This is a genomic window from Catenulispora pinistramenti, from assembly GCF_018274385.1.
Lineage (GTDB): Bacteria > Actinomycetota > Actinomycetes > Streptomycetales > Catenulisporaceae > Catenulispora > Catenulispora pinistramenti.
On sequence record NZ_JAAFYZ010000051.1, the window covers coordinates 1 to 55140 of the forward strand.

Here is a 55140-nt window from a genome sequence, read left to right on the forward strand (position 1 = left end):
GGTAGGGCGGGGAGCAGAGAGTCGGGGATGCCGAGTTTCTGGGTGAACTCGAGAATCTGACGCCGATCGGCAATGCTGCGTCGCCCATTCATCAGACGGCTGATCACCGACTGGTCGACGTTGAACGCGGCTGCGAGCATCGCCTGCCGGGCCCCGGTATGCATGCGGTATAGGCGCAGCACCGTACCCAGGTCCCACTTCACCATAGCTTGGGCGACCTGAGCGCTGGCCCACAGCTCTGGTGAGGCCGCTAGCCGCGTGTCACGGCTACAGGCACCGCAGCGCGTTCCCCGGTTGTACTGGCTCAGGGAGGCGCGACATCCGGTGCAGCGTCTCATCTCACCATCGGCCATGACTACTCCCTGTAGTCCATCCAGATGCCGTCAGTGTCCTTGCCTGGACCACCCTGTCATAAACCCACATATCCGGGTGCTGAAAACCGAGCGATGCTGGCTGTGGCGAGATCAACAGCCTGCGATATCCGACGAGATCGGAGAGTCAGGTCAGACAGAGGAACGGCGCGAAGTGAACGAGCAGTATTCAGGTGTCACGCCGGTCTTCCGGGGCACGGAGCACGAAGTCGGGCGCCGTCTGCGGGAGCTGCACCTCGCAGGAGCGGAATCGTATGCGGTCGACCGTGCTCTGCAACAGGTTCAAGAGGGCAACCGCCACATTATCTGTGAAGGTGAAGAGTTTGAGGTCCTGGACCAGGAGTGGTCGATCGTCCAGGATGTCTACGGCTGTCCGGACGGGCGGGACTGCCGGAACATCTCCAGGCGTCAGCGTCGGCGCTTCGAAGCCACTATTCGGGCTCGCGTTCAATCAGGGGAATGAGCCGTGCCCTACTACTCCGCCACGTTCCCGGGCAGCAGGGAATCCATACACGAAGCGCGCGCGTGGACCCAGCACGTGCTCGGAGAAGCGCTAGGCGTAGATGACGTGGTGCTCGTAGCATCAGAGCTCGTCACAAACGCCATTCGCCACACTACAAGTGGTCTGCCCGGCGGCACTTTCACCGTGCACCTGGCGGCTTTCACCAATCGGTGGCGCGTACGTGTTGATGATGCCGGCGGGCCGACTGAGCCACGAGTCCAAATAGTCGATGACGACGAGGACGAGGTTGGTCGCGGGCTCGTAATGGTCGCGAGTCTGTCGTCGGCCTGGGGAGTCCTCGGCGCCCGCCACGCTCGCGGCGTGTGGGCAGAGATCCGGGCGCCTCCTGGGAACGTCACGGATGACTGTGGCATCGGCGCTCGGGCTGTCGTGCTTTCTGAGACGGGGCGGAAATGAACCATGCGACGACAACTAGCGGGCTACCGGCCCCAGGCCTTGGGGCTTTTTGCGGGACGTGGCATTTCCCATCGAGTCGGAGCCGCCAGCTCGGCCATTTACGTGAGCCGACTGCCGGTACCTCCAGACACACAAGAGGCCTCGGCGACTCTGCGCGTTGACGATGAGGCGGAACTGGCGTTCTGGCAGATTGTCACTGGTCTGAGGACTGTGCGACAGGGAGTCGACCTCACCCAGAACGCCCTGTCGTCCCATCTGCCGGTTCGGGGTCGAGCGATCTCCGAGTGGGAGACCGGGCAGATGGAGCCGACACTGCAGCATTTGATGCAGTGGTGCCGCGCGCTGGATCAGCGCCTGGCGATCTCGAGCCCAGTCGGCGAGTTGTGGCAAGGACCATCGCGTCCGAGAGCTGGCGAGACTTGGGAGTCCTTTGAGCGACGGCGGCTGGCTTGGCCATTGCGAAACCGCCGCACGGCGTCAGGTCTCAGCCAGGCAGGGCTCGGCCAACTCGTCGGCGTGAGTCGAGACTCGATCCAGCGCTGGGAGCTTCTCCGCGTACCTCCGCGGCCGATCACGCTTGTTGTCTGGGCACAGAAGCTCGGGTGCTCGGTCGTTCTGCGGCCAGTCTGCGATCGTGGACTGGTCTGATCAAGCGGTACACCGTTTGCCAGCCGAGGACAGACTCAGCCGGCCGCGATGTGCTGCCTGGCGAGCATGAGCGCGCCGACGGTTTCCATGCCGTCGATGTCCGTTCCAATCCGCTTGAATGCATCCGCTACGGACACTGTCACGACACTCATGTCGAAATAGCGCTCGATCTCGTTGTCCAGAACGGGTTCGTGGTGCTTGGTCACCCGGGCGGAGTAGAAGTAGGTGTACTTGTTCGTCTCTGAAGGCAGGGAGTAGAAGCGGCCCAGCGGCGCCAGTTGCTCCCCGGCGGCTAGGCGGTAGCCTGTCTCCTCTTCCAGCTCACGAAGAGCCGCATCTGCTGGGTCTTCACCGGCCGACACGGCGCCGGCGGGTAGCTCCAGGCAGTGAGTCTTGAGGTTGTGCCGGTACTGGCGGACGAACACCAGCTGGTTGTCGGTGGTGATCGGGACCACCATCACGCTGGCCGGCGTGTCCATGAAGTACCAGTCGATGACCTTGCCATCGGGCATGCGGAGGTCTTCGCGTACGACCCGCTTGGGCTTGGCGAGCAGGATCTCCGTATTCAAGAGTTCGGCGTCCGCCATGCTGCCGTGCTGGGCAGTGCCGGTTGCGGTGTCGTCGTTCGCTGTCACTGTGTCCAATCCCTTGCTCGGTTCCAGGCGCTGTCGAAGTGTCTGGTGTAGCGGTCGAACATGCCCCCGTCGGAGGCGCGGCGCAGCTCCAAGGTCGGCGAGCTGCGGCCAGCGAGGTACCGGACGTAGGGCGTGACGATCAGGTGGTCGTCGGCCCGGACGATGCTAGTGGTCGGGGGAGCGGCGTAGACGCGTAGCTGCATGGCTGCGCCGCAGTCCTGCTGCATGGCGTGGAAACGCGCGAGCGACGCGGTGATCCGGGTTGCCAGGGCGCCTTCTGGGTTTCCCTCGTCTCGGTCGATGTCAAAGGTGCCAGAGAAGGTTGGGTCTAGAAGTAGAACCTTGATTTCGCAGCTGCTGCCGGCCGCCTCTTTGAGGATGACGGGGACTTCGCTGTCGAGGGCGTAGCGGTATTCGGCCATCCCGTAGAGCCACAACGTCTGATGCGCGGCTTGGATGGTGTCGTTCCACCGGTCGCGCGTGATCAGTTTGCGAGCGGCGTAGGCGATTACCGCGTCGACGTTTTCAGCGTCAGATCCGCTGGCACTCTCGGGGCCGTTGCTGGAGATAGGTGCCTGCGGGGTTCGCTGCTTGCGGGCCGCGGTCCGGAGTACCTCGACGTCGACCTGGAGCACCTGCGCCAGCGCCGGCAGCCAGTAGCGTGGCGTGACTTCGTTCTCCTGCCAGCGCCACACATCGTGTCGTGTCAGAGTGTCGCGATTCATGATCGCCATCATCTGATCGGCGACTTCCTCAAGCGTCAGGTTCAGCACGTCGCGCTGCTGCTTTATCAGCACACCGACACTCATGAGCTCAGCGTAGCGTGACCGTTACGCGCGAGCCCGCCTTCATCGAGGTCATCAGGCAAGCGCAGCGCGAATGGCTACAGCCATGGCTACACGCTGACCACCGGCATGGCCTCTTCCGCCGATACGGCGTTGAGGCACGCTCCGTATAGCGGGCCGGGTCGCTCCGGTGTGGGGACGCGGTCGGAGCGAGGCGAGGCCAGCCAGTGCACTCGCAGGCAATGGCGAGCCCGGCCCGCACTCCACAGAACGATCACGTACAGGAAAGGTGGATGGTGAACGCCGATCAGCACCGCCACGACCCTGATCCTGACCAGGAAGAAGGCCGCGCCCGCCAGGACCACCGAGAGGTTTACGAGGTTGGGCGAAATATCGAATGGCTATGCGACCCGCAACTTGCGGGGGACCTCATTGAGAACGTCCAAAAGGAGAGGCAGTGCACCAGCTGATCGCCGCGCCGTTCCTCGGCGGGCACTTCATCGTCAAACCCGGTGGCAAGCCCGGGCTCCGGCTGCCGTCCGCGTTGTTCGACGAACTAGCGGGGGCCGATCGGTGTCCGCCGGAACTGGTCGACCCGATCAAGACAGCGTTCGGCATCGACCTTGACCAGCCGCAACTTCGCGACGCGATCCTGGTCCGCGAGTCCTCACCCTTACCCAACGGAGGCTTTGGGCGCGCCTCATGGGAGATCAATCTGGGTTGCAACTGGGACTGCGAACACTGCTATCTCGCGCTGAAGAAGTTCGAAGGCCTGCTGTGGGAGGACAAGGTCAGGCTGCTCAAGACGATGCGTGACGCCGGCGTCCTGTTCCTTCAAATCACCGGCGGCGAGCCCACCATCGACCGGGACTTCATCCGCGCCTACGCCCTCGCGGCCGAGCTCGGGATGATGCTGCACATCTCGACCAACGCCTCCCAACTGCACCAGCCGCGCATCCTCGAACTCTTCGACCGGTACCCTCCTTGGCGGATTACCGCGTCCATCTACGGCGCATCCGAGGACGCCTACGACGCGCTGGTCCGGCGTCGCGGTGGGTGGCGGCTGTTCATGAGGGGGATGGCCGCGGCGATCGAGTCCGGCCTGCCTCTACGGCTGAACATCGTCCTCACCCGGTCCAACGCCCACGAGCGTGACGCGATGATCGGGCTGGCCGAGACGTGGGGCATCGAGCACAACGTGTACGGCAATCTGTCGCCGACGATCTATGGCGGCGCCGAGGTGCTCGACGCGCAAGACGTCGCCACGCTCACGCCGCGCTCGCCTTTCACCGGTTGCAACGCCGGCCACACCTTTTTCCACGTCGACCTGCACGGTCGTGCGACCGTCTGCAAGGTCGAGCGCGACGTGAAGATCGACCTCCCTACCGAAGGGCTGCCGGGATTGGCCCGGCTCGGAGCCATCGCAGACAGGGCGCAGGTGCGGACCGGTGGCTGTTCCGGCTGCGCGATCTCCGGGAGCTGCACCGTGTGTCGACCGCTGGCCAAGCTCTATCAGCAAGCCAAAGCTCCGCTATCCAGCTATTGCCAACACGGAAGGAAGGAATCGGTATGACCACAGTCATGGTGGCTCTAAGCACCCGCCCAGTCGGGGCCGAGGAGGCTGAGCAGTTGCCTCGCATCTTCGACGATGTCGACACCATCGAGATCATCGGTGACATGGGCGACTTCGGCGAGCACATGATGTGCTCCTGCTCCGACAGCGACGACCAGCCCTACTAGAGTCCGAGCAGCGGGGCCTTGTAACGAGGTCCCGCTCCTCCTCCCCTCGCACCCAAGGAGACCCGTTCTGTGGCGATGACTCATACTGACTGGTCGGACCTGCCCCAGCCCCTCCGGGATGCTGTCGAGGCCAAGGCCGGTCGCGTGGTCTCCGCACGTACCGTGGCTGCCGGGCTCAACTCCCAGATCGCCGCGGTTCTCGATACGGCCGACGGTCGGGTCTTCCTCAAGGGGGTCCCGTTGGAGGCGAGGACGGCTCTCGCCTCCCAGCGGCGTGAGGCCGCGATCAACCAGTTCGTGCTCGCCGTGTCGCCGCAGTTGTTGTGGTCTGCGGAAACCGAGGGCTGGAGTCTGCTGGCCTTCGAATACATCGGCGGGGGTCACGCTGACTACGCACCGGGTTCGCCGTACCTCGATGACGTGGTGAAGGTCGCGAACCGCCTGCACCGCGTAACTGCTCCCGACTTGCCTGAGCTCCGGGCCGCTGATCAGCGGTGGAGCGCGTGGGCCGGGGCCGATGACGCCGGGTTGCTGGCCGGAGACTCGCTTCTGCACACAGACTTCGCCGGCCACAACGTCCTCATTGGTGAGGAGGGCGGCGCATGGATCATCGATTGGGCGTGGGCGACGCGAGGTGCGAGCTTCATTGACCCGGCGTGCCTGCTCATCCGGCTCATCGATGCCGGCCATTCGGCGAAGAGCGCGGAACTGTGGGCGCAGCAGTGCGACGGATGGGACGGTGCGGACGATCGGGCCGTCGATGTCTTTGCCGCAGCCTCCGCACGCATGTGGGACGACATCGCGAAGGCCGAGCCACTGCAGTGGAAGGCGTCCATGGCCCAGTCCGCACAGAAGTGGGCGTCATTCCGCAGGGGTGCATCGTGACGGAGCCTGCCGCGCAGAGATACGACCTTCGACACCACGACGTCCGCGACGTGACAGATCGAGTCGAGCAGATGCTTGATGTCCGGCTGGACCCTGCGTCCGTGGTGCGAAAGCGTCGAACGATCGGGGCAGCGACCGCCACAGGCTCGTGGGTCCGGATCGAGCTGCGGGGCAGTGAGCGAATGGCCGGCCCGGTCGCTGGCCAGGGTTGGGGGTTCGAAGCGGCTCAGGCACTCACCGGTGTGGCGCGGCCACAGTGGTTCCGCGGCGCGTCCTGGCGTGGCGAACCTCTGCGTCCGGGTACGGTGTGGCGCGTCGACGAGGTCGAGCTGATCCGCGGTGCTGAGCCCATACGGACGAAGGCGGAGTGGCTAGAGGAAGCCGATGCCCTGCCGCCGCGGTGGTGGGACGATCTTGCCACGTCGCTGGAAGCTCTAGCGGCGGCCGACACGAGCAGGCTGGCCACCCCCGACTGCCAACCGATAACTACTGCGCGCGTCGAGGCCGAGATCCGCAGAGTGTTCCCTGTCCTTGAGGACTTGCACCCGGAACGCTGGCAGTGGATGACCGCGCATGCGGACCTCGGATGGTCCAACGTTACGGGACCGCAGCTGTGGATCACCGATTGGGAGGACTGGGGAAGAGCGCCCCGCGGCCTGGATGCGGCGAACTTGTGGGCGAACTCGCTCGGAAGCGCGTCGGTGGCGGCCAAGGTCGAGCACAGGTTCAGGTCCGACCTTGAATCGGAGACCGGCAGGATCATGGCCTTGTGGCGATGCGCGCAGATCGTCGCGTGGGGGCAGACCTATGCCTCCGCCTATGTCCGGGCCAGGACTGAGGCGACACGTATCGTCGAAGAGCTTTGAGAAGAAGGGCCTGCTACCTTCCACGAGCCATGGAATCAGTGCCTTTATAGTGCTGACTCGGCTGGAGCAGACCCTACTAACGCGATGACATGCGGACTCGGCCGCATGCCGAGGTGGGCCAGGTGATCGGTCAGGATGCCCAGCCGACGTGCCGCAGCATGATGTTGGCCCTGCTCGACATGGAGAGGCTGCCATCCTGAATCGCCTGGTCGGGATACTGGTATGTCAGGGTTCGTTGGTGCTTGTGCTGGTCGTACGCGGCTGTCTGGGGTCTTGATCGTCCGTCACCGGTCGACTTCGAGGTTCGTCAGGACAAGCAGGGCGCGGAGCAGGCTGGTGGCGCGGGCAGGATCGGTGCGCAGTTTCGTGAGGACGCGCCAGTTTTTGAGGTGGGCGAAGCCGTGCTCGACGGGGGCGCGTCCGGCGGCGATCACCTTGTTGGCGGCTTTTTTGACCGGTGGTGAGTTTGCGGTAGCGGGTGGCCTTGTAGCCGGTGACGATGACCAGGTCGTCAGGGTCGGCCGGCTTGTCCACGCCGTAGAAGCCGAGGTCGGCCAGGGCGCCGAGGCCGGCGGCCTTCAGGTGGGCGACGATGTGGTCGTGGCGGGCGGCGGTGGCGTCGTGGGTGCGGCCGGGTCTGGCGGCGGAGATCCAGATGAGCCGTCCCCTCTCGTCGGTGAGTGCGAGGAAGTGCAGGGGCGTGACGGTGGTGCTTGCCCGAGTAGTTCGGTCTGTTCGCCTTCCTGGTGCGGCGGCGGGTGGGGATGAGGGTGCCGTCGATCAGCACGACCTCGCCGCCGCGTTTCGCGATCTTGGCCAGGGCGCGGTCCAGACGCGGGCTCTGGCCGCGAGCAGGCCGATCACCTCGTTGATCCAGCGGCGCATCGTGGTCGCCGAGATGCCGTTGTCGCCGGCCAGGTCGGCGGCGCGCTGGTCGTGGCGCAGCACCGCGAGTACGAGCAGCGCGATCCGGCCTGCCGGTAGGGACCGCCAGCGGGAGCCGATCGCCTTCAGATGGGCGGGCAGCCGGTCGGCGACGTGGTTCAAGGTCGTCGTGGACAGCGGCAGGCGGCAGGAGTGGACAAGGGAGACGGCGTCCCTGGGCTGTTCGTTGGTGTTCGTCACACAACGTCGATGAGTACCGGGGACGCCCCTTACCCGCGGCTCCGATCGCCGTCCCACTTTGGGGTGAAATCAGAGGCTGCATGATCACTGCTATGCGGGACGTCATCCCGCTGGCCCCAGCACCTTCCGACGCCCGGGGCATGAATGTCTGGCGGGCCGTGTCCACGTCTTCTATCCAGGTCAGTGTGTGTTTCGCTGTCCACGGCGGACCCGATAGCGGTAAGGGATACTCAGAAGGCGGACGTGAACCGGCCGTCACCGCGTTTGCGCAGCCAGCCGCGATCGGCGAGCTTGGTCATCTTCCCGCGCAGCGGCTCCAACTTGCCGCGCACCTGAACCGGCAGACCGAGCTTGGCGCCGACCTCCTTGACCTTCACCGGCCCGACGGCATCGCGCACGATAGCCAAGATCCGCTGGTAGTCCGGCGGCAGCGCCTCGGCGTCGAGGCCGCCGACACGGGCCGGGATCAGCAGCACCGACCGGCCGCCCACCTGCGCCTCCGGCGGCGCGGGCGCCAGCGACAAGTACTCACCGAAACCCTTCTCGCTGATCCGCTGCACGACGCGCTCAGCCACCACAAGTTCGTCACCCTCGACGCGCACGTCGGCCAGCCGCTTGGCCAGCTCCTCTTCCAGGAGATCCAGCTCGGCACGCCGAGCGGCGATCCGGCCCAGCATCACGGAATCTGTCATAACGACCGAGCGTAGAAACAGCACCACGCCCCGCGACCCCGAAACGGCGGAACGGCGGAACGGCGGAACGGCGGAACGGCGGAACGATCGAGACCACGGACAGCCGCCCACGACCAGCACGAGCACCCACAAACCACGCCATGCCAGCACTCTGAACAGCCACTTCAGGATGGTGGATCTTCAGTGGAGGAGTACCTGACCGAGTGGCTGGCGGCGAAGAGCAGAATTCTGCGTCCGACAACGCACCGCGGCTATACCCAGCAGGTACAGCAGTACCTGATCCCGTACCTTGGCCACTACCGACTGGAGCGGCTCGGTGCCGTCCACGTTCGCCGTGCTTTTGAAAAGATCGCACAGGAGGCCGAGGACATCGCGGAGGCCAATGCTGCCCGACACGCAGTCCTTGCCGCCTCGAAGAAGGCGTGGCGGGACCACAACCCCGGTGCCGCTCGCGCTGCGCGGGAACTACTCGCCACCATGCCACCATTCCGGCGTCCGGCGAGCGCGGCTACTATCCAGCGCATCCGTGCGGCGCTGCGATCGGCGTTGACCGACGCGGTCAACGAGCAACTGATCACCATGAACGTTGCCAGCCTGGTGAAGCTGCCATCCGGCAAGCCGCCGAGACCCAAAGTCTGGACCGACGCCCGCGTCGAGGTGTGGCGCACGTCCGGCGTTACGCCGTATCCGGTGATGGTCTGGACCGCAGAGCAGACCGCTGCATTCCTGGAGCGCGCCTCCCGCCACCGACTCTTCGCGCTCTTCCTGCTGGCAGCACACTGCGGACTGCGCCGCGGCGAGGTGTGCGGGCTGCGCTGGCAGGACGTCGACTTCAAGGCCCGCAGCATCGAGATCAACCAACAAATCGTGCAGGTCGGCTATCACCCGACGATCGGCGCCACCAAGACCGAGGCAGGCGCGCGTGCCCTGATGCTCGCCAAGCCGGTTGTCGTCGCCGTAACCGAACATCGCGCTGCTCAACGCCGTGAAGCCGGCAAGTTCGGCGATGCCTGGCTGGACACTGGCCTGGTGTTCACCAACCGTGACGGTACGCCGCTGCAGCCGGGGCGGATCACCGACCTGTTCGCACGACTGGCTCGCGAAGCGGGCCTTCCCCCGATCCGCTTGCACGATCTGAGACACGGAACGGCAACCCACGCGCTGAGCGCTGGCGTCGCGATCAAGGTTGTCTCAGAGATGCTAGGCCACTCCACCACCGCGATCACCGCTGACCTGTACACATCGGTTGTCGACGAGGCCAAGAGGCACGCTGCGAACGCCATCGCTGCGCAACTCGAGCGCAAGATGGATGGGTCGGGGCAGCCGTCGCGGATGCGTGCGGCCTGACGCTCCTCTTCGGTAGACTCCGCGGACTCTGCCGCCACGACACGCGGCGACAGATGTTCGTGGGCTGCGTACTTCCATTCGGCGATTGGCTGAGGGACGAAGTGGAAGCAGACACTCAGATCTGGGTCTTCAGCCCTGGCCGGTGGACCGCCGCAGGGCACTTCGGCGCCGGATCTGAGATGTCGTAGACCCAATACGCGGATCTTGTCCGACCTGCTGCGCCCAACGCCTATGGCGCATGCATTCGAATGCTAAGTGAAGGCACTCCACCTCGGTGAAGGGCTTCCTTTGGACCACCTCCGCCTGCGCGCAGAGAATGCGCCGTGCCCCCACGAGGTGCAGGTGGCCGGTCTCAGCACCTCTGGCTACCGGAGAGAACGTCGGCAGCTATCAGCACGTAGTTACAGCCGGCGCACCGCCTCCTGATGAACCTCCACTTGCACGGAGAGCACTCGACCGAAGTTCCGCCGCGGCGAGGATGGGGCGAACCACCTCCGCTCGCGCAGAGAGTCCACGAGCGGCGCGGTGCGGATGGGTCCGGTGACCGATCCACCTCCGCTCGCGCAGAGAGTCCATCCCGATAGGAGAGATCATGAGCACCGACATCGATCCACCTCCGCTCGCGCAGAGAGTCCAAAGGGACACATACAAACACGTCGAAGCTCAACGATCCACCTCCGCTCGAGCGGAGGTGGATCGCTGCACGCCGAGAACCTGCTCCCGGATGAGATGGACTCTCTGCGCGAGCGGAGGTGGATCGCACACCACCGAGGCCTGACCGTGGCGCGGGAGGGACTCTCTGCGCGAGCGGAGGTGGATCGGACGAGTTCGCCGAAATCGCTGCGGAGGTTCTGGACTCTCTGCGCGAGCGGAGGTGGATCGGTGTCCAATGACGACAGCGACCGCGCCTGATCGGACTCTCTGCGCGAGCGGAGGTGGATCGCCCACGGTGCCGGCCCCGAATCGGGCCGGGTGGGACTCTCTGCGCGAGCGGAGGTGGATCGGTAATACGGTGGGAACCTCCGGGGTCGCCCCCGGACTCTCTGCGCGAGCGGAGGTGGATCGCAGGATCACGAGACCGGCGGGAACCTGGACACGGACTCTCTGCGCGAGCGGAGGTGGATCGCCTGTCCTGCACCAAAACCGAGCCATAGGGTCTGACCTGGGGTTTAGGCTGCTATTCGATACTCGTTGATCAAGCCTCCGAGTCGTTTTCGGCGGCGGATCTCGTTGATGGAAACTGGCATCGGGATCACGTTGGATGGATCATTCGGGGCGGGTAGCGCCATGCCGTGGCCTTGGTGGGACCGGCCGGCGTTGTAGTGCTCAAGGTATTCGTCCAAGACCCGACGCAGGTGGTGCTGCCCGACGATGAGGAGCCGGTCGCAGCATTCGCGGCGGATCGAGCCGATCAGCCGCTCGACGTAGGCGTTCATCCTCGGCGCCTGCGGCGCGGTCGGCAAGATCTCGATGCCGATGGCGGTGAACACGGCGTCGAAGGACTCGGTGAACTTGGCATCCCGGTCCCGGATCAGCCGGGTGAAGCGGTGGCCGGCCTGTTCCAGATCGGCGGCGAGTTCCCGGGCGACCTGAGTGGCCCAGGCGCCGGTCGGGTGGTCGGTGACACCCAGCAGATAGGCCCGGCGGCTGCCGATCTCGATGACGACCGCCGCATACAGCCGTTTCAGCGTCACGGTGTCGACGTGCAGGAAGTCGATGGCCAGAATCGTCTCGGCTTGGGTGCGCGGGAACGTTCGCCAGGTGTCGTTTCGCTGGTCCGGCGGCGGAATTGTGTGGGAGCGCAGGATTCGACGGATGGTGGAGGCGCCGATGCGGTGGCCGAGCCGGCGTAGTTCGTCTTGGATCCGCACCGTGCCGCAGCTGGGGTTCTCAGTCGAGAGCCGGACGATCAGGGCCACCAGTTCATCCGGGATCGGCGGACGACCAGGCGGCTTGGGCTGATGCCACTTGTTCGCGATGAGCCTGTGATGCCACCGCAGTAGCGTGCCGGGGGTCACCATCCGGTGTGCCTGAAGCGCCTTTGGCAGGACCCTGGCCGGCGCGGACAGCAGTGCCCGGTCGGTCCAGTCGATCCGGGGCTTCGGGTTGGTCCGGCGCGGCACCGCGACCTCCTGCCGGAGAGCAAGTAACTCCGCATCCTTCGATGCCGAGGATCGGGCCAAAAACACCAGCCAACCGAGCATGGCCACGAAGATCCGATACAGCAGACGAACAGCCGCGAAGCAAAATTCTTGCAGGTGCCCCGGCCCAGGTCACAGCTGATGGCCGAGTATTGGTGCACGACAGGCACGCATGTCGCTGTCTGCGATGCGACGTTGCTGGAACAGTGGTCGAGCCTCGCCAGTTGGGTCGCCGATCAGTGGTCTGATCTGCTCACCCGGCAGCAGATCGCCGTAGGCGCGGCGGACTGGCGGGAGCGGGGACGCACTGACTCCAAGCTGTGGCACGGTTCTCAGATGTGGAAGCCACCATTGATGGTTGCTGTTGGACTAGTAGGCGCTGAATGGGGCGGCTGTAGGTGAGAGATGGGCTTCATCGGTGGCGTCGCCGATGGCACTGGCCGTGCTAGTCTCACGTGTGGGTGCACGGCGCGACCAATAGCGGCTCTGCGATGGGCTCGCGGCCCGCACTAAGGGCCGCCTCGGGTCCGGCGAAGGGTGCCATGACGGAGTAGACGAGTGTAGGTCTCAGGTTTGGCAGCTCGGCGGTCCGTCCGGAGGCTATGAAACGGAACAACGTTGCGTGAACGCCACCGATTACGCTCTGGATCAGCTCGCGGCGATCGACGCCTGGCGGCGTGGGCGGGGCAGGCTGAAAGAACGGCAAGAACCTAGCCAGCTGCTCGGCGCGTGCCTGCCGGCCAACGGGGCCCATTGCTTCGATCTCGACCACCGCGGCAGTGGCGAACGCCGGGACCGAGGCTAGGAGGCTCAGCAGGACTTGTAGGGATGAGCAGATGGCCTTCGCCCACGTCGCCTCTGCGGTGTAGGCCTGACGGACCAGCGTGAACATCACCCCATTGCCATGCCGACAGGCAGCCAGGAACGCTCCCTCCTTGCTTTCGAAGTGCTCGTAGAAAGTTGGCCTGGTCACACCCGAGGCCCGACAGATGCTACTGACCGAGGCGTTCGCGTACCCGTTCTCTGCGACCATACGGACGAGCCCGTCGTAGACACGTTCGCGCTGGGCGGCAGCGACCTGTTCGCGTGGCAGCCGGCTAGGGCCACGCTTTATGGCCCGCTTTGGGTCGCGGGCGTCTCGCGCACCTGGGAGTGGGGGCAGTATCGTCGGCACGGCCATCATGATCCCTCCGGGATTGGATCTGGAAACTTACCAGACTCATCACACTAGGGATCTTTGTTGCTGGCGGGGCTACTGGCTCGTTGGTCCATTAGCGGCGGCGAGGTCGCCTGCTACGGTGGTCGAGGTGCCTGACGCGCTGGGGGATAGCTCCAAGGGGGTGGGTTCCTGGCTGCATCGAACGAGTGCCGGGTGGAGCCGGATTAGCTACGTCTGCAAATGCGACCACTTACTGGCGTGCGAATCTGTCGTGGTGCGCCAGCCCCGCTTGGCCACGGTTTGGTTGAGCGAATTTCGGGTTGCTCCGAAAATCGTCATACCGATCCGCGTCGTTGCTTCCGCCGCTGTTGCTTGCGCTGTCGCAGGAGGATTTGGCGAAGCTCCTCTTCGCGTCTCTGTTTCTGCTTGTGCGACCACCGTCGATACGCCCACAAGCCGCCAAAAAGAGCCACGACCACCGCCAGCACCATGCCGCTGATGACGGCAATCACGCTGTTTCGACTCGAACTTGTGGAGCCCGCGGTCCGACTCTTCGCCGTGGCAGCGTTCGGTTCGGGTGTGGGTGCGGGACGAGACAAGAGCGGGTTCGTCGTTGCAGTGGGCTCGGGTGCGGTGAGGGCTTTGGCCGGGTCAACGATGCCGCGGCCTGATGCTGCCGTCTGGTTGGTGGTACTACTGGGCGCGGTGGCTGTTGCGATCAGCCGGGTGATGATTTGAGCGGCGGACTCGTGGGGGTAGCGGGAACGCAGGAGCGCCGCCGTCGCCGCTACGAACGGTGCGGAGTAGCTCGTGCCACTGGCCGTGAAGGCGCCGCCGGAGTCGCTCAGGCTGCAGATGCCCTCGGCCGGCGCAGCCAGCGTGATATAGGAGCCTGATTCGCTCAGCGGCCAGCGGCTATTCGCGCGTGTAGTCCCCGCGACGGCGACGACGCCCGGTAGCGCCGCCGGGTACATCACAGGGTTCGCTGCCGCGCCTTCGTTGCCGGCGGCGGCGACCACGACGACGTCGTGCGAGATCGCGTACGACACAGCATCGCTGACCTCGGGATTGCTGATGTCGGTGGTTATCGAGATGTTGATGACACCGGCGCCGTGTCTCACAGCGAAGGCGATGCCTTCGGACAGGGCCAACGGCGTTATCGCGGTGCCATTGGTCGTGGCTACCCGCACCGGCAGGATCGAGGACTGCGCGGCGAGCCCGGCGATCGCAGCAGGTCCATTTGCACTGCCATCGGCGGGGCCACCGTTCCCGGCGATGATCGCGGCCACCGAGGTGCCATGAGAGTCGCTTGACGTGTCGACTCGGCCGTCAGCGCTCTGCCCGGTCAGATCCTCGCCCGGCAGTATCCGGCCGTGCAGGTCCGGATCACCGGCGTCAACACCGGTGTCGATGACGGCTACGGTGACTCCATCGCCCTGGCTCAGTGCCCAGGCTTTTTGAGCATCCAGGTGGCTGGAGTCCAGAGGCCACTGGCAGGCGGCCGGGGTCGGTCCTGGCGAAGATCCTGGCGCGAGCGCCGGTGAGATCATCAGGGTGCTTACTGTCAAGGCCGTACCGATCCGATTCATGCGCCGTCTGGCTCCCCGCGATCAGCATTGCCTGGAAAAAAGGTCTACCTAGTTAACCACGAGCTCTGATATAACTTCGCTGCCGGTGATCTATTAGAACGCTCATACGGAGTTGCCATGGCCCACCATGCACCGCAGCGCGTCAGCAAACGAGCGAATCGCACAGCCCGGATGGTCAGCCTGGTGACGGCGATCTCCCTGGCCTTCGGGGCGATGGTCCTGGAGACGGTCACGGCGATGCCAGCCATAGCCGGGCAGCAGATGCCCGACACTCCGTCGCAGCAGTTCGGGACGGCCGCTGACAAGCCGCATACGGTGCCTGCGTCGCAGACCTCTGCGAAGGGGGGCGCAGTCTCCGGCAATCAGCGTCCTGGCCAGGTCAAGGGTGCTGTCTCTCCGTATACTCAGCACCCACGCGTCGCCAAGGCGCCCGTCTCCTCCGGCTCCTCTGAGCACAAGGCGGGGCCGGCGACCGCCGTCAGCAAACCGGTGGCCGGCTTCAACCCCGCTACCAGCGTCGAGCAGCCGCAAATGGGCTCGGCCACGTCAGTGGTCTACAAGAACGCCGACGGCACGTACACCGCCCAAGTGCACACCCACCCGATAAACGCTCGCCGGCCGGACGGCAGTTGGGCCCGAATCCCCACCGCGCCTGCTGGCTTCGCCAAGGGCAAGGTGACCAAGGGTGGCGAAACAGCGAACGCACAGGCGTCCGGTGATCCTGTTGGCACACCCGGGGCCACAGCCGCGACGTACGTCGAGTCTGGTGTCAACCAGAGCTTCATCGGCAACGGTGCCCTCTACGTCGGTCAGTACCAAGGCAACGACTACAACTCGTTCCTGCTGTTTGCCAACTTCGGTACGCAGTTCGCGAACGCCTACATCGTCGGCGCGACACTGGAGCTCGACACTGAGTACTCGGGCACGGTGGCCGATCTGTGTTCGGCGCAGCCGGTGGATGTCGCGCCCGTGACCGACACTTGGAATCCGGCCACGCTCAGCACCTACCCCGGTCCGCCCTCGGGCCCGTCGATCGGGTCATCGTCGTTCGCAGCTGGTGTGAACTGCTCCAACGGCCGGCAGTGGGAGGGGATACCCCTTCAGACCTCCACGTTGATGAACTGGGCGCACGGCTGGGCTCCGAACTACGGCTTGGCGCTGACGGCTCCGTCGACCGCCGAAGCGGCTAAGGAGTTCTACGCCAACGATCCGTATCTGGGCATCACCTACACCCCCAACGGGGAGGGGGCGTCCTATCAGGAGCTCACCTACGCGTCGCCGTGGAACAACAAGGCGGGCTGGGGCCAGGTCACGGTCCAGAATCAGGGTTCGGCGACCTGGACACCCAGCAATGGGTTCGATCTGTCCTACGAGATCTACACCGTGAACGGTTCCACCAAGACCCTGCTGACGTCGGCCTCCGCGACCCCGGTAGCTATGCCCCAGACAGTCGCCCCCGGTCAATCGGTGACGGTGACGGCTTCGATCCCGGCGCTGACTCCGGCTCCGAATTATCAGATCTGCTGGGACATGGTCAACGGCTCCACCACGTTCTCCTCGCTAGGCGTCAACCAACCCTGCTACTCGCTGCCTGTTGTCAACAACCCGCCGATCATCGATTCCTTCGTTCCCGGCAACAACGCCAACGAGTTCGGCCTGACTCCGACGCTCGGCGTGGCGGCGCACGACCCCGACAACTATCCCGGCACCGGCCTGCAGTACTCGTTCAACCTGTACTCGACCACCTCGACGACCCCCATCGCCACGGCGAACGCCCTGACCACCTCGACCTGGACTGTGCCGGCCGGCAAGCTGTCGTACGCCACGACCTACTACTGGACGGCCCAGGTCAATGACGGCGTCACACCTTCACTGTGGTCCGCTCCCGTGTACTTCACCGTGGCTGCCGCCCAGCAGCCGCTGCTGACCTCTCATCTGGGCGCGGCGCCCCTCGATTCCACCATCAAGGGCGTCGACCCCGCCGTGGGCGACTATTCGACGACTGTGACCGACGCGGATGAGTCCTCTCCAGGCCTCGGGCCGCAGGCGAAGATCGATCGGACCTACAACAGCCTTTCCCCGGAGACCGACGGAGCGTTCGGCGCGGGTTGGTCGTCGATCCTGGACATGCGGCTCACCGCGGACTCAGACGGATCTGGCAGCATCGTCGCCACTCTGGCCGACGGCCGGCAGGAACGGTTCGGCGCCAACGGCGACGGCACCTTCTCGCCGCCCTCCGGCGTCGCGGCCCAACTCACCGCCGCACTCCCTGGCCTCGGGTCCGGATACACCCTTGTCGACCAGTCCGGAACCCGTTATGTGTTCAACGGACCCTCGACGGATCCGGTGACCGGTGAGGCCAGCTACTTCCTGGTTCGAGCCTGGGACCCCAACGGCCACGGCTTTGACCTGGAGTACGCAAACACCACGTTGACCCTGCCGTCCGGTCAAGCGGTGACGTACGGCCTGCCCAGCATCATGCTTCGCGAGCTCGGCGGCCAGAATGGAACCAACGGCGACACCATCGGGGCCGCGGTCTCGGGCGATCTCGGCGGGCTCGTGTTCACCTGGGGACTGGCCCAGGTGCCTTCCAGCACGGGAGCGATGGTAACGGTCCCGCACGTTGTCGGAGTGGCCATCAACGGGGCGCCGTTCAGCATCGGCAATCTCACCGACCCATGGACGTATTCCTATGGCGCCGGGAACACCTTGACATCCGTGTGCCCCCCTGCATCGGACACCACGACATCCACTTCCTGCACGGCCTACAGCTACACCTCTGGCGCGGCCTCCGGTTCGCACTTCGCCTCCATGGTCCTGGACTCCAACCCCACCGCCTACTGGCGACTGGACGATCCCGCCGGCGTGACGGCGGCGGCGGACAGCGTCGCGGTCAACGAGGGCTCGATGAACGCGGTCCCGTCGAACGTGACGTTCGGCGGATCCGGCGGCCTGGCGGGATCGCCGGCCACCTCGGCTTCCTTCAACGGGACGTCTTCGTATCTGACGCTGCCCTCGAACCTGATCGGCGCGAGCGCCAACCTGAGCGTGGGCCTATGGTTCAATACCACCCAGGCTGGCGGCACCTTGTTCTCCTACCAATCCGCCCCGCCCGGTACCGCGACGTCGACGAACTTCACCCCGGCGCTGTACATCGGCACGGACGGCAAGCTGCGCGGCCAGTTCTGGGACGGCACGGCATCGCCGATGACATCGACGGTGGCGGTGAACGACGGAAAGTGGCATTTCGCCGAGTTGGTGGGCGCCCGGACGAATCAAACCCTTTACCTCGACGGCGCTCAGGCGGCGACCCGGTCCGGCGGCCCCATCTCCACCTCCGGTACGCCCTTCACCACCGTGGGCGCCGGTGAGCTCGCCGGCGGCTGGCCAGCCGCGCCGGCCGGAAACGCGCTGGGCTACTTCGCGGGCCGGATCCAGGACGTGTCATTCCTGCAGCACCCGCTCGGACTCCCACAGGTGCAACAGGAATACGCCTCCGCGACCATCGCCGCTGCGGTGTTGAAGGGGACCACACTGCCGTCCGGCAACACCCTGAACGCCCTGAACTACGACCCGCTCGCCGACCGGGCCACCAAGATCACTGACGAGGACGGCGGCAGCTACAGCTTCAGCGTTCCCACGACCAGCGGCTCGGACGCCTATTACCGCGGCGCGGCGATGGCGACCCGACCGGCGTTCGACTACCCGATGACCGAGCCATCAGGCATTGTGGCGACCAACACTTCCGGCACGGACAGTCCGGCCGGACCCTCGACCGACGGCACCTACAACAATGTGCTGCTCGGTGAGCCCGGCATCTTCGGCCCCAATGGGGACACCGCAGCCGGTTTCGACGGCAGCACTTCGTACCTGTCGCTGCCACAAGGCGCATTCAACGACACCACCGGTAACGCCACCGTGATCGCGTGGTTCAAGACGACCACGGCCGGCGGTGTGTTGTTCTCGTATCAGCAGGGCGCTATCGGTTCGGCTCCGACGAAGTACACCCCGGCGCTCTACATCGGTACCGATGGCAAGTTGCGGGGCGAACTCTGGGACGGTGCGGTCTCGCCGATCGCATCCGTGAACGCGGTGAATGACGGCAACTGGCACTTGGCCGAGCTCGCCGCGACAGGAACCGCGCAGACGCTCTATCTGGACGGCGTGCCACAGGGCAACAGAACTGGAGGCTCGATCGCCGGCCTCGCGGAGGCCAGCGGGAAGACCATCGTCACGGTTGGGGCAGGGTACGTCAGCGGCTGGCCGAGCGCGCCCGCCGATGTTCAGGGCCACTTCAACGGGCAGCTCGCGCAGGTGGGTGTTTATCAGGTGGACATCGACGCCACCACGCCGACCGCGGCCGCCAGCCTCTATCAGGCCCGCGGGTCCTCGACCGCGCTGAGCCCGACGACGACCGAGACCGTGACCGAGCCGTCAGGAAAGGCCGACACCTACACGTTCGACGCGGCCAACGGCGAGCGGCCGACGTCCTTCACCGACTCTATGGGCGACACCACCACCTATGCGTACGACACCCTGGGATTCCAGGACGGCATGACCGACCCCGACGGCCACACCACGAGCCGCTGGCACGACTTGTTCGGCAACGTGCTCGCTGAGACCACCTGCCAGTCGACCGCATCATGCCAGACCTCGTACTTCAGCTACTACGAGAACGCCTCGAATCCACTGGACCCGTTGAACGGCAAGGTGCAGTACGCCGCCGACGCGCGTTCCGGGCCAACGGGAACAGCGAACCCGGCGTACCGCACGTCGTACTCATACACGCCGAACGGCAGCATCGCCTCGGTGACCATGCCACCGACATCGGGCTTCCCATCGGGGCGGACCACCAAATACACGTACTACGCCGGCACTGAGACCTACACCGGATCCGGCGGTTCGACCGAGACCGAACCTTACGGCCTGGTTGCCACCGTCACCGACCCGGCCGGTGCGGTGACCAAATACACCTACTACGGTTCAAATGACTGGGGTGCCGCCGGTCAGGTGAACGAGCAGATCGATCCGTCGGGTCAGGTCACCTCATACGGCTACGACGTCACAGGCCAACGCACCAGCAAGTGCGTCACCTCTGATACCTATCCGCTCGCCTACAGCACCGGTCTTTTCGGCAACACGATCATCAACTGCCCGGAGGAGTGGGACTACGACTTCGATCCGCAAGGCAGATTGGCCGATAGCACTGCCCCGGCGAATACCGACGCGGTCACTGGTACGACGCACACCCCTAAGGTCACGTATACCTACGATCCGGATGGGAACGTCACCCAGGAAGCGACCGCCGACACGACCGGCGGTGATGCCACTCGAACCGTGGTCACCGCCTATGGCAGCAACGATCGACCCTCCAGCGTGACTGATCCGGATGGCAACAAGACGACCTACAAGTACGACGCCTACGGCAACAAGACCACCGAGACCGGCGCCACCGGCAGTATCTACCAATACGCATACACGCCGACCGGGCTACCGCTGACCACGACACTGACCAACTACACCGGCGACCCGACCGCCCCGAGCGCGTCCGCCCCCTTGGTGCTGGACTCACGCGCCTACGACCCGGCCGGACGGCTCGGCAGCGACACCGACCCGATGGGCCGTACGACCGCATACACCTACTACGACAACGGCCTGGAAGCCACGGAGACCAGTGCTGCTGGCACGCCGAACGCTGTGGTGGACAAGGCCTATACATACGACGCGGCCGGGAACAAGCTCACCGAGTGCGACGGACAGACCTCTACCGGATGTACGCGGCTCACGACCTACTCGGTGGATGCCGATGGCCGGCCCGTGTCGTCGACGATTGATCCGAGCGGCGCGGATCTGACCACCACGGACCACTTCGACGCTGACGGCCGGGTGTTGGAGCAGATCCTCTCCGGCGGCGGGCAGAGCCGTCAGACCTCGTACTCCTACGACGTCTCAGGCAACAAGGTCGCTGCCGCCACCACAGTCGGTACCAGCGGTCCGGCCGGGCTCTGGCCGCTAAACGATGGCGCGGCCACTTCTGCCGCAGACTCCTCCGGCGGCGGCAACTCCGCGGCTGTCACTGGGGGCGTCAGCTGGGGCGCTCCGGGGTCGAGTTACGCAGCCTTCGACGGACAGTCCGGGCAGGCCGCCACTTCCACCGCGGTCGTCGACACCACCGGGAACTACTCCGTCTCGGCATGGATGTACCTGTCCAAGACCAGCACCACGTCCGACTTCACGGCCGTGAGTCAGGACGCGGGGACCAATAGCGCGTTCCAGCTCGGGTACAACCACACTGCCAACTCATGGGCCTTCACCGTGCCCGGCAGTACGGGCACGAACACTCCCACGACAGAGGTCGCGGCGGGTACCACTCCAGCTCAGACCGGCGCCTGGACCCAGGTGGTCGGGACGTACTACTCGACCACCGGCACGCTGACCCTCTACGTCAACGGCGCTCAGATCAGCCAGGCCGGAGCCAACAACCCGAACGGGAGCTTCACCCCTGTAGCCAGCACAGGCGGCACAGTCCTCGGACGCGGTCAATCCGCGGGTGCGCCATCCGCCTTCTTCCCCGGCCGGCTGCGCGATGTCCAGATGTTCAACCGAACTCTCAGCTCCGACGACGTGCGCACGCTCTATCTGACAGCGACCGGCCTTTCACCGTCCGACGGCGGCCTGGGGTGCACGGCCTGGTGGCAGCTGTCCGACGGCGAGACCGGGACCGCGCAGGACAGTTCCGGAAGCGGGATGCCGGCTGTCTTGTCCGGTGACAGCTATTGGAGCGCGGATCACGGCGGTGCGCTGGTAACCGACGGTACCTACGGTGGCGGCGCGGCCACGGCCGGTCCGGTGGCCCAGACCGGCGGCAGCTTCTCGGTCTCGGCGTGGGTCAAGCCCGCGGCCGGCGGGAGCGGCATCACCACGGCGGTGGCGCAGCAGGCGAGTCAGGCCTCTGGGTTTGCCCTGGACTACAGCCGGTCCGGCGGGACCTGGTCCTTCGACCGGCCTCTGACCGATGGCTCGGGGCCGACAACAGCCTCGGCCGCCTCCACCACCGCACTCGGTGCGAACTGGACGCAGCTGGTAGGGGTCTACGATGCGACCTCCGGGTCCATGACGCTCTATGTCAACGGAGCGGCGCAGGGTACTGCCGTCGACAGCACTCCGATCGGAAGCGGCGGGCCGCTGGACATCGGGCACGGCTTCGCCGCCGGCGCTGCGACGAACTGGTTCTCGGGCGAGATCGGCGACGTCCAGGTGTACAACCGGGCGCTGAGCGCCTCCGATGCGTCCACGCTGTATAAGAGCGCCGCGCCGGTCGGCAACAGCGCGTCCACGACCACCTGGACATACGACGAACGCGGATTCCCCACAGCCATGACGGATCCGCGGGGCAACGTACCGGGGGCGTCGAAGGCCGCCTACACCACGACCTACCAGTACGATCCACGGGGTGAGTTGACTTCGACCATCGCGCCGACTGTGGCCGCCGAGACCGGCGGCAACCCCGCGACACAGGTCAACCCTACGAACCTGACCGGGTACAACACCTTCGGCGACGCCGTGGAGAGCAAAGACGCACTGGCACAGATCGTCTCGTCGACGTATGACGGCGACGGCAACATGCTGACGGTCGCCATGCCGACCTACACCGCTCCGGGGGCGACGGCACCGGTCACCCCGACTGCCAGTTACACGTACGACGGCATGGGCCGGACCAAGTCGGTCACGGACCCGATGCAGAACGCCACCAGCTACCTTTACGACCAACTGGGAAATCAGGTACAGGTCACCGAGCCGGGCTCAGGTGTCTGGCACAGCTCTTACGACTACGACGGCGAGCGACTCTCCGTCACCGATCCGACCGGTGCCCAGGTCCAGGCGACGTACAACATGCTGGGACAGCAAAAGACGTCGACTCAGGTGGAGCGAACGCCGACGGCGGCGGCCTACACCACCCAGTTCGGCTACGACGTTCTCGGCCGGATGACGTCGAAGAGCGACCCGATGAACGACACCGAGACCAGCGCGTACGACGCCATCGGCAACGTGACCTGGACCAAGGATCCGATCGGGAACCAGACGCAGTACCAGTACAACCTGGCCGGGCAGCAGACGAAGGAGATCGCTGCCGACGGCACCGCCACGACAAACACCTACGACCTGGCCGGCCGGCAGACCGGTGTTGCGCAGCTGGACGCGAATGGGAACACCATCGCCTCGAACACGTTCGGCTATGACCCGGCAGGCAACCGGACCAGCTTCCAGAACGCGATGGGCGCGGTCACCACGACTGCGTACGACGCGCTCAACCGAGTCACCGGACAGGCACAGCCAGCCTCCGCGGGGGTGACGATCACCACGTCGTTTGGTTATGACGCTGCCGGGAACGCCACCCGCTACACCGATCCCAACGGCAATGCGACCATCTACACCTTCAACGCACTGGGCTTGCGTGAGTCGCGCATCGACCCGTCGGTGACCGGGCAGTCCGCGGCCTCCGACCGCACCACGACCGTTGCCTACGATGCCGACGGCCGGCCGACGACGACCACTCAGGCTGGCGGGGTGAGCATATCCGACGGCTACGATGTCGCTGGCAATCTGACGTCGCAGACCGGTGCCGGAGCCGAAGCGGCCACGATCGCACGTGCCTTCGGCTACGATGCCGTCGGACGGCAGACGTCGGTGTCCGCGTCCGGAAGCACCGAGACCGTTCACTACGACGATCGGGGTCTGCCTGTCTCGCTGGCCGGTCCGGCCGGTAACGCCACCTACATCTACGATGGCGCGAGCCGGGTCAGCAGTCGCACGGACGCCACGGGCGTCGCCTCGTTCACGTACAACCAGGACAGCCAGGTGTCCACGCAGGGCGATCCGCTCACCGGCGACACGGTCTCGTACAACTACAACACGACATCGCAGCTGTCGAAGATCAGCTACGGGACCAACGGCGCGACCCGGAGCTATGGCTACGATCCTCGGCACCAGCTGACGTCGGACACGCTGACCAACTCGGCGGGGGCCACCGAGTCCTCGATCGGCTACGGATACAACCTGGACGGGCAGATCGCCTCCGAGACGACGACCGGTACCGCGGGAGCCGGTACCAGTACGTTCAGCTATGACCAAGCTGGTCGACTGCAATCGCAGACCAGCGGTGGCAACTCAACGGCGTACGGGTACGACAACGCTGGCAACCGCACTAGCGCCGGCAACCTGACGGCGTCCTACAATGCGCGCAACGAACTGATGTCGGTCACCGGCGGTGCGAACACCACCTCGTACGCCTACACCAGCCGCGGCACGACGCTCTCCAGCACAACGGGGACGCAGACGACGGCGTATACCGACGATGCCTTCGGCGAGCAGATCACGGCGGGTTCGAGCTCCTACACCTATGACGGGCTCGGACGGCTGGCGACCGCGAAAACCGGCGGACGTAACTACACCTTCGCCTACAACGACCTGTCCGACAACGCGGTGTCCGATGGCAGCCAGCAGTACGCTCGCGGCGTCGGCGGCAGCGTGCTGTCGCAGGACTCCGTCGGCGCCGCGGCGGGCTCCGGCAGCTTCGTGGGTCAGAACCTGCACGGCGATGTCACCTCCGTGTTCACTGGAAGCGGCAGCACTCTGACGAACTCTGCCGCCTATACCCCGTGGGGGCAGAACGCTGCCGGCACGACTGGCTCAGACCTGGGCTACCAGGGGGGCTGGACGGACCCGGGCACTGGCAACGTCGATGCGCTGAGCCGCTGGTACGATCCGGCTAACGGCGCGTTCACCAGCCGGGACTCCAGCGAGAACGCCGCGAACCCGGCAGTCAACGCCAACCAGTACGCTTACGGCAACGACGACCCGCTTGCCAAGGCCGACCCGAACGGCACCGACGCCTGCGCGGCTAACGACTTCCAGGCGATCTGGGCCAATTCTCAGGCCGCGCTGGCATCCGAGGCCGCAGCCGGGGCCAGCTACATGCACGATCTGGCCGCCCAGTCCGCCGCCATAGTCGCCGCATCGGTGGCGCGGGCCCAGGCTGAGCAGGCCGCCGCCACCGCCCAGTTGGCGGCGTGGGAGGCGAACCTGCACAACCAGATGAGCGCAGAAATGGCCAGCGATTCCGCGTACTGGGATTCCCTGAACGCATACAATGCCGCGAGGAGCCAGGCCGCCGGAACAGCGCCCGCAGCAAGCACCGGAACCGCTACTAGCCAGTCCGGCTCGATAACATACGGGCCCCCACAGGTTTCCGTCGACTGGTCCCAGCTCTATCCCACACAAAACTTCTACCAATCTGGGAGTGCCAGCAGCAGCTTCTCCGGCGTCAACATGACCGACCTCTTGGAAGGAGGGGCAGTTGTGGCCGGCGTAGCCGGTGTCGCGGCCCTCACGGTCGCTACCGGCGGCATTGGCGACGCCATCCTGGGTACGTTGGGGCTCAGTGCGTTGGCCTCGGTGAGCAACTGCGGTGCTGGCGCGATACCCGCCCAGCCGAGCACTTCCCTATTCCAGGACAGTGCCAACAACAAACAGGTCCAACTTGCCGGCGGCACCGTCGCCGAGGACCAGACAGCCGCGCAGCAGCATGAGGCGACCAGTTCGGATCCGGAGCAGGATCCCTCCACAGATACGCTCACCGACCCCGCACCGATCCCGATCAGCCCCCGTACCCCCCGTCAGAGTACGGACCCGACGTGCCTGTCGGAGCGTCCGGAGGGCGCGGTCGACGACGACCGGCGGCCGGGAATGGGCAACGGGTGGATCCAATATTGGGACAGCAACAACAGCAACAAACGCTCCTCCGGAGCTACCGCCTGTTTAACTGGAGATCCGAGCAGCGCGCGGGGTACCGCCGCTACGGGTAACATCACGGGATGGACAGATGCTCAAGCAATAGCCAGAGGTAATGGACAAAACCCTGATAAGACTTTGGCCCGCTGTCACCTGATTGCCCGCGAGTTTGGCGGGTCGGGCACAAATGCGCGCAACTTGGCTCCTTGCTGGCAGCAATCCACGAATACTGGATACTTCAATAGTATGCGTGAATTCGAATTGGAGGTCGGTAAGTGGCTAACGGCTGGTATGGTTGTGGAGTACACCGTGATTCCCGAGTACAGATCAACAGGAAGCACGATCCCTGACGGGTTCACAATGGTTGCCGTAGGGTGGCTAAATGGTTCAGTTGCCGAAGTAGAAGGCGACTATGTCTTGAATTCGAAGCTGATCAATGGCAAGGTTGTCGATCTGGGTAACTGATGGGAGGCGTGCATGCACGAGACGGTGGCTGAGCTGGCCGGTCTTTTCGGCCAGCCCGGAAGGTCCGTAACCCCAGTACCATGGAACAATTCAATTTCGGAGGTTGGATTCGCTTTTCCGGCCGACTACCGAGACTTCGTCGACCTGTTTGGCGGTGGTCAGATACGTCACGAGCTTGCGGTCCACGTGCCGTCGGCTTGGCCTCAGGAACCAGGTGCACCGACTGGGTTTCGGGGTTTCGTTTGGGATACCGTCCAGGATGGTGGAATTGGTGACTACCTGGCGGGCCAGTACGAGGAGGGAAACCTTAAAGAATGCCCGTATCCGGTATACCCGGAACCAGGTGGACTCCTGATCTGGGGGAACACCTGGAACGCCGATCAGTTGTTCTGGCTGACTGACGGTGAGCCGGACGAATGGTCGGTTGTGGTGTGGTATCGGCAGTTGGCCGAGTGGGACCGCTTTGACGGAGGCTTTGGAGCCTTCGCGCTGGCGTTGGTCACTGGCGCGTATCCAATGGTCGACGAACTGTTGCCGCCGCGCAGCCCGGAGGTTCCGGACTGGGAGACAAGGTATGACTGGGATCATCCACTCGAGGGCATGGTCATCGAGGGATGGGAGCCCTCTTGACCTGGCGGTCGTAGGTTCGAAGTTGGCGGGATATTCCTGAGGATCCGCGCCGTTCGGCCGTTCGTGTGAACGATGCGAGCCCGCCGTGAGTGCAGAGCCTGGTCAAGGCTGACCATAAAGATCGGAGGTGTTCTCCGTGCGAGTTCCAACGCGACCATGCCAAGGACGCCGCCGCCTAGGAGCGTTCTGAAAATCTTGAAAACGCGCCCCACTTGCTCCGGTTTGCCCAGATCGGCTTTTCGGGGTAAAAGGTGGCGAAACCGGCGCGCCGAGCAAGATCTTCAGCAGTCTCCTAGGCCCTGTGGTGGTCAGAAACTCGGCCACCGGGGTTGACCAGGGCTGTTATGCGGCAGTCTCGTACTCGTTGATCAGTCCGCCGAGGACGCGTCTGCGGCGTATCTGGTCGACCTGGGCCGGGAACGGGATCACGTTCGGGTCGTCATCCGGGGCACGCAGGCTCAGGCCCTCGCCTTGGTGGCTGCGGCCGGCTTTGTAATGCGCGATGTAGTGGTCCAAGACGACGCCAAGATGGCGTTCGCCGCCGATCAGGATCCGGTCGGTGCACTCATGGCGTACCGATCCGACGAACCGTTCGGCGATAGCGTTCATCCTTGGTGCTTGCGGCGCGGTCATGATCGCGGTGATGCCAGTCGCGCTGAACACCCCGTCGAACGCGGCGGTGAACTTGGCATCGCGGTCCCGGATCAGGTGGGTGAAGCGATGCCCGGCGGCTTCCATTTCGGCGGTGAAGTCCCGGGCCGGCTGGGTAGCCCAGGCACCCGTCGGGTACCGGGTGACCCTGAGCAGGTGGACCCGACGAGTGGAGTGCTCGATGACAAACGCGACGTAGCGCCTGGTGAGGGTGACTGCACAGTCGATGTGAAAGAAGTCCGTGGCCAGGAGGGTCTGGGCTTGGGCACGCAGAAAGGCGCGCCAGGAGTCGTCGCGGTATCTCGGTGGCGGGATCCGATGGGTGCGCAGGACCTTGCGGATCGTGGCAGCGGCCGCGCGGTGTCCGAGCCGGCGCAGCTTGCCTTGGATCCGCACCGCGCCCCAGGTCCGGTCTCCCGAGCCATGGTGACGATCAGCTGGACGAGCTGGTCGCTGATCGGTGGCCGACCCGGCGTCTTCGGTTGGCGCCACTTGTTCGCGACTAGACGCCGATGCCAGCGAAGCAGCGTGCCCGGAGTGAGGATCCGGTTGCCGCGTAGTGCCTTGGGCAGGAGCTTCGACAGTGCCGCGAGTACCGCACGGTCGGTCCAGGCCAGCCTCGGCCTCGGGTTCGTCCGGCGCAGCACCGCTACTTCTTGGCGTAACACCAGTATCTCAGCGTTCTTCGATGCCTGCGATCGGACCAGCAGCGCCAGCCAGGATAGGAGGTTCACGAGGATCCGGTAGAGCAGACCGACTGCCACGGACCCCGATCATGCCACGGGATCACCCGAGGTCAGGCCCGTTGGCCGAATTTCTGACCAGGACAGGGCATTAGAGAGGGATGGGATGGGTACAATTCCGCGCCTGGAGCTCATTGATGAACCGTGGAAGTTCAGGGCTTACAGTGCCCTGTGTGGAGCTCGGTTGTCGCGAGTCGGGCTATTGGGTCAGTTTCCAGTAGCCCTTGAGCTGGATCGCTACCTTGAGACAGTGATGTCGCGGCTGGATTCAGATTTATCCGTTCCGGAGGAGTTGAAGCGGTTTCTCTACGGCTATCACGTCGACGATGTTGGGCGGGTGGAGTATTTCCAAGGTGCGTCCGTAGCGCTCTCAACGTGGTCGATTTCCAGCGTCGATGATATTCCTAGCGAGGCGCGGCTCGTCATGTTTAACTCGTTCAACGCATGGACGAGTCTTGATGCGTTCTGTGACGGTCCAAATCCACCGGGCATCAGGGGGGCGCGATTGTCGCGGGAGATTGATTTCCAGCAGAGAGATATCGAGGTCATTGCAATTGTGAATCCCAGTGAGGCGGAAATTTGGGGTAGCCTCCTTCGCGGTGCCTGGGAGAATGGTGGGGTCGTAGCCGATGATCTGCGCGGGTTTGCTCATGATAGAGGTTGGCATGTGTGACGCCCCGTAACTGCTTAGGAAGTTACACGGCTGTGGGCCGTGGGTGCCGAGTAAGTCTTGACCAGCTTGATCTTGGTAAAGGTGCCCTCCACGACCTGGCGCACAAGTGAGACGTCTGGCACACCCGGCGGCCCGCACTAGCGCCTCGCTTTTCTTTACCGACACACGTGTATTGAGTCATTCGAGGACATCACGTGATCGCCGACTGGCCCGAAATTCGTGACAGTTACGGGGCGGTGCCGGAGGGTGCGGCGTGCGGGCCGGACGGCACATCTCCCGGAGCCGTCGGGCCCGTTGAACGCCTGGCCAGAGTCCGGCGTCATCCTCCCGCTCGCGAACTCCATCGACGGTGACAACCTGCGCTGGCCAAATGAGGGCGACGACCCGGCACGTGGCCGCTGATCGTGTGGCCCCGCCATTCCGACCAGAGTCCGGCCCTGGAGAACGGCCTGATCGATACGCTCCTAGCCTGGCAGCGCGGAAAACTGCGGGACGCTGGCCTAGCCGGATTCGACGTGGACGACGACCCCTTCGACTTCGTCCGCTTCGAGGCGTGGGGCGAAGACGCCTTCGCCCTTTAGGCTCCTCGGTAGGAATACCTCAACAACCTGATGCATCGATCGTGCTCGATGGGTGGCTGTTCGTCAGTGCCCTTACTCCGCGTTGCATGCGGCGTTGCGGTATATCAAGATTCTTACGCACTGGAGTGACGTCGCCTGCCCCTGGTGCTACATCGGCAAGGCGCGTTTCGAGCAGGGCCTGCAGGCCTTCGCCCACAAGGACGACGTCGAGGTGGTCTTCCGCTCCTTCGAACTGGACCCGCAGCGGGCCAAGGGCGACACCGTCCAGGTCCTGCCGATGCTGGCGAGCAAGCACGGCATGAGCTTGGAGCAGGCCAAGCAGGCTGAGGCGCGGGTGGCGGCGAACGCTGCCGACGCCGGCCTGGGCTACCTGGCCGAGGGCCGGCACCACGGCAACACCTTCGACATCCACCGGGTGCTGCACTTCGCGAAGACGCGCGGGAAGCAGAACGAGCTGCTGGACCTGGCGTATACGGCGAACTTCGCTGAGGAGCGCTCGGTCTTCGACGACGACCGCCTGGTCGAGTTGGCGGTGAAGGCGGGCCTGGACGAGACCGAGGTGCGCGCGGTGCTCGCCGACGCGACGGCCTTCGCTGCTGATGTTCGTGCCGACGAGCAGGAGGCGCAGATGCTGGGTGCGAACGGGGTGCCGTTCTTCGTGTTGGACCGGAAGTTCGGCGTGTCCGGCGGGCAGCCGGCCGAGGTGTTCACGCAGGCGCTTCAGGAAGCCTGGGCCGCACAGGCGCCGGCGCTGAAGGTGGTCGGCGAGGCTGCGCCGGACGGTGCGGTCTGCGGGCCGGACGGATGCGAGATTCCGTAGCTGCAACCTCCTTGGCGGGGGTTGAGTGGGACCTCTGAGTGTGGTTGTTACAACCCTCACCGCGGCCTCGCCCTTCACCTGCCAGTGGTTGGATCAACGCTCACGCGTGGCGTGCCGGACCCTTTCTGTCAGTCTGATGTGAGATGCCCTGTTTGCCGGACTGGAACCTGAGCTCGGCGCCTGTCCTGCACCAAAACCGAGCCATAGGGTCTGACCTGGGGTTTAGGCTGCTATTCGATACTCGTTGATCAAGCCTCCGAGTCGTTTTCGGCGGCGGATCTCGTTGATGGAAACTGGCATCGGGATCACGTTGGATGGATCATTCGGGGCGGGTAGCGCCATGCCGTGGCCTTGGTGGGACCGGCCGGCGTTGTAGTGCTCAAGGTATTCGTCCAAGACCCGACGCAGGTGGTGCTGCCCGACGATGAGGAGCCGGTCGCAGCATTCGCGGCGGATCGAGCCGATCAGCCGCTCGACGTAGGCGTTCATTCTCGGCGTCTGCGGCGCGGTCAGCAAGATCTCGATGCCGATGGCGGTGAACACGGCGTCGAAGGACTCGGTGAACTTGGCATCCCGGTCCCGGATCAGCCGGGTGAAGCGGTGGCCGGCCTGCTCCAGATCGGCGGCGAGTTCCCGGGCGACCTGAGTGGCCCAGGCGCCGGTCGGGTGGTCGGTGATACCCGGCAGATAGGCCCGGCGGCTGCCGATCTCGATGACGACCGCCGCATACAGCCGTTTCAGCATCACCGTATCGACGTGCAGGAAGTCGATGGCCAGAATCGTCTCGGCTTGGGCGCGCAGGAACGTCCGCCACGTGTCGTTTCGCTGGTCCGGCGGCGGGATCCTGCGCGAGCGCAGGATTCGACGGATGGTGGAGGCGTCGATGCGGTGGCCGAGCCGGCGTAGTTCGCCTTGGATCCGCACCGTGCCGCAGCTGGGGTTCTCGGTCGAGAGCCGGACGACCAGGGCCACCAGTTCATCCGGGATCGGCGGACGACCAGGCGGCTTGGGCTGATGCCACTTGTTCGCGATGAGCCTGCGATGCCATCGCAGTAGCGTGCCGGGGGTCACCATCCGGTGTGCCCGAAGCGCCTTTGGCAGGACCCTGGCCGGCGCGGACAGCAGTGCCCGGTCGGTCCAGTCGATCCGCGGCTTCGGGTTGGTCCGGCGCAGCACCGCAACCTCATGCCGGAGAACAAGTAACTCCGCTTCCTTCGATGCCGAGGACCGAGCCAACAACACCAGCCAACCGAGCACGGCCACGAAGATCCGATACAGCAGACGAACAGCCGCGAAGCAAAATTCTTGCAGGTGCCCCGGCCCAGGTCACAGCTGATGGCCGAGTATTGGTGCACGACAGGTCGTTCGGCGGATTCGGTAGTTGGCAAGGTTGGTCGGTGTTGGCGGGCCGGTCTCGGTTTGGGCCGGGGTCAGCTGGCCGAGCCTGCGGTGCGGCCTAGCTTCGTTCCGGTGGGCGAGATAGGTCGTCAAGGTGCGGTGCAGGTGGTCTTTGTTGATGATCAGCATCCGGTCGAGTAGCTCGCGTCGTAGTTCCCCGATGGCCCTTTCGCAGATCGCGTTCGATCGAGGGGCTCGGGGGGACTCTTCAGGATGCCGATTCCCTCGTCGGCGAACACGGCGTCGAAGCTGTCGGTGAACTTGGTGTCGCGATCCCGGATCAGAAGCTTGAACTTCCTGCCCCGCTCGGCCAGGTCGATCAGGACATTGCGGGCGGCCTGGGTGGTCCACTCTCCGGTTGGATGGGCGGTCACGCCGGCCAGGTGCGCCCGACGGGTCCTGTGTTCGGTGAGGATCAGGGTGTACAGGCGTTTCAATCCGATCGTGTCCGCATGCACGAAGTCGATGGCGAGAATGTCGTGGGCTTGAGCGGTGAGGAACTGCTTCCCCGTTGGGCTCGAACGCCGCGGTGCCGGATCCAACCCGGCCGCGTGCAGGATCTTCCACACCGTTGAGGAAGCGATCTGGTGGCCGAGCTTGATCAACTCGCCGGAGGATTCGGCGATGGGCCTACAGCGGATTGTCCTTTGCCATGGTCAGCAGGAGCTTCTTTTGACTGCCGCGGCAGTCGGCGGCCTGCCGGGTTTCCGCCGAGCGCTGTAGTCCCACTTGCGGGCAACCAGTCGGCGGTGTCAGGCCAACCCCGTTGCCGGGCTGACCGGGAACACCTGGGCCCAACGCCGACGCGGAATCAACGTCGAGAGTGCCGCGAACCAGAACCGGTCGACCGACTCGTAGTGGACCCTGAGGACCTGACGGCGCAGGACCGCATTCTCGTGGCGCAACACCAGCAGCTCAGCGTCCTTGGACACGTCACGACGGGACAAGACCGCCACGGAACCGAGAACACGGCGGGTTGCACGATACGCAAGCGCCAAGAACATCAGGCCAGGGCCGCAGCTCGACAACAACAGGCCAGCCGCGACCAGGTCACAGGCCCGATCGTATTTCCGAGCCCTACAAGGTCCGACGCAGCAGCACAAACGGCCGTCATGCCCGAGGCCCTGCCGAGATCACAGCAGGAGAGCCGATGCCGGGCCCATCACCCCGCACGACCAGCCCGTACGTTGATGACCTGCGCAGAGGAGGTTTTCGGCAGGCGCAGCTACGGCGCTGAAGACGGCCAGGCCTGTGTAAGTACCCTCATATCCCCGGGGCTCAGGGGTAGGCAGCCCGCGGCGAGGAGTGGGCCGACCTGGTCGGCGCGGCTGGCGCTGGCGATGGCGGCTGTCACGCCGGGCTGGGCGGCCAGCCAGGCCAGGGCGACCGTGCTCGGCTGCGCGTCGTGGGTCTCCGCCACCTTGATCAGTGCTTCGAGTGTCGGTCGGCTACGCGGGTCCGCCAGGTAGGCGCTCACCCGAGTAGAGCGCGCCCCGGGCGCGGGCGTGGTGTCCATCGGGTACTTGCCGGTCAGCAGGCCTGAGGCGAGTGCCGCGTACGGGGTGACGGCGAGATTGTACGCGGCGGCCACGGCTGCCGACTCGCTCTCGTAGGGGTCGCGGTGGATGAGGTTGTAGTGCGGTTGGAGGACTTCGTAGGCGGCCAAGTTCTCTCGGTGGGCGAAGTCGAGGCAGGCGGTGAGCCGGGCCGGGGTGATGTTGGAGGCGCCGAGGTGGCGTGCCTTGCCCGCGCGGACCAGTGCATCCAGTGCCGTCACTATTTCCTCGACGGGGCGGGTCGGGTCGTCGCGATGGCTGAAGAAGACGTCGACGTGGTCGACGCGTAGCCGCTTGAGGGAGCGGTCCAGTGCTGTTCTCACAGTCGTCGGGGCCAGGCCGGTCAGTGGCGGGTTCGCGCCGGCCTTGGTGGCGAGCAGGATCCGGTCGCGGTTGGCTCGGCGGTGCAGCCAGGTGCCGATGATGGTTTCCGATTCGCCGCCGTTGTTGCCCTCGGCCCAGGCGGAGTAGCCGTCGGCGGTGTCCACGAAGGTGCCGCCGGCTTCCGTGAAGGCGTCGAGGATGGCGAACGACTCGGTCTCGTCCGCGGTCCAGCCGAAGACGTTGCCGCCTAGGGCGACTGGCAGGAGACCGGTGAAGATGTCAGGGGTTGTGTTCATGGCCGGCTCCCATGCGGTGGCTGTAGACGTCTGGGTCGAGGCCGAACAGACGGAATGTGGCCAGCCGGACCAGCAGGAGCGGGTGCACGCCGGCATCGAGCAGCGCCGGGACGTCGCCGTCGAGCAGCAGCCTCTGGTCGGCGTCGGACAGCGGCGGCAGCGGCGCCGGAAGCGAGCGCAGCGTGGCGGCCGGGTTGGTGTGCAGGCCGGTGCGCAGCTGCTCGTCCTGGGAGGCGCGATAGCACAGCCAGTTGAGCGGGTAGGCGCCGGTCAGTCGGGTGATGTCAGCGTGCCCAGGCAGCGAAGGCATGGCCTTCTCCGTCCTCGTAGTCGAGATGGGCGAGGGTCAGGCCGGCGGCGGTCACCGCGCCGAGGGCGGCGAGCCAGCTGAGCAGTTCGCCGGCCACGGTGCCGGCGTCGTCCAGGATGGCCGGCGTGGACTTGTGAACCAGGTCCTCGACGCTGCCGGCGCGCAGCATGGCGGCGACTTCGCCGGCCCAGTCGGGGCGCGGGATCGCGTAGGAGTGCCCGGGAGGCACCCGTCTGCTGCCAACGTCAAGGGAGAAGCTGCCGCTGGCGATCACGCCCACGCGCAGGTCCGGCGGCCAGGCCGCGACGGCGTCGGCGACGGCCCGGCCCAGGGCGAAGCACCGGGCCGCGGAGGGGAAGGGCGCGACCATGTCGTTGATGTGGATCGGCGCGATCGGTCGCCGTGCCGAGGAGTCCAGGAAGTGCAGCGGGACGGCGACCCCGTGATCGGCGACCCCGTTCACCACGAGTGAGGGGTCGAAGTCCCTCGGCACGAGGTACTGGTACAGGTGCGTGGCCAGGCCCGAGTGTACGTGCACGGCGGTCTGGGGCACGCCCGGTACGTCGTCGATCGGGCAGATCAGCGTGGGTCCGGTGGTGATCGCGAAGGTCGGCCAGTGGTCGAGGAAGAACGCGTTGATGTGGTCGCAGTGGAAAACGCACAGGACGTCTGGGCGCTCGTCGTCCAGGACGCGCCGGACCGCGGCATAGCGGGCCGCGATGCCGGTGCCCTCGGGACGCGCCGCCAGCTGAGGGAAGACGGGAGTGTGCGGCACACCGGCGGCGGCAACGATCATCGCCACGGTCAGGAGGCCGGGATCTGGCCGGGGCCGGGCAGTCCGGCGGCGGCGTAGAGGGACCCGAGCAGGCGGACCATGGCGACCCCGGCCTCGGGGCGCACGTCCATGGCGCCGCCGGTGGCGACCGCGGCGGCGAAGTCTGCGATCTGCCGGCGGTGTGAGATCCCGTAGTAGTCGATGCCGGGCGCTTCGGCGGCGACGGCCGATTGGTCGCACTCCGCAGCCCGACGTTCCAGCTCGGGGTTGCCGGTCGCGCGGTGCAGGCGCGCGGGGTGGTCGATGTCGAGTTCGACGGTGCCTTCGGTACCGACGAACTCCAGGCGGGTGCGCCAGGTGACGGTGCTGCCGATGGTGACGGTCAGCGTCACCGGGACCGGTCCGGCGGTGAGCAGGGCGCCGATTGTGTCCTCGGTCTCCAGGGCGCTGTACAGATCCCCGGCGCTGGCCGCGGCTGCGCGGACGGTGAGGTCGCCGCAGACGGCCTGCGTCACGTCGAGGCAGTGGTAGCCCTGGTTGATCAGGGCCGAGCCGCCCTCGCCGCGCCAAGTGCCGCGCCAGTAGCTGTCGGAGTAGTACACCTCCTCACGGCTGGCTTCCAGCGACGCGCGCACGAACCGCAGCCGGCCCAGAAGCCCGGCCTTGAGCCACTCTCGCACGCCGACGACCAGCGGGTCGTAGCGATGCTGGGAGACTGTCGTGAGGATGCGCCCCCGCGATCGTGCCGTTTCCAGGAGGTCTTCGGCGTCCGCGGCGGACAGGGCAAGGGGTTTCTCGACGATCACGTGCTTGCCAGCCAGCAGGGCACGGCGCGCCAGCGCGGCGTGCTGCGCGTGGTCGACGGCGATCGACACACTGGTCACGGCCGGATCGGCGAGGACGAGTCCGTAGTCCGCTGTGGCCTCGGCGATGCCGTGGACCGCGGCGAAGCCGGCGGCGACGGCCGGGTCGCGGTCGCAGGCCCAGGCCAGGGTCCAGCCTTCGCCGAGCGCCCGGAAGGCGTCGACGTGATTGGGGGCGACCCGGCCGCAGCCGACGATGGCGTGCGACAGCGGCGGACTGTGCATCGTTCCTCCGAGGTGTGCGGGTTCAGACATAACCGTTGACCAGCCATCCGCCGTCGACGGCGAGCGTGTGGCCGTGGATGTAGGCGGCATCCTCAGAGCACAGGAAGAGCACCGGTCCGGCGACGTCGGCCGGGCGGCCGCGGCGCGCGGCCGGAATCCTACCGACAATCCGGTCCTCGCTCAGGGTGCCCGCGGCCACCGCCGGGTGCGGGGTCTCGATCTGGATCATGCCGGGGGCGACGGCGTTGACGTTGATCCCGTGCCGCGCCCACTCCAGGGCGAACGCGCGAGTCAGTTGCAGCACGCCGCCCTTGCTCGCGGCGTAGGCGGCCCGTTGCGGGAACGCGGTGAACGACAGCAGCGAGGCGAAGTTCACAACCTTGCCGTATCCGCGTTCGATCATGCCGGGCGCCACGCCCCTGGTGACCAGGAACGTGCCGAGGACGTTGGTATCCAGCAGCTCGCGGACCTGCGCGGTGGCGAAGGACGTACTCGGTCCGAGCGAGAACGTGCCGGCACAGTTGACCAGGATCTCGACCGGCCCGCGGGCCTGCTGTGCGGTATCGATCAGCCGCGTGACGTCCGTCTCCACACCGACGTCGCAGGTCACCGCGAGCGCCTTGGCACCGGTGCCGGCCAGCTCCGCGGCGACCGCCGCGATCTGGTCGGCGGTGCGGCTGGCGACCGTGACGGTCGCGCCCTCGGCCGCGAACGCGAGCGCGATCACCCGGCCGATGCCGCGGCCGCCGCCGGTGACCAGCACGTGGCGGCCCTCGAACCGCCGGAGTCGGCCGTCGGTCACGCTCCCGCCGCCTGTCCGCGCTTGCGGAACAGGCCGAGCCAGTGCCACTGGTCGGGACGGGCCTGGGTCGGCAGGTTGCGGAACCGGCGCAGTTCCTCGACTTCGAAACCGGGCAGGAACGCGCCCAGGACGTCGTCGGAGGTCAGGCGGATCGGGCCGCTGCCGGGGGTCATCCGGTCAGAGAAGCCGACCATCACGAACAGCCCGCCGGGCTTGAGGATCCGGGCTACCTCGGCCGCATAGAGGGTCCGCGCCTCGGGGCGGACGTTGTGGTAGATGAACGAGTCGTTGACCACGTCCACGGATTCGGCGGGCAGGGTCGTGGCGAGGATGTCGGCCTCGATCAGCTCCAGCTCGACGCCGTACAGCTCGGACAGGTGGCGTGCGGCGCCGAGCGCGGTGGCCGAGTTGTCGACGCCGGTGACGGTCATCCCGTGGCGGGCCAGGAAGGCCGCCGCGACTCCGGCGCCGCAGCCGAGGTCGACGACGCGCTGGCCCCGGGCGATCGTCCCGTCGATCACCAGCTCGGCCAGGACCGGGCTGACCGTGCCGGTGAACCACGAGATCTGGCCCAGCGGGTTCTCCTCGTAGAGCTTGGCGAATCCGTTCACCCAGCGGTCGGTGAATGCCTGCATGGTTCGTATCTCCTCAGTCGGTCGTCAGGGTCAGGAACGCCGGGCGGGTACGGGGCGCGTCGGCGGCCAGTTCCAGAAGCAGGGTCTGGCCGGCGACCGTCTCAGCTGCCTTGTCAGTGCTCTGTCCGGCGCTGAACCCGGCCAGGCGGTAGACCGTGTACATGGGCCGGTTGACGTCGGTGTGCCGGAAGTCGGCGGTCAGGCGCAGCCCGCGCTGGTCGGCCTGCGCCGCGAGGTGGCTGATGACCGCGCCACCGACGTTGCGGCCCATCACGCGGCAGGACATCAGCAGCAGGCGGATCCGCCACTGGTCGTCGGAGGCGGTCAGCATCACCAGACCGACGGTGCCGTACTCGCCGAAGACGTCGCGCAGGGAGACGACCAGCAGCGTGTTCTCGGGCCGGGCCATCAGGTTCAGCAACTGCTCCCGCGAGAAGGTCAGCCCGGTGGTGTTGAGCTGGTTGGTACGTACCGTCAGTTCGGCGGCGCGCGCGAGATCGTCCGGGGTCGCCGCCCGGACCGACAGACGTATGTCGAGCGAGCGCAGGAATTCGTTGCGCGGGCCGGTGAATCCGTCCTCGTATTCGCGGCGCCTGGCGTCCTGCCGGTAGCGGACACGCCGCTGGGCACCGTCGGCGGTGACGATCGCCGGGGTCAGGTCCGGCCGGTCCAGCAGGATGGCGACGTCGGCGGCGTCCACGCAGCGCACCGGCAGCGCCGAAGCCACCTCGGCCCGCTCGAACGGCGAGTCGTCGATGAACAGCAGCGTGTCGACGCCGATGTTGATCTCTTTGGCAATCCGTCGCAGCAGCACGGATTTCGCGTCCCACGACGCCTGCGGAAACAGGAAGTAGTCGGTCAGCGCGAAGTGATCCAGCTGCTCTCGGACGGCGCGGGGGTCGTTCTTGCTGGCGATTGACTGCAGGATGCCGCGCTCGTCGAGGGCGCGCACAGCGTGTACGGCGGCGGCCCGCAGCACGACCCGTCCGTCCTCGGCCAGGACGCCGTCCCACAGCGTGTCGTCCAGGTCCCAGACCACGCATTTGACCATCGGCCGGTCCACGGTCCCGGTCATCGCGACCGCCGGTCCCCGGGCCTGGACTCCGCCCGCCACCGGGCGAGCACCTGGTCGGCCAGCAGGTCCTGAACCAGCTGGGTGTTGCCTTCGATGACCTCCATGACCCGGGCGTCGCACACCCGGCGGTGCACCGGGCCGTCCTCGACCAGACCCTCGGCGCCGTGGATCTGGGCCGAGACGCCGGCGGCCACAGTGGCGGCGCGGCTCGCGGCGAGCTTCGCGGCCAGCGTTTCGGACACCGCCCATTCGGCGCGGGCGTCCAGGGCGTCAGCGGCGCTCTCGGCGAGCAGCCGGGCACCGCGGGCGGCGACGACGGCGTCGGCGACCAGGCCGCGCAGCAGCTGGTGGTCGCGTAGCCGACGGCCGGTGGGGCCGGGTTGGTCGAGCCGGGCCAGCGCGGCGTTCAGCGCGGTCTCGGCCAGGCCGACGGACCCGAACGCCACGCACATCCGGCCCAGGACCAGCGCGCGCCCGCCGACCTGGGTCAGGCCGAAGCCGGGCCGTCCGACCAGGCGTTCGGGGCCCACTTCGCAGCCGTCCAGGTCCAGGATCGCCAGGCGCGAGGCGCGGAACCCGGCGGTGACCGCTTCGGGGGTGATCCGCACGCCGGGGTCGTCGCGGCGGACGGCGAACGCGGCGTCGCCATCGGGGGTGTTCGCGAAGACCAGGAACAGGCCGGCGATCTGCCCAAAGCTGACCCAGCGCTTGGTGCCGGTCAGGCGCCAGCCGTCCGGCGCCGGCTCGGCGGCGGCCCGCAGTGCGCGCACGTCGCTGCCCGCGGCGGCCTCGGTCAGGGCGAAGGCCGCGACCGTGCCCGCCGCGGCCAGTTCGGCGAGTTCGGCGCGCATGGGGACCGAACCTGAGCGGTTCAGGGCACTGGTGACCATACCGTGCACGGTCAGCAGGCTCTGTAACCCGCAGGAGTGCTGGGCGACCAGCCGATTCGCCTCGCCGTACGCCCGATGGCTCCACGCGGTGCCACCGTGTTCGGCCGGCACCATGGCGCCGAGCACTCCGGTGTCGGCCAGCCCGGATGCCACGTCGTCGGGAAAGGCTCCGGCCCGCTCCCACTCGGCGATCCGGTCGGCGTACTTGTCCTGGAGCAGGTCGCGCAGCCGGTCGGTCGCGGTCACGAGCCGCCGGTCTTCCGGGCGACGAGGCCGACGATGGCGTTGACGCTGTCGAAGTTGCTCAGCTCCAGGTCTTCGTCAGCTACGGCGATGTCGAAGCTTTGCTGGAGATGGTCGATCAGTTGGACCACGACCAGGGAGTCGAGCAGGCCGCCGGTGATCAGCGGTGTGTCGTCGATTCCCTCGACGTCATCTAGGAATCGTTCGAGGTAGTCCAGGACCACCGAACGCGCCTCGTCGGCGGTGACCCGCACGGGCATGTCAGTGCTCTCCCTTTGTCTGGTAGGTGTAGAAGCCGTGGCCGCTTTTGCGGCCGAGGCGGCCCTGGCCGACCATCTCCAGCAGGACCGGCGCCGGAGTGAACCGGTCCTTACCGTGGTATCCGGCGAGCACGTCGAGCGTCCGCACGACGGTGTCGACGCCGATCAGATCGGCGGTGCGCAGCGGCCCGGACTTGTGTCCGAGACAGCCGCTGAACAGCCGGTCGATCTGCGCCGGGGTGGCGACGCCTTGCGCGCACAGCGCGGCGGCCTCGTTGACGAACATCATCAGGCAGCGGTTGATGACGAACCCCGCCTCGTCGCGCACCACGACGCCGTGTTTGCCCATCCGGCCGAGCAGCGCCCGCAGCCGGTCCATCGCCGCGGCGTCGACGAAGTCGGTCCGCACGACCTCGACGGTGTCGATCAGCGCGACCGGGTTCATGAAGTGCGCGCCGACTACGCGGGCCGGGTGCTCCGTGGCCAAGGCCAGCCTGCTGATCGGCACTCCGGAGGTGTTGACCGCGACGACGCAGTCCGGGGCGACGACCGCGTCGATCGCGCGGTGCACTTCCTCCTTGAGCGCGATGTCCTCGGTGACGTTCTCCACCACGACTTCGCAGAGCCCGAGGTCGGCCAGGTTGCCCGTGAAGGTGATCGGGGCCTGCTCGGCCGGGCCGCGTCGGAGCCGGGTCAGCCGGTCCGCGGCGTCGATCGCCCGGCGGGCGTCGGCCAGGGCCTCAGGCGAGGTGTCGTGCAAGACCACGGGGATGCCCGCGCGGGCGACGGCGTGTGCGACGCTGCTGCCGATCACCCCGGCGCCGACCACGCCGACGGGATTCACCGGTCCGCTCATGGTGTCCTCTCTTCCGTGTTCAGGTAGGTATCGACGATGCGGGCCATCCGGGAGAGCACCGCGGACTCGAACACCACCGCGCTGGGGACGTGGACGCCGGTCGCCGCCTCCAGCAGGGCGATCAGACGAACGCCCATCAGGGAGTCGCCGCCGAGGTCGAAGAAGTGGTCGCGCGGACGGACCTGGTCCACACCGAGCACCGTGCACCAGATACGTGCCAGCCGGTCATGGAAAGCGATTTCCGGTGCCGCCGCCGCTGTGGTCGCCACGGTTCCGCCGGCTGCCGCCCTCGCCGCGGTTACGGCGGTGGCGGCGGCACGTGCCACGTCGGTGGTCGGCTGCCACCAGGAGACTTCCGTCGCCATGGACGCCCGATGCGTGCGTCGGTCCGCGGCACGCGCCGGCATCGGCGCCGCTGTGACGCGTCGGCCTGCGCGAAGGGCCGACCAGTCGACATCGACGCCGGCCTGCCATACCCGGCCGAGTGCTCGCGTCAGCATGCGGGCGTCTGTGGTCTCCTCATAGCTGCGCCGGACGGTCGGCACCGTGACCACCCCCCTGGCTGCGAGTCCCGTCTGGCCGGCCACACTGCGCAGTTGCCCAGGGCCGATCTCGACCAGGACCGTGCACCGATCGGCCAGGCGTTCCACGGCCTGGCCGAAGCGGACCGTCGAGGACAGGTGCGCCGCCCAGTGTTCTGGGCGCGTGATCTCGGGTCCGGCCCAGTCGGCGGTCAGGCCGGAGACCAGGGGAATCCGTGGCGGCTCGGCGGGCATCGTGCTGAGCAGGGCGCGCAGGCCCTCTGCGGCCTCGGCGAGCATCGGCGTGTGGAAGGCGTGCGTGACGTCGAGCATCCGCGCCTGAATTCCCCGCTCGCGCAGACCCGCCGCGAGGTCGGTCAGGGCTGGTCGCTTGCCGGCCAGCGCGCTGCTGCTCGGGGTGTTGACGGTCGCCAGCCAGATCCCGGGACCGGTGAGTTCGGCGGCCTCGGCTCCCGGCAGCGCCACCGCGAGCATGCCGCCCTCGGGCTGGCCCGCGACCAGCCGCGCGCGCTGGACGACGATATCGAGCGCGTGTTCGGGGGCGAAGACGCCGCCGACGGTCGCGGCGGCGAGTTCGCCGATGCTGTGGCCCATCACCGCCGCCGGCGTGACGCCGACCCCGGCGAGCGCGCCGGCCAGTGCCTGCTGCAGACAGAACATGACGACGTGGGCGCTGACCGTGTCCTGGAGCCCGTCCTCGCCGGTTCGGCCGCGCAGCATCGCGCGCAGGTCGATGCCGCCGGCTGGCCGGGCGGGAGCGGTCTGGATCAGGGATCGAAGATCCCGGCCGACCATTGGCCCGGCCTTGCTGAGGGCGTCGAACAGCAGATCCCGGTAGCCGGGCAGCTGATCCAGCAGGCCCGCCGCCATCCCGGGATAGTGGTCGCCGATGCCGGAGAAGACGAAGCCGACCGCCGGGTCGTCCTGCACCGGTTCGGTGGGGGCGGCCTCGGATTCGGTGAGTTCTTCCAGGTCGGTCACTGCCCAGCGGTAGCGTAGATGAGCTCGGCGCTCTTGCAAGGTCCGGGCCGCCCCGGCGAGCGGAACGTCTTCGTGTTCCAGGGCTGAGGCGATCTGCCTGGCGGTGGCCGCGAGTGGGGCGGCAGCGTGGGCGGTGATCGTCAAGACCTCGGCCGCCGAGATCTGCGCTGCCGGTGTCGGGCGCTCGTATTGTTCGAGCAGCAGGTGAACGTTGGTGCCGCCGAGGCCGAAGGAGCTGACCGCGGCGCGGCGCGGGTCGTTCGGCGAGGCCCAGGCGGTGGTCTCCCGCGCCGGCGTCGAGCGCGCGTTCTGCTCCCGGGTGAACGCGGCGGGTCGGCCCTCGTACGGCGCGCCGGGGACGACTCCGGTATCCACGACCTGGATCGTCTTGATCAGCCCGGCGAGTCCGGAGGCTTCCCGCAGATGGCCGACGTTCCCCTTGACCGCGCCGACGGTGAGGCCGTGGCGGTAGACGCGTTCGATCGCCGTCCACTCGGTGGCGTCGCCGAGAGCGGTCGCGGAACCGTGGGCCTCCAGGTACCCGACTTGTGCCGGGTCGAGCCCGGAGAAGCGGAGCGCGGACTCCATCACCCGCGTCTGGCCCGCGGCGCTGACCGCCGCGAAGCCCGGCTTCGCACCGTCGTTGTTGGCCGCCGATCCGAGCAGTACCGCGTGGATGTGGTCGCCGTCGGCCTCGGCGTCCTCGAGCCGTTTCAGAACCAGGCAGGCGAGGCCATCCCCGGCCACGGTTCCGTCGGCGTCGGCGGAGAACGGCAGACAGCGCCCGGTCTCCGAGCCGATGCCGCCGTGCCGGAACACATACCCATACTCCAGCGGGACACGGATCGCGGCGGCGCCGGCCAGTGCGACGTCACATTCGTAGCCGGTCAGAGCCAGACAGGCCTGGTGCACCGCCAGGAGTCCGGTCGAACACGCCGACTGCACGACGACGCTCGGGCCGGTCAGTCCGAGCCGGTAGCAGACCCGGCCCGCGAAGTAGTCCTTCTCGTTGCCCGTCTCCAGCAGCACGTCGTCGACGTCCGCGGTCCCCAGCGCGGCGCGCGCCATCGCCTCGTGCCGGGACCGGCCGACGCCCGCGTAGACGCCGATGTCCTTCGTCGCCCCCGGAACGATGCCCGCGACCTCCAGGGCCTGCCTGGCGAAGTCGAGGAAGAGCCGGTGCTGCGGGTCGGTGCTGACGGCCTCGCCTGGTGCCATCGCGTACATACCGGCGTCGAACTCGAAGACGCCGTCGATCACGCCGGACGCGGCGACGAACCGCGGATGGTCCAGGCGTGCGGTGGGCACGAGTCCGGCCAGGTCGTCCTTCGACAGCCGGGTGAGGCAGTCGCGCCGATCCACCAGGTTGTTCCAGAAGGCGCGCACGTCGTCTGCTTGGGGAAAACGGCCGGCGATGCCGATCACGGCGATCCGGGTCATGACGGTTCCACCGCCGCGACGCTCCCCGATGCAGCGCGCTGGCGCCTTTGGTCGAGCGCGGCTTCGCGTGCCGCCAGGGCCGCGGCCCTCGGATCGGGAGCGCTCGGTGCGGCGGTGCCCGGGTCGGGAGCGCTTGGCGGCTCTTGCGCGGACAGCAACATGGCCTGGGTCCGGATCGTGGCGTTGTCCAGCAGATCGGCGATCTGCACCGGGCCGCCGAATTCCTGCTCGATGATCGACCGCAGGATCAGCAGCCGCAGCGAGTCGCCACCGATCTCCAGAAAGCGGTCGTCGACACCGATGTCCGCGATCCCGAGCACCTGCCGCCATACCGCGGCCAGCCGCGTTTCGTGCCGCGTCCGTGGCGCGATGTACCGGGTCTGTAGATCCGGTCGCACGCCCGGCTCGGGCACCAGGGCGGCCCGGTCGACCTTACCGCTGAGCAGCAGCGGTAGCCTCTCCAACCAGATCAGAGACGCCGGCACCATGAAGTCCGGCAGCCGTGCCCGCAGGAACGCGGCGATCTCCTCGACCGGGACCGGCGCGTCCCGCGGGGTGGCGAAGGCGACCAGCCTCGCGCCCTGGTCCGCGTCCGGGAAGCCGACCGCCACGGCGTCGCGCACGGCGGGATGCTCGCGGATGACCGACTCGACGGCGGTCGGCTCCACGCGCTGGCCGCGAACCTTGATTTGCAGGTCGGCGCGTCCGATGTAGTCGATCTGGCCGTCCGGCAGGAAACGCGCGAGATCGCCGGTGCGGAACACGACGGGCACTGTCGGGTCGAAGGGGTTCGCCACGAACCGCTCGGCGGTGAGATCCGGGCGGTTGAGGTAACCGGTCGCCAGGCCCGGACCGCCGGTCAGGATCTCGCCGACCTCGCCGGGCCGGACCCGCTGCCCAGCCTCGTCGACCAGATAGACCCGCATGTCCAGGGGCGTGCCGACGACGCTGCCCCGCCCTCGTGCCTGGGTGGCGTCCTTGCGGTGTACGACGTAGTCGGCCTCGGTGAGGGTGTAGGTGTTGTGCACCTGGAATCCGTGGCCGCGCAGCTGCTCCTCCAGGTCGGCGGGCAGCCGTTCGCCGCCGGCGAAGATGTGCCGCAGCGAGCCGGCCAAGGCCGGGAAGTCCGGGTTCGCCACGAGCACCCGCAGCATCGACGGCACGAAGCTGACCACGCTGATCCGCTGATCCCGCAGGAACGGGAGCAGATACCGGTCGTCGCGTTCGCCGCCGTCGCGGGCGATGACGGCGGTCGCGCCGACTGCCAGCGGCCATAGGAACTCGCGGAACGAGATGGGCGACTTGAGCAGGACGCGGTCGTCGGCGCCGAGGTGGTACATGCCCTGTTCCAGGGCGATCCGGGTGACGTGCATTCGGTGCGGGCGCACCACGCCCTTGGGCGTTCCGGTCGTACCGGAGGTGAAGATGATGTAGGCCGGATCCTCGTATCCCGCGCCGTCCGCCACGGGTTCGTGGTCCCGGTCGGCCTCGTCGAGAACGTCGTCCAGCGGTACGATCGCCAGGTCGCGGTCGGGCGCGTGGATCGTGCTTCCCGGGGCGAGCACCAGAATCCGGGCTTCGGCGGTCTTCAGGACCGCCTGCTGGTAGTCGGCCGGGTAGTAAGGGTCCAGGTACAGGATCGCGCTGCCGGCCTTGAGGACGGCGAGCAGTCCGGTGAACAGCTGTGGGCTGCGCTCGCCGCTGACGGCGACCGGGCGGCCGGGTCCGGCGCCGAGGCCGGCCAAGGTGCGGGCCACAGCGTTGGCAGCGTTCTCCAACTGCCGATATGTCAGGGATCTGTCGTCGGCGCGCAGTGCCTCGGCGTCGGGGGTGCGGGCGGCCTGGGCACGAAACAGCGCGTGCAAAGTGGTCGGCTCGTAGTGCGGCACCGAGCCGGAGTGGCGGTCCAGGAAGGAGATCTCGTCAGGTGTCAGCATGCTCCGCTCCTGCCCATCGCCGAGCGGGCCGCCCGGATGCCGGTGACGGCGCCGTACGTCACGCCGATGATCTTCGATGAGGAGTCGCCCACGAAATACAGGCCGGGAACGCTGGACTCCATGTCCTCGCTCAGTTCCAGGGCCGGATAGATCCGTTCCACCACCGGTGCGGCCAGCAGCGCGTACGGTCCGACGAGCCCGGGCGAGGCGTCGTTGAGCCGCTCGATCATCCCGGCGACGTCCGCGGTGCGCGCCGGTCCCAGGGCTCCGGCGAGGTCGCCGCGGGCGGCTTCGAGCAGGCTGCTGGTGACGGTCGGTCCGCTCCCCGACGGTGGCCGGCCCAGGAACTCACCCACACTCTGTACAACGGACCCCCCGGTACCGGCCTTGTTTACCCGGCGGGCGAAGTCGAGGGCGAAGTCGGTGCCGTCGCGGCCGCGCGGGACGTCGACTGTGGTGATGATGCCGAGGTTGGTACGGGCGGTCGGTGTGGTCAGACAGTGCTGGCCGTCCAGGACGACCGTGTCGAGGAACTGGTACTGCATGATGCGCCCGCGCTCGCACACGCAGAACGTGCGTACCGGCTCGCCAGCGTCGTTGAGGTAGGTGAACTTGGGATTGTGGCAGGCGGCGGTCAGCGGCGCGGCGTCCTCAGCCGAGGTCTCCAGGCGGACGCCCAGATCTACCCGGCGCGGCGAGTCGTAGCGCACAGCCAGGTCATCAAGGTGACCGCGGACCCAGGGCAATCCGAGCTTGCCCACGGCGACGATCACCGACCGGGCGTGGAACTCCCCGCCGCTCGGCCCCGCCACCGTCGCCGCGAACCCTCTTCCGGTGCGCCGGATCCCTGACGCGCGGTGGCCGGTCAGGACCAAGCCGCGTTCGGCGCGGATCTCCGCGAGCATCGCCTCGACAACGCCCAGGGCCTCGTCGACCGTGATCGGCTGCGAGGGCGCGGTGTCCGCGAGGGCGAACGCGGCGCCGACGGCATCGACCGCACCGGTATCGGCCTGATGGTCCCCGATCGTCTCGGTGTCAGCGGGCTGATCCCCCCCGGCCCTCGGCAGACCCAGCCGATAGAAGGTCTCATAGACTTCCTCGATGCCGCTTTGCGCCGCCGCGAAGCTGCCGAGCGCCCGTTCCAGGCCGCTGTATGTGCGCGTCCCGCCGCCGCCGTCACTCTCGACTTTCGATCTAGTCAGACCCCTGATATAGCCGAGGTTGGTGTCGAAATGGAAGGCCGCGCCGCCGATGCCGACCAGACAGGTGCAGTGCGTGCACTGTAGGCGGAACTTCTCCACGTCGCGCACGCGCTGCCCGCGCAGCACCGCCCGCACTCGTGGACACAGACTGCCGCGCATATCGTCGCCGGCTTCGACCAACAACACCCGCTGCCCGGCCCGGGCCGACTCGTGGGCGGCGAACAGACCGGCCGGACCGCCGCCGATCACCAGGACGTCCCAAGCACTCTCCGCCAACGGCTCAGTCATCGAGCTCTCCGATCCATCGGGGTTCCGCGCGTTGGAAGGCGCGCATGAGCGGCAGGTAGAACAGGTGGCCGGTGAGCCTGCCCTGCTTCTCCACCCGGCGGTGCAGCCACAGACAGGCGATCGGTAACAGCCGGGCCGCGCTGACCGCGGACTGACCCGTGGCATGCGCATAGCGGCGCAGCGCCGACCGTGCGGCGGACCGGAACGGACCGTCGCTGTGCAGTATCTGCTCGCCGAGCCAGTCGTGGCCGCGGGTGCGGTAGTCCGGGTAGATGAGCAGGGCGCTGGTCAGCACGGTGTTGAGCAAGTCCACGACCGGCAGTCCGGTCTGCTGGTAGTCCTCCCAGTCGATCAGTGAAAGCCGGCCGTCGGCGGAGTTCCAGCGGATGTTCCATGGTCCGAGGTCGCCGTGCATCGGGCCGATCCAGGTTGGGGTCAATGCTTCGAGCGCCGCGTCACCGGCGGTTTCGATGAGGTCACCGAGATATCCGTGGGCCACCGCCCTGCCGTCGCCCAGTCCTGCCGCGCCGCCGGTGTGCAGCGGCAGCATCGCGTCCACAGCCTGTTCCAGCAGCTTGCGAAGATCGTCCGCGCTTTCCACGGCCGTCAGCGCCTCGGGGAAGTCGCGGTCCGGCACCCAGGTCATGACGAACCCGCGCTCCAGGTCGTGCACCAAGGTCGGGCGCCGCACGCCTGCCGGAGCCGGACCGCGCAGGATCTCCCGTTCCCGGTCCACCATGGTGTCGGCGGCGTCCAGGGGAACCTTGGCCACCAGGGCGGCGCCGTCCGATGCCAGGCAGGAGACGAACAACCGCTGCCGTTGCCTGCGGGCGCTGTCGGGGATCCACCAGGCCAGGTCTCGGGCGTTCGGCGGCCAGCCGGAGTCGGCCCGCAGTCGCACCAAGGCCTGTTCGACCGTCGGGATCATGTTCCGGTCCGTGCCCGGGGCGGTGGCCGGCATGCTCATCGAGCCGCCGTCTGGAACAGCTCGTCCACCACATCGGGCAGCGGTCGGCCACCGAGCCGCGCGCCCAGCTCGTCGATCCCGGCCGCGCGCTGCCGGGAGTCAAGGGCGACGAAGGTCTCGATCCATTCGTTCATCATGTTCCGGAACCGCTTGTACAGCCACGGATCCGCACTGATCCGCTCGGCTATCTCGTTGATCGCCGCGGTGCCCTCGAAGTCGTCCGGCGGCACCGGGTGTTCCGGCATGACCGCGGACAGCCGGGCGCCGATCCGGTGGAACAGCGTGCCTCCTAGGCTGTCGAGATTGAAGACGTGCCCGAAATGTTGCTCCGGCAGCGCCATCGGGAACTGGCGCAGCGCCACCGACTCGTGGATCGCTGTCAGGCCTGGCGTGATCATGTAGTGCGAGGCCGTCGCGACGGTCCGCAGGAACTCGCGGTGCGAGAGCATTCGCAGCCGGGCGCGGCTCGAACCGACGCTCACCTGCCGCTCGCGTCCGTCGCCGAACGCGCCGCAGCACACCGTCACCTCGGCGAAGCGCTTGCAGTCGGACAGCAGATCCGGGATCCAGCGGTCGAAGAGTTTCAGGTACGCGTTGTTGACGTCGAAGTCGAGCAGGAAGTTTTTGAACCCGCCGATGTTGATCAGCAGGTCGCAGTCCGGTCCGGTGCCCTTGGCGGCCTGGGCCAGGGCGTCGGCGTCGACGATCGACCCGGTCAGGTGCAGGCGCCCGACACCGAGGTCGGCGAACTGCCCGATCCGCTCGCGCACGCCCTGGAAGTTCTGGACGACGCTGTGGGTGGCGAGCATGTGCGCGGCGAGGATCTGCTCGTGCGGCCGCAGCGACTGGAAGTGGGACAGCACCCGGTCCACCGGGCCACGTGGCGCCCGCCGGCACAGCTCGGCCAGGTCTGCCAGCGGGCGATCGTGCTGCCAGAAGCTGAACAGGCTGTCGACCATGACTACCGGGCGGTTGGCGGCGAAGGCCCGCATCACCAGGTCGGCGTCCATCACCGACACCACCCAGTCGCTGGCCTCCAGCAGGTCCGAACGTGGTCCGCCGCCGGGCTCGCCGGTGTCGTAGAGCTCGTCGAAGGCCTCAGCGTTGCGCCTGGCGTACAGCGAGGCGACGGTGTCGCCGCAGAACACCCGGTGGTGCTGCGGGATCAGCAGGGAGAGCGCGGTGAGCTTGGAGATCGGGCCGAAGCCGCAGCTCTGGGCGCCCATCAGGATCTTCATGGTCATCCCCGCGTGCGATCGGTGTCGGACAAGGACGAGATCACGTGGTCCGCCGTGATCCGGTAATGCGCGAGCAGTTCGCCGCGATCGCCGAGCGGCGGGTAGTCGTCGCCGACCGCGTGCGTGGCGAACCGTCCGGTCCAGCCGCCGGCCAGGGCGCGGGCGGCGCTGGCGCCGATCCCGCCGGTCTCGAGGTGTTCCTCGACGGTCAGCACGGTGCCGACACCGGCGGCCAGGGCCACCAGCCGCTCCCGTGGGAAGGGCTTGACGGCGGTCAGGGCCAGCACGCCCAGCTGGCGACCGGTGTCCGCGAGCCGGTCGGCGGCGTCCAGCGCGATGCCCACACCGATCCCGGTGGCCACGGCCAGCGCGTCGCCAGGCGGGCGCAGCAGCAGGCCGCCGGCAGCGTCGAACGGCTTGTCCGGGTCGTGCACGATCCGGTCCTCGCGGGCGCCGAGACGCACGTAGGCCGGCCCCGGCCCGGCCAGGGCGGAACGCACCGCCCAACAGGCGTCGATCGCGTCGGCCGGGCAGTACACGCGGGTGTACGGCAGGGCGGCGAAGAAGCCGAGGTCCTCCGGACAGTGGTGGGTCGGGCCCAGAGTGCCGTAGCCCAGGCCGCCGCCGACGCCCACGAACGTGACATTGAGCCCCGCGTTGCACACGTCGTTGCGGATCTGTTCGGCGGCCCGGCGCACCAGGAACGGCGCCATGGCGCAGACCACCACCCGACGCCCGGCGCGGGCCAGACCGGAGGCGACGCCGACCAGGTTGGCCTCGGCGATGCCCACATCCACATACCGCTCCGGGTGGTGTTCGCGCACTCCGGCGGCCAGGGCGTGGCCGTCCGCGCCGAGGACCACCAGCCGCGGGTCGGTGTCGGCGGCCTCGAGCAGAACGTTCGCCACGGCCGGGCGCATCGGCGCGTAGCTTGGCTGTCCGGCCGCGATGACAGTGTTCATGCCGGTTCCTGTTCCGGTCCGGCGGCCAGCGCCGTGAGTGCGGCCGCGTGCTGGTGCGAGGTCAGGTGGGCGTGGTGGAAGGCCGGATCGTGTTCCATGAACGGCACGCCGCGTCCCTTGACCGTGTGCGCGATGACCACGGTCGGCAGGTCTTCGCTGGCGAACGCCTCTTCCAGCGTGCGGCGTAAGGCGGCACCGTCATGGCCGTCGGCCTCGATCACCTGCCAGCCGAAGGCCCGCCATTTCGCAGCCAGCGGTTCCAGAGCGAGCACTGATTCGGTGGGCCCCTCCTGCTGCAGACCGTTGCGGTCGACGACGGCCACCAGGTTCGCCAGCGCGTGGTGTGCGGCGAACATCGCCGCCTCCCAGACCGAGCCCTCGTCCAGTTCCCCGTCGCCGAGCACGACCACGGCCTTGCGGTCGCCGCCGTCCAGGCGCGCGGCCAGGGCTAGGCCGGCGCCGATGGACAGGCCGTGGCCGAGGGCGCCGGTACCGGCCGCGACACCCGGGGTGGTGTCGAGCGGGTGCCCGGCGCGCGGATCATCGAGCCCCTCGACGCCGAATCCGGCCAGCACGGAGTACAGACCCCAGACCGCGTGCCCCTTGCTCAGGATCACGTCACCGCGCTCCGGCCGCCGCGGCCGGGCCGGGTCCAGGCCGAGCGCGTCGTACACGGCGACCAGGATGTCGATCACCGACAGCGACGCGCCGAGGTGCACGGGCCGAGTGGCGGACAGGTCCACCAGGCGCCTGCGAGCCCCGGCGGCGATGTCCGCCAGGCTCTGTTCGGACCGGGTGCCGGGCGGTGACGTCAGGCTCTCGACCATGACTGATCATCCTTACGATCGCGGGCGGCCTGGACCGCCCGGCTGCGGAGGGGAAACGCCACGATCGCGCCTCCAGAGCACGGCGATCGTCCGGATGCCGCCATCGGCGGCGGCAACGCCAAACGTGGATCCCGGCCGACGACCGGGGCCGGCCCGGGGTGAAGAAGGTCGGTGCCGTAGGTCCTGAGATCCGCTGCCCTCGCCGGTTGAGCCGGCGGTCAGTGACAGTGCTTTGTGCTACTCATGACAAATGTCTCGTCTGTCGGTGACTACAGTGTCTCAGAACACTGAGATAGTCGCAACACCTCCTGAGCAGGGAGTTAGCCGCGATACTGGGTTCTCAGTCGCGCTTCGTCAGTGGCTGCGGGCCCAGCAGGTCGGCAGCGAATCCGGCGATGACGCCGGGCGGGATGTCGGACACGGCGCTGACCCCCCAGACCTCGTCGTCGATTGCGCGGCCGTAGGCGTTGATGTAAAGGCCCACGTCGGTCAGCGCCATCATCTGCGCCGCGGGAGTCGCCACGCTGTGGTGCCGGGCCGAGCCGGTCAGCCACTTCAGATGGCTGAATCGTCCGTGCAAGGCGATCACCTGCGGGCCGGTGCCGTCCGGGCGAACCGCGAGCGCCGCGAGATGGGTCAGCCCGGTGTCATGGCCGATGACCAGTTCGCCGGCGGCGAAGATGTCGACGCAGTCCGCGGCTTCCGCGTCCAGCACGAGATCCACGGGAAACGGCGCGGATCTCGCCGCCGCTTCGTGCTCCTTCTTGTTCGTCACGAGCGTGAAACGCCAGTCAGACCGGTGATCGAGGTCCGCGAGCGCCTGCGCCACCCTGATCAGACCCTGGGCGCCGTAGTCCTGCCTGCTGCCGTAGGCACTCGTCGTCGCCACGAGAACGGCCCGTCGGGGCTCCGCCTCAGTGACGCTCGAGTGATAGCGCGGCGCCGGGGCGGTGCCCTCGGTGAGACGCACCCCCAGCCGCTGCTCGATGTCCAGGTAGTACCTCATCGGCAGTGTCGAATGCACCTCGACGTCGTCGCCGAGCAGGTCGAGCCACGGCGGGACCAGGCTTGCGGACCCGGGTCCCCCTTCGTCGCGGTCGTCATCCCAGACCGGTGTCCTGGTGGGACCGACCTTGATGCGCACCGGGGACGGGCCCGGGCTGACCACGCGGCTCACGGCGGCCGGCTCGCACTCGGCGAATGACAGTTCACTGCGTTCCATGAGCTTGTGGCGTGGGCCGGAATACAGAAGGGGCGACACGTTCCGGCCGATCGCCGTCACCGCGTCTGAGACCGCGCGGGCAGCCGCCATCTGCAGCAACAGATCGCCCAGCTTGAACGAGGTGGCGTCGCTGTGCGGATCGTTGACGAACTCCATCGACCAGCCGCTGTCCGCGATGCGCTCGAGCAGACGTGAGGGGCTGGCCGGCCCTTCACCGGCGGCCCGCCGATAGGGGAGGCGGACGCCAAGCGGAGCGGTTTGCCTGGGAACGATGAGTCTGCCTCCCCGATGGCATTTCACTCCGTCGATTCTCCACATTCTGATGCCCTTCCGACGGTCCGGCGAAGGTCTTCCCGCCGCCACGTGTCATCCGTACGATTTGAGGATCCGCCAGTCGGGAATCCGGCGCCGGCGTGAGCCGACGTCGCCGAGGAGCACGTCGTATGCCTCTCCCAGCTCGGCGAGCTGCCGTGTGGCCAGCCGGCTTCGGCGGGTCTGGACGGAGTCTTCGAAAGCTGATTCCTTGGCGCCCAGCTTCTGGCACCGGACCCAGGCGATGGCCAGCCGGTCGACGATGCTTCCGAGGGTTTCGGTGTGCAAGGGGGCGTCATCGGCTTGGCGGACATGCTCGGCCACCCAGTCGTCGACCTCGTCGATGAAGCCGCTGCGCCGCATGTTCATGTCGTCGATGACGCGCTTGAGGCCGGCCAGTGCCGCCGCGTCGTTCCTGGATATCCGGGACAGGTCCTCGGCCTCCCACTGCCGCAGGTGATGGCCGCCGAGCTCCCGGGCCACCTTCAGCAGGGGGCAGCCGTCCGCGGTCTGCGCCGAGTCCCACGGCGCGCCGAAGCCTTCGATGATCGCCTTGCCGCCGGGAAGCACATCGACGCCCGACTCCGAAACGGGCCAGCCGCGTTCACCCATCATCGCCTCCATCCATCAGCATGTTGGTACCGGTGCGAGCGCCGGCCACGACCGCCGTCGGGCTGTCGCGCCCGGCCGGGCCGGCCCGCCGGGCGTGCCGACGGGTGAGCAGCAGGGTCAGGACCGTGGCGCAGCCGCTGAAGCCGGCCAGCAGAAACAGGACCTCGGAGATCGGGAAGTAATGGGCCAGTGGGATCATCGCGGCGCCGGACAGCGGGATGCCGCCGTAGTCGACCAGCGTCGTGTAGGAGGTGATCCGTGACAGAACACTCATATCGATGCGCAGCTGGACCGCGGTCAGCATGATCACTTGGAAGTACTCGGCCGCCGCGCCGTCCAGCGCGATCACCGCGAACAGCAGCGGATAGGGGGCGGACATCCCGAGTGTCGTGAGCACGGCGATCTGCATCAGCAGGCTGATCTGGCCGACCCGCAGCGGGCTGCGCGGTCCGGCCCGCGCCGCGAGCAGCGCCCCGCCGAGCCCGCCCAGCGCCCGTGCCGCCAGGAGCAGTCCCAGACCGGCCGGCCCGCCGAGCTGTTTTGGGGCGATGACCGGCGCGATGATCTGGTAGGCCGCGACCATGCAGACGACATAGACCAGGTTCTGGGCCAAGGTGCCGACCAGCCACCCCCGGCTCCGGAACTCGGTCCAGCCTTCGCGCAGCGCCTTGGCCAGCGAGGTGTACACCACACGGCGGGATCGCGCGACGGTGATCCGCAGTAGCGGAACGATGCTGACCAGATACAGCACCCCGTTCACCGCGATCGTCACCGCCGGGCCGGCCAGGCCGACCAACCCGCCGCCGACCGCCGCCCCGACGACCATCAGGCTGGTCCGGCTGATCGTCAGAAGCGCCTGCGCGCTTGCGACCTGTCCGGTCTCGACGATCTGCACCACGAATCCGCCACCGGCAGGCAGCGCCACCGCGTTGGCGAGTCCGGAGACGACCGCCAGCAGCAGGAAGGATCCAAGGGTCGCCGAATGTGTCACCAGCGTGACGGCCATGGCGATCTGTGCCAGGGCGGATACGACGTTCGCCACGGCCAGCATGAACATCCGTTGGTATCGGTCGCCCAACACCCCGCCGACGAGCACGAAGAGGATCACCGGGATGTTCGTCGCGGTCACCACGCTCGCCACCGCCCCGGCCGACTTGTCCACCCTCAGCACCGCGAAGGGTACGGCGGTCGGACCGATCGCCAGGGTGAGCGCGGTGATGCTGCGGGCGGTGAAGTAGAGCCGGTAGTTCCGGTTCCGCCGCAGGAGCTCGGGCGGCCGGATCAACAAGACCCGGCCGACAGCGTTCGAGGCCGGACGGTGACCGGCGGCCGACGCGGTTCGGGACGATGACGTCGATGCTCCGGGCCCGCTCCGACCACGCGGGCACGACCGGGCCCGAGCGTCAGCCAGTGATCAATGGGCATGCGCTTCCTTACTTGATTTGCTGGATGTGCTCTCACACTTCGAGGCTTTCGACGTCGGTGAGGAGCCGTTCATGAGTTCGCCGGACGCGACACACACCCTTCGACGGGGTTCGCGGTCCTGTTTGAATGGCCAGCCCGGATCTCGCGGCTGTCCGAGAGGCCTGGCGTGTCACGACTTCGGCATGTAAGGGAATTGAGCGATGGTTTCCACCGATATGACAATGTCCAGAGCCTAACACGGTCCTCGCAGCCCGACAAGTGAATCAGATGCCTTATTTACCAGGGAGCGCAGCACCTTGATTCCCTGGTGCTGTCACGCCGCGAAGACGGCCTGGTCAACGCCGAGAACCAGGTCGCCGACTTGCAATCCGGCGTGCTTGCGTCTCCGAAGTGTCCGTGCTGGATCGATGCTGGGCAGGGA

General features: G+C 67.2%; 46 protein-coding genes, 2 pseudogenes and 1 CRISPR repeat array. Of the genes and pseudogenes, 13 read left to right on the forward strand and 35 right to left on the reverse strand.

The genetic code is table 11. The features are described from left to right. Positions 1 to 206: helix-turn-helix domain-containing protein (locus KGQ19_RS16835; protein WP_212010115.1), on the reverse strand; the 206-nt coding region annotated here is incomplete at its 3' end. 319 nt (positions 207 to 525) lie between these two features. On the opposite strand from KGQ19_RS16835, the gene KGQ19_RS16840 reads away from it, so the two are divergent. Genes KGQ19_RS16840 through KGQ19_RS52795 form a run of 3 tightly spaced genes read left to right on the forward strand, consistent with a single transcriptional unit; the run spans position 526 to position 1938 of the window. After that, a complete protein-coding gene (locus tag KGQ19_RS16840; RefSeq protein WP_212010116.1) occupies positions 526 to 834 on the forward strand; it encodes a hypothetical protein in 309 nt (102 codons plus the stop codon). A 3-nt stretch (positions 835 to 837) separates the two neighbouring features. Next, positions 838 to 1290, forward strand: a complete 453-nt coding sequence (locus KGQ19_RS16845; protein WP_212010117.1) for an ATP-binding protein — start codon at positions 838 to 840, stop codon at positions 1288 to 1290. Between the two features lie 3 nt (positions 1291 to 1293). Then, complete coding sequence (locus KGQ19_RS52795) at positions 1294 to 1938, forward strand: helix-turn-helix domain-containing protein (protein WP_212010118.1); 645 nt, start codon at positions 1294 to 1296, stop codon at positions 1936 to 1938. A 35-nt stretch (positions 1939 to 1973) separates the two neighbouring features. Here the strand turns inward: KGQ19_RS52795 and KGQ19_RS16855 are convergent, their stop codons facing one another. Next, positions 1974 to 2573 (reverse strand): NUDIX hydrolase, encoded by a 600-nt coding sequence (locus tag KGQ19_RS16855; protein WP_307856435.1) that lies wholly within the window; start codon positions 2571 to 2573, stop codon positions 1974 to 1976. Beyond that, a complete protein-coding gene (locus tag KGQ19_RS16860; RefSeq protein ID WP_212010119.1) occupies positions 2570 to 3382 on the reverse strand; it encodes a DUF5919 domain-containing protein in 813 nt (270 codons plus the stop codon). The genes KGQ19_RS16855 and KGQ19_RS16860 overlap by 4 nt, the downstream gene beginning before the upstream one ends. A gap of 433 nt (positions 3383 to 3815) precedes the next feature. On the opposite strand from KGQ19_RS16860, the gene KGQ19_RS16865 reads away from it, so the two are divergent. The 4 genes from KGQ19_RS16865 (at position 3816) to KGQ19_RS16880 (ending at position 6849) form a co-directional block, all read left to right on the forward strand. Then, entirely contained in the window at positions 3816 to 4931 is a 1116-nt protein-coding gene (locus tag KGQ19_RS16865) for a radical SAM protein (protein ID WP_212010120.1), read from the forward strand. Further along, positions 4928 to 5098 carry a hypothetical protein gene (locus KGQ19_RS16870; RefSeq protein ID WP_212010121.1) on the forward strand — a complete coding sequence of 57 codons (171 nt, stop codon included), beginning with the start codon at positions 4928 to 4930 and terminating at the stop codon, positions 5096 to 5098. Before KGQ19_RS16865 ends, KGQ19_RS16870 begins: the two co-directional genes overlap by 4 nt. Positions 5099 to 5167: 69 nt before the next feature. Then, entirely contained in the window at positions 5168 to 5983 is an 816-nt protein-coding gene (locus KGQ19_RS16875) for a phosphotransferase family protein (RefSeq protein WP_212010122.1), read from the forward strand. Beyond that, a complete protein-coding gene (locus KGQ19_RS16880; protein WP_212010123.1) occupies positions 5980 to 6849 on the forward strand; it encodes a hypothetical protein in 870 nt (289 codons plus the stop codon). Before KGQ19_RS16875 ends, KGQ19_RS16880 begins: the two co-directional genes overlap by 4 nt. 284 nt (positions 6850 to 7133) lie before the next feature. Here the strand turns inward: KGQ19_RS16880 and KGQ19_RS52800 are convergent, their stop codons facing one another. From KGQ19_RS52800 to KGQ19_RS16900, 4 genes and pseudogenes are all read right to left on the reverse strand, one after another. Further along, complete coding sequence (locus KGQ19_RS52800; RefSeq protein WP_368862112.1) at positions 7134 to 7283, reverse strand: hypothetical protein; 150 nt, start codon at positions 7281 to 7283, stop codon at positions 7134 to 7136. Between the two features lie 154 nt (positions 7284 to 7437). Next, positions 7438 to 7545: pseudogene (locus KGQ19_RS52805) on the reverse strand (IS5/IS1182 family transposase); the annotation flags it as partial. An 84-nt stretch (positions 7546 to 7629) separates the two neighbouring features. Further along, on the reverse strand, positions 7630 to 7974 hold the full coding sequence (locus KGQ19_RS16895; RefSeq protein ID WP_212010124.1) for a helix-turn-helix domain-containing protein: 345 nt from the start codon (positions 7972 to 7974) through the stop codon (positions 7630 to 7632). Between the two features lie 230 nt (positions 7975 to 8204). Beyond that, positions 8205 to 8651 (reverse strand): hypothetical protein, encoded by a 447-nt coding sequence (locus KGQ19_RS16900; RefSeq protein ID WP_212010157.1) that lies wholly within the window; start codon positions 8649 to 8651, stop codon positions 8205 to 8207. Positions 8652 to 8849: 198 nt separating this feature from the next. Between KGQ19_RS16900 and KGQ19_RS16905 the strand changes: the two genes are divergently transcribed. Then, positions 8850 to 10013, forward strand: coding sequence for a tyrosine-type recombinase/integrase (locus tag KGQ19_RS16905; protein ID WP_212010125.1), 1164 nt, complete (start codon positions 8850 to 8852; stop codon positions 10011 to 10013). Positions 10014 to 10744: 731 nt separating this feature from the next. Then, positions 10745 to 11139: direct repeats of the CRISPR family, unit length 29 nt; unit sequence GGACTCTCTGCGCGAGCGGAGGTGGATCG. A 43-nt stretch (positions 11140 to 11182) separates the two neighbouring features. Here the strand turns inward: KGQ19_RS16905 and KGQ19_RS16910 are convergent. From KGQ19_RS16910 to KGQ19_RS16920, 3 genes are all read right to left on the reverse strand, one after another. Then, positions 11183 to 12217 carry an integrase core domain-containing protein gene (locus tag KGQ19_RS16910; protein WP_212010126.1) on the reverse strand — a complete coding sequence of 345 codons (1035 nt, stop codon included), beginning with the start codon at positions 12215 to 12217 and terminating at the stop codon, positions 11183 to 11185. Positions 12218 to 12605: 388 nt separating this feature from the next. Next, the gene (locus KGQ19_RS16915; protein WP_212010158.1) at positions 12606 to 13334 is read right to left on the reverse strand and encodes a TetR/AcrR family transcriptional regulator; all 729 of its coding nucleotides are present in this window, start codon (positions 13332 to 13334) and stop codon (positions 12606 to 12608) included. A gap of 314 nt (positions 13335 to 13648) precedes the next feature. Beyond that, positions 13649 to 14902: a S8 family serine peptidase gene (locus KGQ19_RS16920; RefSeq protein WP_212010127.1), complete on the reverse strand. Its 1254-nt coding sequence runs from the start codon at positions 14900 to 14902 to the stop codon at positions 13649 to 13651. A gap of 117 nt (positions 14903 to 15019) precedes the next feature. Here KGQ19_RS16920 and KGQ19_RS16925 point away from each other — a divergent pair, with 117 nt between their 5' ends. Next, the gene (locus KGQ19_RS16925) at positions 15020 to 26158 is read left to right on the forward strand and encodes a LamG-like jellyroll fold domain-containing protein (protein ID WP_212010128.1); all 11139 of its coding nucleotides are present in this window, start codon (positions 15020 to 15022) and stop codon (positions 26156 to 26158) included. 12 nt (positions 26159 to 26170) lie between these two features. Further along, on the forward strand, positions 26171 to 26788 hold the full coding sequence (locus tag KGQ19_RS16930) for a hypothetical protein (RefSeq protein ID WP_212010129.1): 618 nt from the start codon (positions 26171 to 26173) through the stop codon (positions 26786 to 26788). Positions 26789 to 27130: 342 nt separating this feature from the next. Here the strand turns inward: KGQ19_RS16930 and KGQ19_RS51910 are convergent. After that, positions 27131 to 28203: pseudogene (locus KGQ19_RS51910) on the reverse strand (integrase core domain-containing protein). 85 nt (positions 28204 to 28288) lie between these two features. Here KGQ19_RS51910 and KGQ19_RS16940 point away from each other — a divergent pair. From KGQ19_RS16940 to KGQ19_RS16950, 3 genes are all read left to right on the forward strand, one after another. Then, entirely contained in the window at positions 28289 to 28855 is a 567-nt protein-coding gene (locus KGQ19_RS16940; RefSeq protein WP_212010131.1) for a hypothetical protein, read from the forward strand. Positions 28856 to 29259: 404 nt separating this feature from the next. Continuing rightward, positions 29260 to 29436: a hypothetical protein gene (locus KGQ19_RS16945; protein ID WP_212010132.1), complete on the forward strand. Its 177-nt coding sequence runs from the start codon at positions 29260 to 29262 to the stop codon at positions 29434 to 29436. A 94-nt stretch (positions 29437 to 29530) separates the two neighbouring features. Further along, entirely contained in the window at positions 29531 to 30256 is a 726-nt protein-coding gene (locus KGQ19_RS16950) for a DsbA family oxidoreductase (protein WP_230418765.1), read from the forward strand. A 222-nt stretch (positions 30257 to 30478) separates the two neighbouring features. Here the strand turns inward: KGQ19_RS16950 and KGQ19_RS16955 are convergent, their stop codons facing one another. From KGQ19_RS16955 to KGQ19_RS17065, 24 genes are all read right to left on the reverse strand, one after another. Further along, positions 30479 to 31567 (reverse strand): integrase core domain-containing protein, encoded by a 1089-nt coding sequence (locus KGQ19_RS16955; protein WP_212010160.1) that lies wholly within the window; start codon positions 31565 to 31567, stop codon positions 30479 to 30481. Positions 31568 to 31582: 15 nt separating this feature from the next. Then, complete coding sequence (locus KGQ19_RS52810) at positions 31583 to 31831, reverse strand: integrase core domain-containing protein (protein ID WP_368862113.1); 249 nt, start codon at positions 31829 to 31831, stop codon at positions 31583 to 31585. Further along, entirely contained in the window at positions 31777 to 32259 is a 483-nt protein-coding gene (locus KGQ19_RS49660) for a hypothetical protein (protein WP_230418766.1), read from the reverse strand. Before KGQ19_RS49660 ends, KGQ19_RS52810 begins: the two co-directional genes overlap by 55 nt. Positions 32260 to 32406: 147 nt before the next feature. Then, positions 32407 to 32586 carry a hypothetical protein gene (locus KGQ19_RS16965; RefSeq protein WP_212010134.1) on the reverse strand — a complete coding sequence of 60 codons (180 nt, stop codon included), beginning with the start codon at positions 32584 to 32586 and terminating at the stop codon, positions 32407 to 32409. 293 nt (positions 32587 to 32879) lie between these two features. Then, positions 32880 to 33830, reverse strand: a complete 951-nt coding sequence (locus KGQ19_RS16970) for an aldo/keto reductase (protein ID WP_212010135.1) — start codon at positions 33828 to 33830, stop codon at positions 32880 to 32882. Then, a complete protein-coding gene (locus KGQ19_RS16975; protein WP_212010136.1) occupies positions 33814 to 34140 on the reverse strand; it encodes a hypothetical protein in 327 nt (108 codons plus the stop codon). The genes KGQ19_RS16970 and KGQ19_RS16975 overlap by 17 nt, the downstream gene beginning before the upstream one ends. Beyond that, positions 34115 to 34936 (reverse strand): DODA-type extradiol aromatic ring-opening family dioxygenase, encoded by an 822-nt coding sequence (locus tag KGQ19_RS16980; protein WP_230418778.1) that lies wholly within the window; start codon positions 34934 to 34936, stop codon positions 34115 to 34117. The genes KGQ19_RS16975 and KGQ19_RS16980 overlap by 26 nt, the downstream gene beginning before the upstream one ends. A gap of 8 nt (positions 34937 to 34944) precedes the next feature. Continuing rightward, positions 34945 to 36003, reverse strand: a complete 1059-nt coding sequence (locus KGQ19_RS16985; protein WP_212010138.1) for a Gfo/Idh/MocA family protein — start codon at positions 36001 to 36003, stop codon at positions 34945 to 34947. Between the two features lie 22 nt (positions 36004 to 36025). Further along, positions 36026 to 36805: an SDR family NAD(P)-dependent oxidoreductase gene (locus tag KGQ19_RS16990; protein WP_212010139.1), complete on the reverse strand. Its 780-nt coding sequence runs from the start codon at positions 36803 to 36805 to the stop codon at positions 36026 to 36028. Next, on the reverse strand, positions 36802 to 37440 hold the full coding sequence (locus KGQ19_RS16995) for a class I SAM-dependent methyltransferase (protein WP_212010140.1): 639 nt from the start codon (positions 37438 to 37440) through the stop codon (positions 36802 to 36804). Before KGQ19_RS16995 ends, KGQ19_RS16990 begins: the two co-directional genes overlap by 4 nt. A gap of 13 nt (positions 37441 to 37453) precedes the next feature. Beyond that, entirely contained in the window at positions 37454 to 38554 is a 1101-nt protein-coding gene (locus tag KGQ19_RS17000) for an HAD-IIIC family phosphatase (protein ID WP_212010141.1), read from the reverse strand. After that, complete coding sequence (locus KGQ19_RS17005) at positions 38512 to 39651, reverse strand: acyl-CoA dehydrogenase family protein (RefSeq protein WP_212010142.1); 1140 nt, start codon at positions 39649 to 39651, stop codon at positions 38512 to 38514. The genes KGQ19_RS17000 and KGQ19_RS17005 overlap by 43 nt, the downstream gene beginning before the upstream one ends. Further along, positions 39648 to 39908, reverse strand: a complete 261-nt coding sequence (locus tag KGQ19_RS17010; RefSeq protein WP_212010143.1) for an acyl carrier protein — start codon at positions 39906 to 39908, stop codon at positions 39648 to 39650. The genes KGQ19_RS17005 and KGQ19_RS17010 overlap by 4 nt, the downstream gene beginning before the upstream one ends. A gap of 1 nt (position 39909) precedes the next feature. Beyond that, positions 39910 to 40764 (reverse strand): 3-hydroxyacyl-CoA dehydrogenase family protein, encoded by an 855-nt coding sequence (locus tag KGQ19_RS17015; protein ID WP_212010144.1) that lies wholly within the window; start codon positions 40762 to 40764, stop codon positions 39910 to 39912. Continuing rightward, positions 40761 to 43727 (reverse strand): type I polyketide synthase, encoded by a 2967-nt coding sequence (locus KGQ19_RS17020; protein ID WP_212010145.1) that lies wholly within the window; start codon positions 43725 to 43727, stop codon positions 40761 to 40763. The genes KGQ19_RS17015 and KGQ19_RS17020 overlap by 4 nt, the downstream gene beginning before the upstream one ends. Beyond that, positions 43724 to 45664: a non-ribosomal peptide synthetase gene (locus KGQ19_RS17025; protein WP_212010146.1), complete on the reverse strand. Its 1941-nt coding sequence runs from the start codon at positions 45662 to 45664 to the stop codon at positions 43724 to 43726. Before KGQ19_RS17025 ends, KGQ19_RS17020 begins: the two co-directional genes overlap by 4 nt. Then, on the reverse strand, positions 45658 to 47154 hold the full coding sequence (locus KGQ19_RS17030) for an FAD-dependent oxidoreductase (protein WP_212010147.1): 1497 nt from the start codon (positions 47152 to 47154) through the stop codon (positions 45658 to 45660). Before KGQ19_RS17030 ends, KGQ19_RS17025 begins: the two co-directional genes overlap by 7 nt. Continuing rightward, positions 47147 to 48121, reverse strand: coding sequence for a phosphotransferase family protein (locus KGQ19_RS17035; RefSeq protein WP_212010148.1), 975 nt, complete (start codon positions 48119 to 48121; stop codon positions 47147 to 47149). Before KGQ19_RS17035 ends, KGQ19_RS17030 begins: the two co-directional genes overlap by 8 nt. Continuing rightward, entirely contained in the window at positions 48118 to 49365 is a 1248-nt protein-coding gene (locus KGQ19_RS17040; RefSeq protein WP_212010149.1) for a hypothetical protein, read from the reverse strand. The genes KGQ19_RS17035 and KGQ19_RS17040 overlap by 4 nt, the downstream gene beginning before the upstream one ends. After that, positions 49362 to 50321, reverse strand: coding sequence for a transketolase family protein (locus KGQ19_RS17045; protein WP_212010150.1), 960 nt, complete (start codon positions 50319 to 50321; stop codon positions 49362 to 49364). The genes KGQ19_RS17040 and KGQ19_RS17045 overlap by 4 nt, the downstream gene beginning before the upstream one ends. After that, the gene (locus tag KGQ19_RS17050; RefSeq protein ID WP_212010151.1) at positions 50318 to 51148 is read right to left on the reverse strand and encodes a transketolase; all 831 of its coding nucleotides are present in this window, start codon (positions 51146 to 51148) and stop codon (positions 50318 to 50320) included. The genes KGQ19_RS17045 and KGQ19_RS17050 overlap by 4 nt, the downstream gene beginning before the upstream one ends. Positions 51149 to 51488: 340 nt before the next feature. Then, entirely contained in the window at positions 51489 to 52526 is a 1038-nt protein-coding gene (locus KGQ19_RS17055; protein WP_212010152.1) for a glycosyltransferase family 9 protein, read from the reverse strand. Between the two features lie 210 nt (positions 52527 to 52736). Beyond that, the gene (locus tag KGQ19_RS17060) at positions 52737 to 53297 is read right to left on the reverse strand and encodes a DUF4254 domain-containing protein (protein WP_212010153.1); all 561 of its coding nucleotides are present in this window, start codon (positions 53295 to 53297) and stop codon (positions 52737 to 52739) included. Continuing rightward, entirely contained in the window at positions 53287 to 54582 is a 1296-nt protein-coding gene (locus KGQ19_RS17065; protein WP_212010154.1) for an MFS transporter, read from the reverse strand. Before KGQ19_RS17065 ends, KGQ19_RS17060 begins: the two co-directional genes overlap by 11 nt. Between the last annotated feature and the right edge of the window lie 558 nt (positions 54583 to 55140).

Bases quoted from the DNA above. Each gene is read 5' to 3' on its own strand.
- KGQ19_RS52795 (WP_212010118.1), top strand. From the start codon at position 1,294: ATGCGACGACAACTAGCGGGCTACCGGCCCCAGGCCTTGGGGCTTTTT.
- KGQ19_RS16860 (WP_212010119.1), bottom strand. From the start codon at position 3,382: ATGAGTGTCGGTGTGCTGATAAAGCAGCAGCGCGACGTGCTGAACCTG.
- KGQ19_RS16870 (WP_212010121.1), top strand. From the start codon at position 4,928: ATGACCACAGTCATGGTGGCTCTAAGCACCCGCCCAGTCGGGGCCGAG.
- KGQ19_RS16900 (WP_212010157.1), bottom strand. From the start codon at position 8,651: ATGCTGGGCCGGATCGCCGCTCGGCGTGCCGAGCTGGATCTCCTGGAA.
- KGQ19_RS16910 (WP_212010126.1), bottom strand. From the start codon at position 12,217: ATGCTCGGTTGGCTGGTGTTTTTGGCCCGATCCTCGGCATCGAAGGAT.
- KGQ19_RS16915 (WP_212010158.1), bottom strand. From the start codon at position 13,334: ATGGCCGTGCCGACGATACTGCCCCCACTCCCAGGTGCGCGAGACGCC.
- KGQ19_RS16920 (WP_212010127.1), bottom strand. From the start codon at position 14,902: ATGAATCGGATCGGTACGGCCTTGACAGTAAGCACCCTGATGATCTCA.
- KGQ19_RS16925 (WP_212010128.1), top strand. From the start codon at position 15,020: ATGGCCCACCATGCACCGCAGCGCGTCAGCAAACGAGCGAATCGCACA.
- KGQ19_RS16930 (WP_212010129.1), top strand. From the start codon at position 26,171: ATGCACGAGACGGTGGCTGAGCTGGCCGGTCTTTTCGGCCAGCCCGGA.
- KGQ19_RS16940 (WP_212010131.1), top strand. From the start codon at position 28,289: ATGGGTACAATTCCGCGCCTGGAGCTCATTGATGAACCGTGGAAGTTC.
- KGQ19_RS16970 (WP_212010135.1), bottom strand. From the start codon at position 33,830: ATGAACACAACCCCTGACATCTTCACCGGTCTCCTGCCAGTCGCCCTA.
- KGQ19_RS16975 (WP_212010136.1), bottom strand. From the start codon at position 34,140: ATGCCTTCGCTGCCTGGGCACGCTGACATCACCCGACTGACCGGCGCC.
- KGQ19_RS16980 (WP_230418778.1), bottom strand. From the start codon at position 34,936: ATGATCGTTGCCGCCGCCGGTGTGCCGCACACTCCCGTCTTCCCTCAG.
- KGQ19_RS16985 (WP_212010138.1), bottom strand. From the start codon at position 36,003: ATGCACAGTCCGCCGCTGTCGCACGCCATCGTCGGCTGCGGCCGGGTC.
- KGQ19_RS16995 (WP_212010140.1), bottom strand. From the start codon at position 37,440: ATGCAGGCATTCACCGACCGCTGGGTGAACGGATTCGCCAAGCTCTAC.
- KGQ19_RS17010 (WP_212010143.1), bottom strand. From the start codon at position 39,908: ATGCCCGTGCGGGTCACCGCCGACGAGGCGCGTTCGGTGGTCCTGGAC.
- KGQ19_RS17015 (WP_212010144.1), bottom strand. From the start codon at position 40,764: ATGAGCGGACCGGTGAATCCCGTCGGCGTGGTCGGCGCCGGGGTGATC.
- KGQ19_RS17020 (WP_212010145.1), bottom strand. From the start codon at position 43,727: ATGACCCGGATCGCCGTGATCGGCATCGCCGGCCGTTTTCCCCAAGCA.
- KGQ19_RS17025 (WP_212010146.1), bottom strand. From the start codon at position 45,664: ATGCTGACACCTGACGAGATCTCCTTCCTGGACCGCCACTCCGGCTCG.
- KGQ19_RS17030 (WP_212010147.1), bottom strand. From the start codon at position 47,154: ATGACTGAGCCGTTGGCGGAGAGTGCTTGGGACGTCCTGGTGATCGGC.
- KGQ19_RS17035 (WP_212010148.1), bottom strand. From the start codon at position 48,121: ATGAGCATGCCGGCCACCGCCCCGGGCACGGACCGGAACATGATCCCG.
- KGQ19_RS17040 (WP_212010149.1), bottom strand. From the start codon at position 49,365: ATGACCATGAAGATCCTGATGGGCGCCCAGAGCTGCGGCTTCGGCCCG.
- KGQ19_RS17045 (WP_212010150.1), bottom strand. From the start codon at position 50,321: ATGAACACTGTCATCGCGGCCGGACAGCCAAGCTACGCGCCGATGCGC.
- KGQ19_RS17050 (WP_212010151.1), bottom strand. From the start codon at position 51,148: ATGGTCGAGAGCCTGACGTCACCGCCCGGCACCCGGTCCGAACAGAGC.
- KGQ19_RS17055 (WP_212010152.1), bottom strand. From the start codon at position 52,526: ATGGAGTTCGTCAACGATCCGCACAGCGACGCCACCTCGTTCAAGCTG.
- KGQ19_RS17060 (WP_212010153.1), bottom strand. From the start codon at position 53,297: ATGATGGGTGAACGCGGCTGGCCCGTTTCGGAGTCGGGCGTCGATGTG.